Annotated in this window: 64 protein-coding genes and 5 tRNA genes (2 of these 69 running past the window's edge); 57 read left to right on the forward strand and 12 right to left on the reverse strand. The window is 53.6% G+C overall.

Going from position 1 to position 53,800, the window contains the following annotated elements:
- Positions 1–335, forward strand: the final stretch of a protein-coding gene (dnaB, locus tag E0F26_RS04510; protein WP_279242856.1) for a replicative DNA helicase. It extends 1,048 nt beyond the left edge of the window; only the last 335 of its 1,383 coding nucleotides appear in the window; its start codon lies beyond the left edge, outside the window; the stop codon is at positions 333–335.
- Positions 316–675: an Hpt domain-containing protein gene (locus tag E0F26_RS04515; RefSeq protein WP_279242857.1), complete on the forward strand. Its 360-nt coding sequence runs from the start codon at positions 316–318 to the stop codon at positions 673–675. The genes dnaB and E0F26_RS04515 overlap by 20 nt, the downstream gene beginning before the upstream one ends.
- Position 676: 1 nt before the next feature.
- On the opposite strand, the gene E0F26_RS04520 is transcribed toward E0F26_RS04515, so the two are convergent.
- Positions 677–1,369 (reverse strand): replication protein P, encoded by a 693-nt coding sequence (locus tag E0F26_RS04520; protein ID WP_279242858.1) that lies wholly within the window; start codon positions 1,367–1,369, stop codon positions 677–679.
- On the reverse strand, positions 1,272–2,303 hold the full coding sequence (locus E0F26_RS04525; RefSeq protein ID WP_279242859.1) for a DnaT-like ssDNA-binding domain-containing protein: 1,032 nt from the start codon (positions 2,301–2,303) through the stop codon (positions 1,272–1,274). The genes E0F26_RS04520 and E0F26_RS04525 overlap by 98 nt, the downstream gene beginning before the upstream one ends.
- Before the next feature lie 74 nt (positions 2,304–2,377).
- Between E0F26_RS04525 and radA the strand changes: the two genes are divergently transcribed.
- Complete coding sequence (gene radA, locus E0F26_RS04530; RefSeq protein ID WP_279242860.1) at positions 2,378–3,745, forward strand: DNA repair protein RadA; 1,368 nt, start codon at positions 2,378–2,380, stop codon at positions 3,743–3,745.
- A gap of 17 nt (positions 3,746–3,762) precedes the next feature.
- On the opposite strand, the gene ettA is transcribed toward radA, so the two are convergent.
- Both ettA and E0F26_RS04540 read right to left on the reverse strand, forming a co-directional pair.
- On the reverse strand, positions 3,763–5,451 hold the full coding sequence (gene ettA, locus E0F26_RS04535; protein WP_279242861.1) for an energy-dependent translational throttle protein EttA: 1,689 nt from the start codon (positions 5,449–5,451) through the stop codon (positions 3,763–3,765).
- 298 nt (positions 5,452–5,749) lie between these two features.
- Positions 5,750–7,093 carry a UDP-glucose dehydrogenase family protein gene (locus E0F26_RS04540; protein ID WP_279242862.1) on the reverse strand — a complete coding sequence of 448 codons (1,344 nt, stop codon included), beginning with the start codon at positions 7,091–7,093 and terminating at the stop codon, positions 5,750–5,752.
- 202 nt (positions 7,094–7,295) lie between these two features.
- On the opposite strand from E0F26_RS04540, the gene glyA reads away from it, so the two are divergent.
- From glyA to E0F26_RS04585, 9 genes are read left to right on the forward strand one after another with little or no spacing between them, the layout of a single operon-like run.
- Positions 7,296–8,594 carry a serine hydroxymethyltransferase gene (glyA, locus tag E0F26_RS04545; protein ID WP_279242863.1) on the forward strand — a complete coding sequence of 433 codons (1,299 nt, stop codon included), beginning with the start codon at positions 7,296–7,298 and terminating at the stop codon, positions 8,592–8,594.
- Between the two features lie 45 nt (positions 8,595–8,639).
- Positions 8,640–9,101, forward strand: coding sequence for a transcriptional regulator NrdR (nrdR, locus tag E0F26_RS04550; RefSeq protein ID WP_279242864.1), 462 nt, complete (start codon positions 8,640–8,642; stop codon positions 9,099–9,101).
- Positions 9,061–10,224, forward strand: coding sequence for a bifunctional diaminohydroxyphosphoribosylaminopyrimidine deaminase/5-amino-6-(5-phosphoribosylamino)uracil reductase RibD (gene ribD, locus E0F26_RS04555; protein ID WP_279242865.1), 1,164 nt, complete (start codon positions 9,061–9,063; stop codon positions 10,222–10,224). Before nrdR ends, ribD begins: the two co-directional genes overlap by 41 nt.
- Positions 10,225–10,260: 36 nt before the next feature.
- Entirely contained in the window at positions 10,261–10,917 is a 657-nt protein-coding gene (locus E0F26_RS04560; RefSeq protein ID WP_279242866.1) for a riboflavin synthase, read from the forward strand.
- A complete protein-coding gene (locus E0F26_RS04565; RefSeq protein WP_279242867.1) occupies positions 10,910–12,022 on the forward strand; it encodes a 3,4-dihydroxy-2-butanone-4-phosphate synthase in 1,113 nt (370 codons plus the stop codon). Before E0F26_RS04560 ends, E0F26_RS04565 begins: the two co-directional genes overlap by 8 nt.
- Before the next feature lie 32 nt (positions 12,023–12,054).
- On the forward strand, positions 12,055–12,537 hold the full coding sequence (gene ribH / locus E0F26_RS04570; protein WP_279242868.1) for a 6,7-dimethyl-8-ribityllumazine synthase: 483 nt from the start codon (positions 12,055–12,057) through the stop codon (positions 12,535–12,537).
- On the forward strand, positions 12,537–12,980 hold the full coding sequence (gene nusB, locus E0F26_RS04575; RefSeq protein WP_279242869.1) for a transcription antitermination factor NusB: 444 nt from the start codon (positions 12,537–12,539) through the stop codon (positions 12,978–12,980). The genes ribH and nusB overlap by 1 nt, the downstream gene beginning before the upstream one ends.
- Before the next feature lie 25 nt (positions 12,981–13,005).
- Positions 13,006–13,929, forward strand: a complete 924-nt coding sequence (thiL, locus tag E0F26_RS04580) for a thiamine-phosphate kinase (protein WP_279242870.1) — start codon at positions 13,006–13,008, stop codon at positions 13,927–13,929.
- The gene (locus E0F26_RS04585) at positions 13,913–14,416 is read left to right on the forward strand and encodes a phosphatidylglycerophosphatase A family protein (protein WP_279242871.1); all 504 of its coding nucleotides are present in this window, start codon (positions 13,913–13,915) and stop codon (positions 14,414–14,416) included. The genes thiL and E0F26_RS04585 overlap by 17 nt, the downstream gene beginning before the upstream one ends.
- 8 nt (positions 14,417–14,424) lie before the next feature.
- Here the strand turns inward: E0F26_RS04585 and E0F26_RS04590 are convergent, their stop codons facing one another.
- The 4 genes from E0F26_RS04590 to E0F26_RS04605 are packed head-to-tail and all read right to left on the reverse strand — an operon-like array spanning position 14,425 to position 18,129.
- On the reverse strand, positions 14,425–15,255 hold the full coding sequence (locus E0F26_RS04590) for a polyprenyl synthetase family protein (RefSeq protein WP_279242872.1): 831 nt from the start codon (positions 15,253–15,255) through the stop codon (positions 14,425–14,427).
- Positions 15,256–15,281: 26 nt separating this feature from the next.
- A complete protein-coding gene (xseB, locus tag E0F26_RS04595; protein ID WP_279242873.1) occupies positions 15,282–15,506 on the reverse strand; it encodes an exodeoxyribonuclease VII small subunit in 225 nt (74 codons plus the stop codon).
- Entirely contained in the window at positions 15,503–17,425 is a 1,923-nt protein-coding gene (dxs, locus tag E0F26_RS04600) for a 1-deoxy-D-xylulose-5-phosphate synthase (RefSeq protein ID WP_279242874.1), read from the reverse strand. The genes xseB and dxs overlap by 4 nt, the downstream gene beginning before the upstream one ends.
- A gap of 23 nt (positions 17,426–17,448) precedes the next feature.
- Positions 17,449–18,129, reverse strand: coding sequence for a hypothetical protein (locus E0F26_RS04605; RefSeq protein WP_279242875.1), 681 nt, complete (start codon positions 18,127–18,129; stop codon positions 17,449–17,451).
- A 100-nt stretch (positions 18,130–18,229) separates the two neighbouring features.
- On the opposite strand from E0F26_RS04605, the gene E0F26_RS04610 reads away from it, so the two are divergent.
- Positions 18,230–19,465, forward strand: coding sequence for a GGDEF domain-containing protein (locus E0F26_RS04610; protein WP_279242876.1), 1,236 nt, complete (start codon positions 18,230–18,232; stop codon positions 19,463–19,465).
- Positions 19,466–19,479: 14 nt separating this feature from the next.
- On the opposite strand, the gene E0F26_RS04615 is transcribed toward E0F26_RS04610, so the two are convergent.
- Both E0F26_RS04615 and E0F26_RS04620 read right to left on the reverse strand, forming a co-directional pair.
- A complete protein-coding gene (locus tag E0F26_RS04615) occupies positions 19,480–19,866 on the reverse strand; it encodes an RNA-binding S4 domain-containing protein (protein WP_279242877.1) in 387 nt (128 codons plus the stop codon).
- Positions 19,866–20,603 (reverse strand): HAD family hydrolase, encoded by a 738-nt coding sequence (locus E0F26_RS04620; RefSeq protein ID WP_279242878.1) that lies wholly within the window; start codon positions 20,601–20,603, stop codon positions 19,866–19,868. Before E0F26_RS04620 ends, E0F26_RS04615 begins: the two co-directional genes overlap by 1 nt.
- 15 nt (positions 20,604–20,618) lie before the next feature.
- Here E0F26_RS04620 and E0F26_RS04625 point away from each other — a divergent pair, with 15 nt between their 5' ends.
- Together E0F26_RS04625 and E0F26_RS04630 are read left to right on the forward strand one after the other, a co-directional pair.
- Complete coding sequence (locus E0F26_RS04625) at positions 20,619–21,515, forward strand: 3'(2'),5'-bisphosphate nucleotidase CysQ family protein (RefSeq protein ID WP_279242879.1); 897 nt, start codon at positions 20,619–20,621, stop codon at positions 21,513–21,515.
- A 62-nt stretch (positions 21,516–21,577) separates the two neighbouring features.
- Positions 21,578–21,805, forward strand: a complete 228-nt coding sequence (locus tag E0F26_RS04630) for a YdcH family protein (protein ID WP_279242880.1) — start codon at positions 21,578–21,580, stop codon at positions 21,803–21,805.
- Here the strand turns inward: E0F26_RS04630 and E0F26_RS04635 are convergent.
- Together E0F26_RS04635 and E0F26_RS04640 are read right to left on the reverse strand one after the other, a co-directional pair.
- On the reverse strand, positions 21,802–22,284 hold the full coding sequence (locus E0F26_RS04635; protein WP_279242881.1) for a methylated-DNA--[protein]-cysteine S-methyltransferase: 483 nt from the start codon (positions 22,282–22,284) through the stop codon (positions 21,802–21,804). The two genes, E0F26_RS04630 and E0F26_RS04635, sit on opposite strands and share 4 nt — an antisense overlap.
- Entirely contained in the window at positions 22,281–22,613 is a 333-nt protein-coding gene (locus E0F26_RS04640) for a hypothetical protein (protein ID WP_279242882.1), read from the reverse strand. The genes E0F26_RS04635 and E0F26_RS04640 overlap by 4 nt, the downstream gene beginning before the upstream one ends.
- 135 nt (positions 22,614–22,748) lie before the next feature.
- On the opposite strand from E0F26_RS04640, the gene E0F26_RS04645 reads away from it, so the two are divergent.
- From E0F26_RS04645 to rplO, 42 genes are all read left to right on the forward strand, one after another.
- Positions 22,749–23,630, forward strand: a complete 882-nt coding sequence (locus E0F26_RS04645; protein WP_279242883.1) for a biotin--[acetyl-CoA-carboxylase] ligase — start codon at positions 22,749–22,751, stop codon at positions 23,628–23,630.
- 39 nt (positions 23,631–23,669) lie between these two features.
- Positions 23,670–24,380 carry a type III pantothenate kinase gene (locus tag E0F26_RS04650; RefSeq protein WP_279242884.1) on the forward strand — a complete coding sequence of 237 codons (711 nt, stop codon included), beginning with the start codon at positions 23,670–23,672 and terminating at the stop codon, positions 24,378–24,380.
- A 63-nt stretch (positions 24,381–24,443) separates the two neighbouring features.
- Positions 24,444–24,519, forward strand: a tRNA-Thr gene (locus tag E0F26_RS04655).
- A gap of 313 nt (positions 24,520–24,832) precedes the next feature.
- Positions 24,833–24,916, forward strand: a tRNA-Tyr gene (locus E0F26_RS04660).
- Between the two features lie 139 nt (positions 24,917–25,055).
- Positions 25,056–25,129, forward strand: a tRNA-Gly gene (locus tag E0F26_RS04665).
- Between the two features lie 20 nt (positions 25,130–25,149).
- Positions 25,150–25,225: transfer RNA gene (locus E0F26_RS04670), tRNA-Thr, on the forward strand.
- Positions 25,226–25,386: 161 nt separating this feature from the next.
- Positions 25,387–26,610, forward strand: coding sequence for an elongation factor Tu (gene tuf / locus E0F26_RS04675; protein WP_279242885.1), 1,224 nt, complete (start codon positions 25,387–25,389; stop codon positions 26,608–26,610).
- Between the two features lie 118 nt (positions 26,611–26,728).
- Positions 26,729–26,804: transfer RNA gene (locus E0F26_RS04680), tRNA-Trp, on the forward strand.
- A gap of 73 nt (positions 26,805–26,877) precedes the next feature.
- Complete coding sequence (gene secE, locus E0F26_RS04685; RefSeq protein WP_279242886.1) at positions 26,878–27,237, forward strand: preprotein translocase subunit SecE; 360 nt, start codon at positions 26,878–26,880, stop codon at positions 27,235–27,237.
- Between the two features lie 21 nt (positions 27,238–27,258).
- A complete protein-coding gene (gene nusG, locus E0F26_RS04690) occupies positions 27,259–27,792 on the forward strand; it encodes a transcription termination/antitermination protein NusG (RefSeq protein ID WP_279242887.1) in 534 nt (177 codons plus the stop codon).
- Between the two features lie 103 nt (positions 27,793–27,895).
- Complete coding sequence (gene rplK / locus E0F26_RS04695; protein WP_279242888.1) at positions 27,896–28,330, forward strand: 50S ribosomal protein L11; 435 nt, start codon at positions 27,896–27,898, stop codon at positions 28,328–28,330.
- A gap of 1 nt (position 28,331) precedes the next feature.
- The gene (gene rplA, locus E0F26_RS04700) at positions 28,332–29,027 is read left to right on the forward strand and encodes a 50S ribosomal protein L1 (protein WP_279242889.1); all 696 of its coding nucleotides are present in this window, start codon (positions 28,332–28,334) and stop codon (positions 29,025–29,027) included.
- 272 nt (positions 29,028–29,299) lie between these two features.
- Complete coding sequence (rplJ, locus tag E0F26_RS04705; RefSeq protein ID WP_279242890.1) at positions 29,300–29,830, forward strand: 50S ribosomal protein L10; 531 nt, start codon at positions 29,300–29,302, stop codon at positions 29,828–29,830.
- Between the two features lie 36 nt (positions 29,831–29,866).
- Positions 29,867–30,250, forward strand: a complete 384-nt coding sequence (gene rplL / locus E0F26_RS04710; RefSeq protein WP_279242891.1) for a 50S ribosomal protein L7/L12 — start codon at positions 29,867–29,869, stop codon at positions 30,248–30,250.
- 138 nt (positions 30,251–30,388) lie between these two features.
- Positions 30,389–34,480, forward strand: a complete 4,092-nt coding sequence (gene rpoB, locus E0F26_RS04715) for a DNA-directed RNA polymerase subunit beta (protein ID WP_279242892.1) — start codon at positions 30,389–30,391, stop codon at positions 34,478–34,480.
- A 13-nt stretch (positions 34,481–34,493) separates the two neighbouring features.
- A complete protein-coding gene (rpoC, locus tag E0F26_RS04720; RefSeq protein WP_279242893.1) occupies positions 34,494–38,783 on the forward strand; it encodes a DNA-directed RNA polymerase subunit beta' in 4,290 nt (1,429 codons plus the stop codon).
- Between the two features lie 104 nt (positions 38,784–38,887).
- The gene (gene rpsL / locus E0F26_RS04725; protein ID WP_279242894.1) at positions 38,888–39,259 is read left to right on the forward strand and encodes a 30S ribosomal protein S12; all 372 of its coding nucleotides are present in this window, start codon (positions 38,888–38,890) and stop codon (positions 39,257–39,259) included.
- A gap of 104 nt (positions 39,260–39,363) precedes the next feature.
- Positions 39,364–39,834 (forward strand): 30S ribosomal protein S7, encoded by a 471-nt coding sequence (gene rpsG / locus E0F26_RS04730; RefSeq protein ID WP_279242895.1) that lies wholly within the window; start codon positions 39,364–39,366, stop codon positions 39,832–39,834.
- Between the two features lie 30 nt (positions 39,835–39,864).
- Positions 39,865–41,970: an elongation factor G gene (gene fusA / locus E0F26_RS04735; protein WP_279242896.1), complete on the forward strand. Its 2,106-nt coding sequence runs from the start codon at positions 39,865–39,867 to the stop codon at positions 41,968–41,970.
- 141 nt (positions 41,971–42,111) lie between these two features.
- Positions 42,112–42,573: a (2Fe-2S)-binding protein gene (locus E0F26_RS04740; protein WP_279242897.1), complete on the forward strand. Its 462-nt coding sequence runs from the start codon at positions 42,112–42,114 to the stop codon at positions 42,571–42,573.
- Positions 42,570–44,858 (forward strand): xanthine dehydrogenase family protein molybdopterin-binding subunit, encoded by a 2,289-nt coding sequence (locus tag E0F26_RS04745; protein ID WP_279242898.1) that lies wholly within the window; start codon positions 42,570–42,572, stop codon positions 44,856–44,858. The genes E0F26_RS04740 and E0F26_RS04745 overlap by 4 nt, the downstream gene beginning before the upstream one ends.
- A gap of 205 nt (positions 44,859–45,063) precedes the next feature.
- Entirely contained in the window at positions 45,064–45,375 is a 312-nt protein-coding gene (rpsJ, locus tag E0F26_RS04750; protein WP_279242899.1) for a 30S ribosomal protein S10, read from the forward strand.
- Positions 45,376–45,478: 103 nt separating this feature from the next.
- Complete coding sequence (gene rplC, locus E0F26_RS04755; protein ID WP_279242900.1) at positions 45,479–46,120, forward strand: 50S ribosomal protein L3; 642 nt, start codon at positions 45,479–45,481, stop codon at positions 46,118–46,120.
- Between the two features lie 11 nt (positions 46,121–46,131).
- Positions 46,132–46,749, forward strand: coding sequence for a 50S ribosomal protein L4 (gene rplD / locus E0F26_RS04760; protein ID WP_279242901.1), 618 nt, complete (start codon positions 46,132–46,134; stop codon positions 46,747–46,749).
- Positions 46,746–47,042 carry a 50S ribosomal protein L23 gene (rplW, locus tag E0F26_RS04765; RefSeq protein WP_279242902.1) on the forward strand — a complete coding sequence of 99 codons (297 nt, stop codon included), beginning with the start codon at positions 46,746–46,748 and terminating at the stop codon, positions 47,040–47,042. The genes rplD and rplW overlap by 4 nt, the downstream gene beginning before the upstream one ends.
- Before the next feature lie 12 nt (positions 47,043–47,054).
- On the forward strand, positions 47,055–47,882 hold the full coding sequence (gene rplB, locus E0F26_RS04770) for a 50S ribosomal protein L2 (RefSeq protein ID WP_279242903.1): 828 nt from the start codon (positions 47,055–47,057) through the stop codon (positions 47,880–47,882).
- Positions 47,883–47,895: 13 nt separating this feature from the next.
- Positions 47,896–48,171 carry a 30S ribosomal protein S19 gene (gene rpsS / locus E0F26_RS04775; RefSeq protein WP_279242904.1) on the forward strand — a complete coding sequence of 92 codons (276 nt, stop codon included), beginning with the start codon at positions 47,896–47,898 and terminating at the stop codon, positions 48,169–48,171.
- Between the two features lie 18 nt (positions 48,172–48,189).
- Positions 48,190–48,528, forward strand: a complete 339-nt coding sequence (gene rplV, locus E0F26_RS04780) for a 50S ribosomal protein L22 (protein ID WP_279243194.1) — start codon at positions 48,190–48,192, stop codon at positions 48,526–48,528.
- A gap of 12 nt (positions 48,529–48,540) precedes the next feature.
- Positions 48,541–49,215, forward strand: coding sequence for a 30S ribosomal protein S3 (gene rpsC, locus E0F26_RS04785; protein ID WP_279242905.1), 675 nt, complete (start codon positions 48,541–48,543; stop codon positions 49,213–49,215).
- Positions 49,216–49,233: 18 nt separating this feature from the next.
- Positions 49,234–49,647 (forward strand): 50S ribosomal protein L16, encoded by a 414-nt coding sequence (gene rplP, locus E0F26_RS04790; protein ID WP_279242906.1) that lies wholly within the window; start codon positions 49,234–49,236, stop codon positions 49,645–49,647.
- Positions 49,647–49,838 carry a 50S ribosomal protein L29 gene (rpmC, locus tag E0F26_RS04795; protein ID WP_279242907.1) on the forward strand — a complete coding sequence of 64 codons (192 nt, stop codon included), beginning with the start codon at positions 49,647–49,649 and terminating at the stop codon, positions 49,836–49,838. The genes rplP and rpmC overlap by 1 nt, the downstream gene beginning before the upstream one ends.
- Positions 49,838–50,107 carry a 30S ribosomal protein S17 gene (rpsQ, locus tag E0F26_RS04800; RefSeq protein WP_279242908.1) on the forward strand — a complete coding sequence of 90 codons (270 nt, stop codon included), beginning with the start codon at positions 49,838–49,840 and terminating at the stop codon, positions 50,105–50,107. The genes rpmC and rpsQ overlap by 1 nt, the downstream gene beginning before the upstream one ends.
- 44 nt (positions 50,108–50,151) lie before the next feature.
- Entirely contained in the window at positions 50,152–50,520 is a 369-nt protein-coding gene (gene rplN / locus E0F26_RS04805; protein ID WP_009470002.1) for a 50S ribosomal protein L14, read from the forward strand.
- 26 nt (positions 50,521–50,546) lie between these two features.
- Positions 50,547–50,861, forward strand: a complete 315-nt coding sequence (rplX, locus tag E0F26_RS04810; protein ID WP_279242909.1) for a 50S ribosomal protein L24 — start codon at positions 50,547–50,549, stop codon at positions 50,859–50,861.
- A 25-nt stretch (positions 50,862–50,886) separates the two neighbouring features.
- Positions 50,887–51,426 carry a 50S ribosomal protein L5 gene (gene rplE / locus E0F26_RS04815; RefSeq protein ID WP_279242910.1) on the forward strand — a complete coding sequence of 180 codons (540 nt, stop codon included), beginning with the start codon at positions 50,887–50,889 and terminating at the stop codon, positions 51,424–51,426.
- Positions 51,427–51,435: 9 nt separating this feature from the next.
- Positions 51,436–51,741 carry a 30S ribosomal protein S14 gene (rpsN, locus tag E0F26_RS04820; protein ID WP_279242911.1) on the forward strand — a complete coding sequence of 102 codons (306 nt, stop codon included), beginning with the start codon at positions 51,436–51,438 and terminating at the stop codon, positions 51,739–51,741.
- Between the two features lie 15 nt (positions 51,742–51,756).
- Positions 51,757–52,152: a 30S ribosomal protein S8 gene (gene rpsH / locus E0F26_RS04825; RefSeq protein WP_279242912.1), complete on the forward strand. Its 396-nt coding sequence runs from the start codon at positions 51,757–51,759 to the stop codon at positions 52,150–52,152.
- A 22-nt stretch (positions 52,153–52,174) separates the two neighbouring features.
- The gene (gene rplF, locus E0F26_RS04830; protein WP_279242913.1) at positions 52,175–52,702 is read left to right on the forward strand and encodes a 50S ribosomal protein L6; all 528 of its coding nucleotides are present in this window, start codon (positions 52,175–52,177) and stop codon (positions 52,700–52,702) included.
- Between the two features lie 11 nt (positions 52,703–52,713).
- Positions 52,714–53,064, forward strand: a complete 351-nt coding sequence (gene rplR, locus E0F26_RS04835; RefSeq protein ID WP_153893077.1) for a 50S ribosomal protein L18 — start codon at positions 52,714–52,716, stop codon at positions 53,062–53,064.
- A 3-nt stretch (positions 53,065–53,067) separates the two neighbouring features.
- Positions 53,068–53,583 carry a 30S ribosomal protein S5 gene (gene rpsE / locus E0F26_RS04840; protein WP_279242914.1) on the forward strand — a complete coding sequence of 172 codons (516 nt, stop codon included), beginning with the start codon at positions 53,068–53,070 and terminating at the stop codon, positions 53,581–53,583.
- Between the two features lie 13 nt (positions 53,584–53,596).
- On the forward strand, positions 53,597–53,785 hold the full coding sequence (gene rpmD, locus E0F26_RS04845; RefSeq protein WP_279242915.1) for a 50S ribosomal protein L30: 189 nt from the start codon (positions 53,597–53,599) through the stop codon (positions 53,783–53,785).
- Positions 53,785–53,800 carry the beginning of a 50S ribosomal protein L15 gene (gene rplO / locus E0F26_RS04850; protein ID WP_009470011.1) on the forward strand. 431 nt of this gene lie beyond the right edge of the window, so only the first 16 of its 447 coding nucleotides appear in the window; its start codon is at positions 53,785–53,787; its stop codon lies off the right edge, out of view. The genes rpmD and rplO overlap by 1 nt, the downstream gene beginning before the upstream one ends.

Consider the following 53,800-nt stretch of genomic DNA (forward strand, 5'->3'; position numbering starts at 1 on the left):
AGATCTCGCGGAGCCTTAAAGCGATAGCCAAAGAATTCAAGGTGCCGGTAGTGGCACTATCGCAGCTGAATCGCTCGCTGGAGCAGCGACCGAATAAGCGTCCGGTGAACTCAGATTTGCGTGAATCAGGGGCGATCGAGCAGGACGCCGACGTCATCATGTTCATTTATCGCGATGAGGTTTATAACGAGGATTCGCCGGATAAGGGCGTGGCTGAAATTATTATCGGCAAACAGAGAAACGGCCCTATTGGCTCCTGCCGACTGTCGTTCCAAGGGCAGTTTACGCGGTTTGAAAATCTAGCGAGGGGGGACTATGAGCACTATGGTGCCTAGCGAACACCCACCGATCGATCTCGACGCGCTTCGAGTCATGTTAGGTGGTGACGAGAACCTTGTTAGCATGATCCTTGATAAGTTTCGGGCGGAAATTCTCGGTGATATCGAGCAGTTAAAGTCACTCCAAGCGGGTGACCAGGCTGAGCCTATCCGCGCATTAGCCCACCGGTTAAAGGGAACCTGCGGGAATGCGCAAGCCACTCAACTTTCCGAAATTGCGAAGCTGCTGCAATTTGCCATGGCAGCGGGGGAGCTTGATCAAGCGGCGGGTCTCATAAAGGCACTCGACGCTGAGCGGGTCGCCTTAGAGCACTATGTAGCCGAACAGGGCTATTGAACTAGAACCCGAGCTGCTCTTTGAGGGCGGACAGAGCTTCTTTTCTTTCATCCATCGACATTGCATCTTCCTCACGGGTTGCGCTGATGGCTTTGCGCTCCGGTATCGTGAGGGTTTCGCCCGCAAGCGCACGACGAAGCCACTGGTTATAGTGTGTTTGAAAAGTGGGCCATGCCTCGCTCCGCTGGTGATTAGCCAGTAGGTACCATCCAGCATCGCGGCCAGCCAGGTAGGCGATGGGATGCGTCCACGTCGCCTCTGCTTTTGGGCTGGGTGCGAGACAGGCCTCCTCATAAGCCGCACTCGCCGTTGGTAAGCCAAGTTCACCGAGCGCTTCGGAGCAACTGGCCAGCATACGGTTGAGGGTGGGTAGGTATTCGCTTCCCTCGATGGCGCGTCGAGCCCCCATCAGAATTAAATCACTAGAAAAATGGCCTAAGGCCTCTAGCCAAAGACGCTTCACTTGCCCCAGTTGCTGAGCCTCAGACCAGGCTGCGTAGTACTGATTGTGATAGTTCAAACGAAAGAGCGCAAAAACCTGATTGATCGCTTCGACTAAGTCAGTATCAAGGCCGGCATCGTCGGCTGTTTTTGTCTCAGCCCGCCCAGCTGGTATCGCTGAGGTCGTCGGAGATGCTGCGGTCTTTCGTGCGATCTGTTGGGCTAGTTCCCCCGCCTGATGTTGATCTGCCACTTGTCTGCTCCTGATGGCGTTGCCATTGGTATTTTACATGCTGTAAGAACTTCGCGTTCCACGATGTGTGCACCTCATTGCTGTCGACCCAGTAGACAACAAATTCGTTTAGTACGGAATCGGCGTAATCCTCACTTATCCCTGACAATGATAGCGTTTCATACACAGCTTCATTGGGTCGCCACTGGGGACTGAGTCGCTCGGGCAAGGTGCTGTGTTGAATACTGTTCTCATGACGAACCCAGCGCTGCCTGACAAACTGAATAAATTTACTGTTTACGTCTTTGGGTGCGCCGCCGCGCTCTTTCCAGTACAGAATAAATTCAGGTCTTAGGCTGTCGCAAAACGACGCCGGTATCTCCGCCCGCACGAGAATTTCCTGTGCGTCGGTACTGGGTTGCCATTGATTATCGAATTTTGGTGGCTCTTTGATATCAAAGGCCGGATGCCTCTGACTGTGGCGCCACTCAGATAAAACATGTTGTCGGAATCGACTGTCATACGCTTTCGGGTCGCCCGTGCGATCGAAGCTTTTTAACTGTGACAGGATGTAGTCCCGCGTTAAACCGTGGTTCAAATTTAGGAGGTCAATGACGTGTTCGCTTGGGCGCCACGCCTGCGTGTTGTGAGTCTGTACAGCCGCTCTGCTCTGACGGTGCCCACCGGTAGACCATATCGAGGGATCCGAGGTGGGAGTCGCTGCGATAATGCCGAGCTCAACAAGACGCTGAAGTAGCCGATTTACTTTTATTTCATCCCAAAACGGGAATTCTGCTAACAGGGCGGGAACGGATATTGTTTTACTTTCTGCGGCGCCACTTCCCAATTGGTGACTCAAACCCTGCAGCAACACCGCTTCCTCGAGACCAATGGTGGCTGCAAGTTGCGCAGAAAACGTACAGTACCGCTCGGGGATGAATTGAGGATTAGACATGGATGTTAGCTATGACTCTTGGTCTGGTAGCATAGCGGTTTCGGGGTGCTTGGGCACCCCCGTCGGAGTGATCTATGGCAAAAACTAAGACAGCCTTTGTCTGTAATGACTGTGGCGCGGACTACAGCAAGTGGCAGGGGCAGTGCTCAGCCTGTCACGCCTGGAATACACTCACGGAAGTTCGCATAGCGGGGACAAGTAGCGCTGCTAGTCCAAAGTCGCGCGGCGGGTTTGCCGGAACCACGGCAGTTGTTCAGAAGCTCGCCGATATTGATTTGATTGATCTCCCTCGATTCAGTTCTGGGTTCGCTGAGCTGGATCGTGTTCTGGGCGGCGGCTTTGTACCGGGGTCCGCCATTTTGATTGGTGGCCATCCGGGTGCCGGAAAAAGTACGCTACTTCTACAGACTTTGTGCAAGTTGGCCGCGCAGGCCCCTGCGCTCTATGTGACCGGTGAGGAGTCACCTCAGCAGATTGCGATGCGGGCTAAGCGATTGGGACTTGCAACAGACGCGCTTCAATTGATGGCTGAGACGGACGTAAACGAAATTCTGGCAGCCGCACAAAAGCATAAGCCAAAGGTATTGGTTGTCGACTCGATTCAAGTGATTCACAGCGACGCACTCACGTCGGCGCCCGGAAGTGTTGCGCAGGTGCGAGATTGTGCGGCTTTACTCACGCGCTACGCAAAACAAACGGGCACCGTATTAATTTTAGTAGGTCACGTCACAAAAGACGGAAGCCTTGCCGGTCCCAAAGTACTCGAACACATGATCGATTGCTCCGTATTGCTTGAAGGTGAGCAGGACTCTCGCTATCGCACACTCCGAGGCCAGAAAAATCGCTTTGGTGCGGTCAATGAGTTGGGCGTGTTTGCGATGACTGACGTGGGACTTAAAGAAGTCCTTAATCCCTCAGCTATTTTCTTGGAGCGGGCCGAGACGCCTGCGCCGGGAACAGTGGTTGTGGTGGTCTGGGAGGGTACGCGTCCACTGCTCGTTGAAATTCAGGCTCTGGTTGATGCCAGTAATTTGGGTAACCCCCGTCGAGTTGCTGTAGGCTTCGAGCAAAATCGTCTGGCAATGCTGCTTGCGGTCTTGCACCGTCATGTGGGTCTTCATGTCGGCGATCAAGATGTATTTGCGAACGTGGTGGGTGGTGTACGGATTGCCGAAACCAGTGGCGACCTGTCGCTCCTGCTAGCGGTGGTGTCGAGCCTTCGAAATAAAGTGCTTCCAAAAGACCTGGTTGTCTTTGGAGAGGTGGGCCTTACAGGGGAAATCCGGCCCGTTGCGAGTGGGCAGGAGCGGATTGCAGAGGCAGCTAAGCACGGCTTCAAGCGCGCAATCGTCCCGAAGGGAAATGCGCCGCGGACAGATATCCCCGGCATTAAGATTCAACCCGTGTCGAGGCTTGACGAGGCGATCGCACTCTTTGATTGAGTGCGGTGCCGCCTCGATTACATGAGCTTTCGGTGCTTTACCCGGCTCGGTACCTCGGCATCTCTGCCAAGACGCGCCCGACGGTCTTCCTCATATTCGGCATAGTTACCTTCGTGGAAAATAACTGAGCCGTCGTCTTCATAAGCAAGAATATGGGTGGCAATGCGATCGAGGAACCATCGGTCGTGCGATATCACCATAGCTGAGCCGGGAAAGGCCTGCACTGCATCCTCGAGCGCGCGCAGTGTCTCGACATCGAGATCATTGGTGGGCTCATCGAGTAGCAATACATTGGCGCCCTGCTTGAGTAGTTTCGCAAGGTGCAATCGATTGCGTTCGCCCCCTGAGAGGTCTTTGACGAACTTCTGTTGGTCTGACCCTTTAAAGTTGAATCGGCCAATGTAAGAGCGCGAGGGTACCTCGTAGGTGCCGATTCGAATGATATCTAGGCCATCCGATACCTCTTCCCATACGGTTTTAGAGCCATCGAGTTCGTCCCGCGACTGATCGACGTAGCCTAGCTGGACCGTTTCGCCCACGGTTACTGAGCCACCATCGGGTTGCTCATGACCCATTAGCAGGCGGAATAGCGTCGACTTACCCATGCCGTTCGCACCGACAATCCCCACGATCGCACCTTTAGGGACGGTGAATGTTACGTCTTCAAACAGCAGGCGATCACCAAATACTTTTCGAAGGCCCTCTACCTCGATTACTTTTTCGCCTAAGCGGGGGCCTGGTGGGATATAGATCTCATTGGTTTCATTGCGTGTCTGAAAATCCTGAGAGTTCAGCTCGTCAAAGCGTGCAAGACGTGCTTTGTTTTTTGCCTGACGACCTTTGGGGTTTGATCTAACCCACTCGAGCTCCGCTTTGATGGCTTTTTGCCTGGAGGCCTCTTGCCGCTGCTCTTGTGCAAGGCGCTGATCTTTTGCTTCGAGCCATGTTGAGTAATTTCCTTCGTAAGGGATGCCGCGGCCGCGATCGAGTTCCAAAATCCAACCGGCAGCATTATCGAGGAAGTAGCGATCGTGGGTAATGGCCACCACAGTACCGGTAAAGCCTTCTAGGAAGCGCTCGAGCCACCCCACTGATTCGGCATCCAAGTGGTTCGTGGGCTCATCGAGTAGCAGCATGTCGGGTTCGCTCAGCAAGAGTCTTGCGAGTGCAACGCGGCGCTGCTCACCACCGGATAGATTGGTCACATCAGCGTCCCACGCTGGGAGTCTGAGTGCATCGGCGGCAACATTGAGGCGCGTCTCAAGATTGTGGGCATCTGTCGCTTGTATTACGTCCTCCAAACGCGCCTGCTCTTTAGCCAGCGCATCAAAGTCTGCGTCGGGCTCAGCATAGGCGGCATAGACCTTATCGAGCCCGGCCAGCGCATCGATTGCCTCCGCCAGACCTTCCTCGACGTTTCCACGGACGTCTTTATCAGGATTAAGCTGAGGTTCCTGAGCGAGATAACCAATCTTAATGCCCGCTTGCGGACGCGCCTCGCCTTGGATGTCAGTGTCGATGCCCGCCATGATTTTGAGGAGGGTGGATTTACCGGCGCCATTAAGCCCAAGGACGCCAATTTTTGCCCCGGGGAAAAATGAGAGGGATATGTCTTTTAGTATTTCGCGTTTTGGTGGCACGACCTTGCTTACGCGATTCATCGAGTAGACGTACTGCCCACTTTTGCCGTGTTTGTTGTCGCTCATATCTAAAGCCTTTCTGTAGAAATACGGGTGTTGGTTCCACACCCAAACTGTGACCGCAAGTCTACCCCGTACGCAGGGGGTAAGGCAGGGCTTGAGACGAGCTTTTGGTGGTCACACGGCCAAAATTAGTGACTTCGCAGCTGTCATCATTCGATATCCTGTGACTCAGCCGTTGTCCTGAGGATTATTGGCCTGCGACTTGGACCGGGAGCTCCCGCTCACACCTATAAAAATGCGGCACGCGTGGTTGTGCGTGTGCACGGTGTTTGCCTAGGAGTGATCGGGTAGATTTCGCCGCTTACGCGTACTGAGTCACCGATAGCCCGCGGCCAATCCCGTAGTATTCGATGCCTATACTGGCTAAATAGTATGGATCGTAGAGGTTGCGGCCATCGACGATAATGGGATTATTGAGCGCGGCTTTGATGGCCTCAAAATCAGGTGACCAAAACGTACGCCACTCTGTGCACACAACGAGGCAGTCAGCCCCTTCCAGTGCCTCGTCCTTAGAGTCCACGTAAGTTATGTCCTCGCGATCACCATAAAGTGCGTGGCAGGCGTCCATCGCCTCAGGATCAAAGGCACGAACGTTACCGCCGCAGGACCAAATATTCTCAAGTAAAAAGCGGCTGGGTGCCTCACGCATGTCATCCGTGTTGGGTTTAAAGGCTAAGCCCCAGACAGCGATGGTTTTACCCTCAAGATTAGCCCCTAGGCGTTCCATGACACGTTCAGCGAGCTTGTTCTTCTGGCGCTGATTTGTGTCGTGGACCGCGGTCAAAATCGACGCCTGACAGCCCTCGGATTGCGCGAGATGCTTAAGCGCTCTCACGTCTTTTGGGAAGCAAGACCCGCCGTAGCCCGCACCTGGGTAAATGAACTGGTAGCCAATTCGAGGATCCGACCCCATGCCTTGTCTCACCAGTTCGACGTCGGCCCCAACGGCTTCCGCGATATTGGCGATCTCATTGATGAAGCTGATCTTCGTCGCAAGCATCGCGTTGGCGGCATACTTAGTGAGCTCGGCGCTTCGAGGGTCCATGAACATGAGCTTGTCGCGATTTCGGTTAAAGGCGGCGTACATGCGCTTAAAATCAGCCTTGGTGTCCTCCGAGTGCGCCCCGACAATAATGCGATCAGGGCTTTTCGCGTCGCTAACGGCGGAACCTTCTTTTAAGAACTCTGGGTTCGAGCAAACCTCAAATGGATGGTCGTGTCCGTGCGTTTTTAAGCCTTGTTGAATACGCGCTGTTACCGCATCGGCTGTGCCGACAGGCACCGTGGATTTGTTAACAACAACTTTACGACCATTTATGTATTCGGCAATGCCGTCTGCAACACTCATCACATAGGTGAGGTCAGCACTGCCATCGTCCCCTGACGGTGTGCCAACGCAGATGAAAAGGAAGTCGCTGTCCTGCACGGCCTCTTGCGTATCGCTCGTGAAGGTCAGCAGGCCTTCATCGACTGCTTTAAGGACCATATTGCTGAGGCCTGGCTCAAAAAAGGGGACGCTACCCTCCCGCAATCGCTGAACCCGGCTTTCGTCAATATCCATGCAAATGACGCGGTGGCCTACATCGGCAAACACCGAAGCTTGCACCAAGCCAACATAGCCACTTCCAAAAATACTGATTCGCATATGCTTTTTCCCTCACGCGGGGACATCATTAACTAGGGATATGACATTTATATGTCAAAAATGTGACAGTAGGAAAGGCCCCACCGCGATAACTGTCGGTAAAACTCCCGATTCCACTGCATGCTGTGGTCAGCTGCGCTATCATCCCCACATCGTCGATTGCGCGCGTTGTGGTGCGCACCTTTCCCAGGAGAAAAACCCCATGAATCAGGCTGCGAAGACGCCATCCGGTCACGGTTACTCATCCGAGCAAACCATCTCATCATTTGATAGCGAGCTCTGGGATGCGATGACGCTCGAGACGCAGCGTCAGGAAGAGCATATTGAACTCATTGCCTCAGAGAACTATGCAAGCCCACGTGTTCTCGAGGCGCAAGGCAGTGTGCTGACCAATAAATACGCAGAAGGGTATCCTGGTAAGCGCTATTACGGTGGCTGTGAATTCGTTGATCGCGCTGAGGTGCTGGCTATTGAGCGCGCTAAAGCCTTATTTGGCGCCGATTACGCTAACGTGCAGCCGCACTCAGGATCGAGCGCGAATATTGCTGTGTTCCACGCGCTTCTGGAGCCCGGTGACACCGTCATGGGGATGAGCCTTGCCGATGGTGGACACCTCACACACGGTGCGGGCGTTAATTTTTCGGGAAAAATTTATAACGCAGTTCAGTACGGTATCGACAACACAACGGGTGAAGTCGACTACGACCAGCTGATGGCGATGGCGCTCGAGCACCGCCCCAAGCTGATTATCGGTGGTTTTAGTGCGTATAGCCGCATTATGGACTGGGGTAAATTTCGAGAAATCGCCGATGCCGTTGGTGCTTACCTTTTGGTCGATATGGCTCATGTGGCGGGCCTCGTGGCAGCGGGTGTTTATCCAAGTCCTATCCCACACGCTGATGTGGTTACGACGACGACCCACAAGACCCTGCGTGGTCCGCGTTCCGGTTTGATTCTGGCCGGTCCCAACGAAGCACTACACAAGAAACTGAACTCGGCCATTTTCCCTGGCGCACAGGGCGGTCCGCTTATGCACGCCATTGCAGCGAAGGCCGTTGCCTTTAAAGAAGCGATGGATCCTGCTTTTGTCGATTACCAGCACCAAGTGGTTCGCAATGCGAAAGTGATGGCAGAGACATTTACGCGTCGCGGCTTTAATCTGGTGTCGGGCGGAACAGACAACCACTTAATGTTGCTCGACCTACGGGACAAAGAGTACACCGGCAAGGACGCGGACGCGGCGCTCGGTCGTGCTTACATTACGGTGAATAAAAATGCAGTGCCCAATGATCCCCGCTCACCCTTTGTTACCTCAGGTCTCAGACTGGGAACGCCTGCGATCACAACCCGCGGCTTTGGGGATGAGGAAACTCAGGCGATGACACATTGGATCTGCGATGTGCTTGAGGGTTTGGAGTCGAGTGACTCCGAGTCAGTCATCGATAGCGTGCGCGAGAAAGTGAAAGCACTCTGCGCGCGCTTCCCAGTTTACGCCGACTGACACCTCAAAAACTCATAACAAAAATAGTAAAGAGGGTTAAGAGCGATGTTTTGTCCATTTTGTGGTGCCGATGACACGAAGGTCATCGACTCTCGATTGGTCGCCGATGGCGGCCAGGTCCGCAGGCGTCGTGAGTGTGTTAATTGTCGTGAGCGTTTCACAACCTATGAAGCCGCTGAGCTTGTACTGCCTCGTGTGATCAAGCAAGACGGCAGTCGTGAGCCCTTTGATGAAGAAAAGCTACGCTCAGGTTTGCAGCGAGCGCTCGAGAAGCGTCCCGTTGCGGTCGAGGCAGTTGAGAGCGAGTTGGGCCAAATCAAAAATCGGCTCAGAGCGACGGGGGAGCGAGAGATCGACTCGCGGGCCGTTGGTGAGTTGGTGATGGAAGCGTTAAAACGTCTCGATCAGGTTGCCTACGTTCGGTTCGCGTCAGTCTACAGAAGCTTTGAAGACCTCTCGGAGTTTCGTGACGCGATTGCCTCGCTCGAAGCAGATCCTCAGGGCTGACATCGCCATGCGCCATTCAGACGAAAAGTGGATGGCAGAGGCGATCAAAGTAGGTCGCCAGGCGCGCGTATGGTCAGCCCCTAACCCCGCTGTGGGGTGCGTAATCGTAAGAGATGACGCGCTACTGGCAGCGGGCTTTACGCACCCTACCGGGCAGCAGCATGCAGAGATACATGCACTTTCGCAGATAGACGATGCAGTCGGTGCTACTGCCTACGTTACATTGGAGCCCTGTTCGCACACCGGGCATACGGGCCCCTGCGTTGATGCCTTGATCGGCGCAGGTATCGTGCGCGTGGTGCTTAGTTGTGTTGACCCCGATCCGCGCGTGGCGGGTAAAGGGGTTGCCAAGCTTGAGTCAGCAGGTATCGATGTTACGACCGGGGTGCTTGAGGCGCAGGCGCACGATGAACTCAAAGGCTTCTTTCTCCGCCTGTCACGCGGCTGGGGCAGGGTAACGGTTAAAATGGCAATATCAGCCGATGGTCGATCGGCGATGGCCTCGGGTGAAAGTCAGTGGATTACGGGGGCCGCGGCCCGCGCAGATGTTCAGGCGTGGCGTGCGGAGAGCGATGTCATTTTAACCGGCAGCGGTACCGTGATGGCCGATGACTGTGCGTTGACCTTGCGCCAATGTGAGAACCGACTCTCAGAGGCCGACTGGCAACGCGCGCTGGCTAAGCCCACAGCGCGTGCCGTAGTGGATTCTTCAGCGACGATTACCCACGACGCCAAGGTGGTCAGTGGTGACACCCCCACTTTCCTCTTCGTCCGTTCCGACGCACAAGCGTCAACGGATATGCCAAGCTCCGTGAGCTACATTCCTCTTGATGCCCAAGAAAAAGGCGTCGATTTAAAGGCCGTCTTTAAACTACTTGGTGATAAAGGAGCGAATGAGATCCTGGTTGAGGCGGGCCCCACATTAGTAGGCGCGCTGCAGCAGGCGGACCTTATTGATCGGTGGTTGATTTACATGGCACCTACAATGTTGGGCGCCGATGCGAGACCGGCACACGCCGCAGTCTTTAAAAAGCTCAGTGACGCCCCAAGATACTCAGTTACGGGTCACGAGCTGATCGGTGATGACTTGCGTATTATCATGCGCGCGGCACAAGACAGCTAGGCCGGCGCCCCGATACCGCTATAGAGAGAGACGACTATGTTTACCGGAATCATTCAATCCGTAGGGGAGGTGGCTGCTATTGAGCCTGCGGATGGCGATGTCAAACTCAGAATCAAGACGGGGAAGCTGCCGCTTGCCGACGTTCAGTTGGGCGACAGCATTGCGACAAACGGCGTCTGCTTGACGGTGACAGAGCTTCCCGGTGATGGCTACTGGGCTGATGTTTCTAACGAAACCCTCTCCCTCACCTCGCTTAAAGGAATCAAAGTGGGCAGCGCGGTGAATCTTGAAAAGTCGTTAACCCCGACAACCGCTTTGGGCGGGCATTTGGTAAGCGGCCATGTCGACGGTTTGGGTAAAGTCGTCGCGTTGGCTCGAGACGCCCGGTCATGGCGCGTTACTATCGAGGCACCTGCAAATCTAGCGAAGTATATTGCTCAAAAGGGCAGTATTTGTATCGATGGAACCAGTCTGACCGTCAATTCGGTAGAAGGTTCTCGGTTTGATTTGAATATCATTCCACAGACGTGGGAAGAGACAGTTTTCAGTCATTATGCAGTCGGTACTGAGGTGAATCTCGAAGTAGACATTATTGCGCGATATTTAGAGCGTCTGCTGCAATCAGGTGTTGTGCCATCTAGTGAGGGCGTTACTCTAGACACCCTCAAAAATGCGGGGTATCGCAGTGATTGATTCAGTTCCTCCAGCGTCCGCTGATCAGTTGATCAGCGAATTCAGGCGCGGTCGTAAGGTCTTATTAGTGCTCGACCAAAGTGATGGTGAGCAAACAGGTGTTGTCGCGATGGCAGCTGAGTACTGTGAGCCCGATGACATCACCTTCATGGCACGAAAGGCGAGGGGTCTTGTGAGCCTCGCGTTGACAGAGGAGCGTTGCGAGCAACTCAATTTGCCGCCCATGGTGGATCCCGCGACGTCCGGAGCGGTCAAGTTATCCATCGAGGCAAGTACCGGCATTGATACGGGTATCTCGGCGGTGGATAGAGCGCGGACCGTGAGAGTAGCGGTCGCAGCCGATGCCAAACCCTCAGATCTGGTTCAGCCGGGTCATATTTTTCCTGTAGCGACGCTCTCGGGCGGTGTTCTCATTCGCACGGGTGCAGCGGAGGCGGGTGTTGATCTCGCCTCGCTTGCGGGTCTTACACCTGCAGCAGTTTTTGCCGAGGTGCTTGATGCAAAAGGTGAGATGGCCAACGCCGAGGCGTTGGTAGACTTCGCTGAAAAGCATGAGCTGACAGTTGGCCGAGTAACGGACCTTGTCGATTACCGCCTAAATCACTCGCGAACCGTCGATTTAATTCGCAGTGGTAAGGTGCAAACAGGGCACGGCGAGTTCTTGCTTTCCGTGTATCAGGAGAGCACCCAAGGTCATGTCCACATGGCGTTGAGTAGCGGCGATATTGAGGCTGATAGGCCGACTATCGTGCGCGTGCATACCACATCCGCACTGAGAGATTTGATGTCGATATCGGCGCCAGATCGCGCTTCCTGGTCTATTCAAGAAAGCTTGGTCCGAGTGAGTGAAGAGGGTTCGGGTGTCGTGGTCTTCATCAATAAAGACGAGACAGATGGTGAGCTCTTAGCCCAAGTGGACGCGGTATTAGGTCGCGAAACAGTAGATGATTCGCAGCAGCGTTCCGTGGGTTATTCGCAAGTAGGTATGGGGGCGCAAATCTTGCGCGACTTAGGCGTTGGTAAAATCCGCCTCATGGGGTCGCCAGTAAAGTACAATGCGCTCGAGGGCTTCGGGCTTGAAGTCGTTGAGTTTATAGAGCCATAAGCCGCGCTAAGCGCGTGACGAGGAGAAGAGAAATGGCATCACAAACAATTGCTACAACCGAAGGTCAGCTTCACGGTGTTTCTGGAAAGTTTGCCTTAGTGGTTGGACGCTGGAACAGCTTTGTCGTCGAGCACTTACTTGAAGGTGCAATCGATACGCTAAAGCGTCACGGTGTGAGTGAGGATCAGTTACACATCGTTCGCGCACCTGGTGCCTTTGAGATTCCACTTGTGTGTCAGGCCGTTGCCAAGCGTGGCGATGTCGACGCCATTATTGCGCTCGGTGCTGTCATCCGTGGTGGAACACCTCACTTCGAGCACGTTGCTGGCGAATGTACGAAAGGCATCGCGCAAGTATCGCTCGACTCGGGTATTCCCATTGCGTTTGGTGTGTTAACCGTCGACTCCATTGAGCAAGCCATCGAGCGCTCTGGTACAAAAGCCGGGAATAAAGGCGCAGAAGCGGCCACGAGTGCACTCGAAATGGTCAGTTTGCTTGGTGAATTAAACAACTAATGACAGCCATTAATGTTCTTGCCGCGCAGCGCCGGCGGGCGCGGCATTTCTGCGTTCAAGCACTCTATCAATGGTCTATGACGGGAGCGACGCCCTTTTCGATCGAGGCTGAATTTCGTACCGACAATGACTTTAGCAATGTCGATATCGAGTACTTCAACGAGCTGTTGGTGGGGATAACGGAGCGAGCCGAAGAGCTCGATGCGTTATTTGTCCCCTTCCTTGATCGCGAGTTAGAGGTGCTTGACTGTATCGAGCGCAATTTACTGCGCCTGGGTACCTTTGAGCTACTCGAGCGTATCGATGTACCGGCAAAGGTAACCTTGAACGAGACGGTGTCCCTTGCGAAAAAGTTTGGTGCCACCGACTCCTATCGCTACGTAAACGGTGTTCTTGACCATGTGGGTCTCTCTCTCAGACCTCACGAGCTCTCTGACGCCTAGGCTTTGCTTATGATGATCTGCACTGATGAGTGAGTTCGATATTATCACTCACTATTTTTCGTCGCTGGGTGCAGGTGAAAATGTTCGACTGTCGGTAGGCGATGACGCAGCAGCACTGCGCGTCGATGACGGGTTCGAGCTTTTGGTTTCTACTGATACCTCGGCCGCAGGTGTTCATTTCCCCGAGGATTTATTTCCCGAGGATATTGCGTACAAGGCGGTCGCGGCTGCCGCGAGCGATCTCGCTGCGATGGGGGCGAGTCCGTTAGGGATGACCCTGGCCATTTCGCTACCCGAGCACGACTCGCTGTGGTTACACGGCTTTTCTCAGGGGCTAGCTAGCGCAAGCCGTGACTTCAATCTCCCATTGATTGGGGGTGACACCACACGCGGACTTCTCTCAATGACCCTAACCGTAATGGGTCAGTGCCCTGAGGGGCAAAAGCTACTTCGGTCCGGCGCACGTCCGACTGATCTTGTGTGTGTCAGTGGGTCGTTGGGAGATTCTACGTTCGGATTATCGATGCTCCAAGGCAACGAACGAGGTTTGGACATCGACTTTGAGGATCAAGAATACCTGCTCTCCCGGTTCAGCCGGCCGGCATCGCGAATTGAACTTGGCGAGCGCCTGCGGGCACAGGCGACAAGTTGCATCGATATTTCAGATGGATTGCTTGCCGATGCTACCCATATCGCCAATGCCAGCGGTTGTAAGCTCGTAATTGATAGCGCTCTAATCCCTCTCTCAACCGAGCTTGTTGCGAGTGTGGGGCGCGCGCGCGCGATTGAGCTTGCTCTGACCGGTGGCGAGGATTTTGAGTTGCTCTTTACGCTGCCCGAATCAGTGTCCGTGCCTGATCATTGCACCGTTATAGGGTTCGCTGAAGCCGGAGAAGGTGTTCTGTGTGATGGTGTACTAAAAAGAGGCGGCTATGACCACTTCCACTAAGCGATTTAAGTTTTCATTTTTTCTGGCCACGTTTTTTGGAGTGGGTCTCTTCCCCGTTGCGCCCGGCACGCTAGGTAGTCTAGCGGCATTACCGCTCGCGTTTGGTTTATTGTCGCTTTCACTCGAGGCAGCGCTCTTTGTCATCGCCGTTATCTTTGTTATCGGGGTCTTGGCGTCAAACGCTGTTGAGGCGGACTTAGGCAGTCACGACGCTAAGCTCATTGTCATTGACGAGGTGGTAGGGCAGTGCCTGGTTGTGGTCTTACTTGAGGCCTTCCTGCCTGGGCTGATCGATGTGATGTTGCTGCTTGTGCTGAGCTTTTTAGGCTTCAGGCTTTTCGACATAGCCAAGCCGTGGCCTGTTGGCTGGGTCGATAGCAGGGTTCAAGGTGGATTCGGCGTTATGTTGGATGACGTGGTTGCCGCACTGCTTGCCGTCTTATTTTTGGCTGGCAACTATTTTGCCTACGCCTTGCTGGTCATGTGAGCTGGCGCTTAGTTTTTGCGATGTACCAGCAGTTTACTGAGAGCGCTTAACGCGTCTGCGGCTTGGCCGAAGGGGGAAAGCAACGCCAGTGCCTCATTGAGAAGGTCGTTCGCATAGGCACTCGCTGCATCAACACCCATGCAAGCAACGTAGGTCGATTTATCCGCGGCAATGTCCTTCCCGGCGGTTTTCCCCAGCGTCTCGGAAGATGCGGTCACGTCCAACACGTCGTCCATAACTTGGAAGGCGAGTCCAATATTTCGCGAGAAGCGACCAAGTGCTTCGATTTGGCCTGCGTTTGCTTCACCGCAAATGGCGCCGGCAAGGACAGAGGCTTCAATAAGTGCGCCTGTCTTTCGCAGGTGGACCTCTTTTAAAGCCGAGACATCGAGGGATTTACCCTCAGCCGCAATATCCATGGCCTGTCCGCCAACCATGCCATCAAAGCCGACGGACTTACTAAGGAGTTTCACGAGCTTTATTTTCTGGGTATCAGACAGGCCGTCGGTCTCGGACACCCACTCGAAGGCAAACGCTTGAAGCCCATCGCCGACAAGGATGGCCGTGGCTTCATCAAACGCCCTGTGAACAGTGGGTTTTCCTCGTCTGAGATCATCGTTATCCATAGACGGAAGGTCGTCATGGATGAGTGAGTAAGTATGCAGACACTCGATGGCTTCGCCCACTCTCGTTGCACTCTGCATGGCTTCACCGCTCACCATGGTGGCCGTTTCGCGGCACAGCCGACTTCTCAACTGCTTCCCGGGATTGGCAAGTGCATAAGCCAGGGCCGCCTCAAGGGCCGGGTCGCTACAGACTATGTTTGATGACAGCGCCATGCGTTGAGGCTTATCTATTAACCGTGTCAGGAATCTGAGTGGGCGGCTGAAACAGTTTCGATGCGTTGCTCAGCATCTTCGAGCGCCGCTTGCGCCGCTTTGGCGATCTTCATACCCGCCTCGTAAACGGCCAAGGCATCCTCTAGCTCGATGGTTGGATCCTCGAGCTTTTTAACAATAGTCGTGAGCTCGTCAATTTGTTCGCTGAGCTTTTTTGTTCCGCTCGACGTCTCGCTTAGATCGTTGCTCATAATGCTACCGCTGCCGTTTGAGCGTGAAGTCTAGCCGAAGCCGGAGATGCTTTTTTGAGAATATCCTCGGCCGTCAGACCTGCATCTGTCCGAGTTTCGCCCTGTCCAGCGTGGTCAATAAACCGATCATCGATAGCAATGTGGCGAACTTCGCAGTTCACACCACATTCTGAGAAGTACTCTGTGACAGCACTACCGGCTCCACCGGCGAGTGCATTCTCTTCGACTGTTATCAACACGTCGTGGGAGGCGGCAAGCGCGTCGAGGAGAGCCGTATCGAGTGGCTTGACCCACCGCATATCCGCGACCGTCGCATCCAGTGCGTCTCCCGCTTTTAGGGCTTCGGTAAGCATCACGCCAAAATTCACGATAGCCGTACCAGACCCTTGTCGAACGATTTCGCCCTTACCGATTTCCAGCCCGTTTAGCTCGGGTTCCATTCGAACACCAATGCCCTCGCCACGAGGGTATCTTACAGCTGAGGGGCCTGGATGGTTGTAAGCACTTACTAACAACTGCCTGCAATCATTTTCATTACTCGGCGCGGCAATGATTAAATTAGGGATGCACCGCATGTAACTTAAGTCGAACGCACCGTGGTGTGTTGCGCCGTCTTGTCCGACAAGACCTGCTCGGTCGATGGCGAAGGTCACGTCTAAATTTTGCAGGGCAACGTCATGTATTAACTGATCGTAGCCGCGTTGCAAGAACGTTGAATAGATAGCAACGACCGGCTTAACCCCATCGCAAGCCATGCCGGCAGCGAGCGTTACCGCGTGTTGTTCGGCAATGGCGACGTCGAAATAACGGTCCGGATACTGCTTGGCGAAATTAACCATCCCTGAGCCTTCGCACATTGCTGGCGTGATTCCAGCGAGGCGAGAATCGATTTCAGCCGTATCACAGAGCCATTGTCCGAAGACATCCTGATATTTTGGAGGCTTTGGTGCGGGCGTCACGGCCTCTTCAGCCTTTTCTTTCTTAGGCTCGATCTTGCCTAAGGCGTGATAGCCGATAGGATCCTCTTCGGCCGGCGTAAAGCCCTTACCCTTGATTGTTCGAATATGCAGGATCTGGGGACCGCTGAGCGAGGATACACGTTTGAGAACCTCGACTAGTGAAGGTAGGTCGTGCCCATCTAGCGGGCCGATATAGTGCCAGCCAAGCTCTTCAAACAGCGTACCGGGCGCCACCATGCCTTTCATGTGCTCTTCGGTTCGCTTGGCGAGATCCCAGGCTGGCTTGACATGCTCCAGTAATTTTTTGGAGGTCTCACGCAGAGTGAGATAGGTTTGCGTCGCCCAAATTCTTGCAAAATAGCTGGCGAGACCGCCTGTGTTGTGCCCGATCGACATTTGGTTGTCATTCAGAATGAGCAGCATATTTGGCCGCTCGTGACCGGCGTGTGCCAAGGCTTCAAATGCCATGCCTCCGGTAATCGCCCCGTCGCCGATAACGGCAACGACCTTACGATCTATTCCCTGTTGTCTTGCAGCAAGCGCCATACCCATAGCCGCAGAAATACTCGTTGATGAATGACCAACGCCAAAGGTATCAAACTCGCTTTCACTGCGTTTAGGGAAGCCGCTTAACCCACCTTTTTGACGCATGGAAGGCATGCGCCCTCGGCGCCCGGTCAATACTTTGTGGGGATAACATTGGTGCCCAACGTCCCAAACAATCCGGTCGTCCGGCGTGTTAAAGACGTGATGTAGGGCAATGGTTAACTCAACAACGCCTAAGCCTGCGCCAAAGTGGCCACCGGTGGTAGATACCGAGTAAAGCAAGAACTCGCGTAACTCGTTAGCCAACTGAACCAACTCGTCGCTTGTCAGCGATGAGATGGCTTCAGGTGTGACATCTACTCGGTCGAGGACCGGTGTATGCGGAACTTCCGTTGGCAGCTGATCAAAATTCATTTTGACACTATACCTGTAAATTATTATTTACGCTCATTTGAAATCGTGACGAGGGCCTCAGTCAACCTTTCGTATCCCTTGTCGTTAAGTGTGTTGCCATCTGGCCAAACTAACTTACTGTCAGCCTTGCCTGCTTTATCAGTGAAATTAGCCTGAAGATTGAGCCAGCGCACATTGAACTTGTTCGATGCCCAGGCCGCTCCCGCCGCATTTACAGCATCAAGAGCTGACGTGCTCGTGCGCTCGAAACGCGGCGTCGTTATAGGGGCAATGACCCACAAATCAAAGTCCAATGAATACTCAGATCGTTGATCAACGATGCCTTCCAACGATTTGAAAAGCGCAGACTGATCAATGTCGTTCGCAAATGAGGTGTCCAGAGGAATGACGACAGCCGAAGGTTGATAATAGCCTACAAGCCGTGGAAAGCACTGATCAATGCGATCGGGGTTTAAGCCCTTTGCAGCCCGGCGTATCACTTCACTGTCCCTGATTGGCTCAAGGGGGTTGGTCCAGTAGCGCACGCGCTGATTGCCAATAATTAATGCGGGGCCCGCCGGCAGTGACTCGTTAAAGTCTGCCGTCTCAAACGTCAATTCGAGCTCCTCACAGGAGGTGGACTGACGGTTTGAATCAAAAACGGTGAGTCTCACGGCGAGCACGAGCAACGTGGCAAGGGCAGTCGCCCACGCAAACCTCAGCATTTTTACTTACCTTTTCAAATCATCAATGACTGATAGGCCAAACAGGCCAGGTTGTGCATAATCGGTAACCTGTATAGAGAGTGCAAGGGTAGATTTGCCGATGTTGTACCAACGTCGCATTCCAGATAACCAAATCGTTTCTGCAAAACTCGAGTTGCAGCTTCGAGGCGGACGTTATGCCGGAGTGGGGACTCAACTTCTGGGTATCGTAGGCCTGGGTGGAGCCGCACTTTATAGTGTCGAGACTGTCTACTTGGTCGGGTGGGCGATATCTTTACTGGTGCTTAATCTCTGGTGGTCTCGACGGATAAATCAAACGCTTCTAGCAAATCGTCACTTTTCCCAGCGCCCTACGGTACTCAATGAGCTGGTTGCTTACTCTCTGGTAACCGGTGCGATCTGGGCCGCGACGCTTATTGCGCTGGACAGTTATCTCTCAGACCTGATTTTTTATATATGCGTCATGTGCGTCGCCATTATCTCGGTCGTCAATATTGCGGTTTCGGTGGTGATACGCAGCGCTTACTTAGCACAGTTGGTGTTCTCTCTCGGAGCCACCGCAATGTGGCTAGCGTGGCAGGTTGACGAAAGACCCTTTAACGCGGGTTTCTCCGTGTTACTGGTTGCGCTGATGGCCTTTTTAATTGTGACCAGTGAATGGATGAGTAAATCGTTCTCCGAAATGGTCGAGACTAGTCTTGAGCGGGCGGCAATGAGCAAGGATTTAGCGTCCTTGACCGACAGTCTGAAGACACGAAATTTACAACTCCAAGATGCGCGAAAGCAGTTGGCCCAGCAGGCGACCATTGACGAGATGACAGGGCTTCGAAATCGGCGGGGCGTGAACATCATTATTAACGACGAATTGGGAAGGGTGAAGCGGGCGCAGCTGCCGGTGTCGTTGATCGTTCTCGACGTGGACCATTTCAAGGCCTACAACGACAATTATGGTCACCCAGCGGGCGACCAGGTGCTCCAGCGGATAGCCACTGTCATGCTGGAGATGACGAATCGCTCAGGTGAGTTTGCGGCTCGTATGGGCGGAGAGGAATTCGCCATGTTCTTCCCAACAATGAGACTAGCCGCTGCACTCGAGATCGCTGAAAAGGTACGAGCAGGCGTATCAAATCTCGGGATCTCCCACGAGAAATCGCCCACAGCGGAGTATGTCACCGTGTCCATTGGTGTGGTGTCTTGTGTGCCGGACTGGGATCTCGAGTTCGATCAAATATTGCAAGCGGCGGATGATGCGATGTATGAGAGTAAGGTGTCGGGTCGAAATCGCGTCACGGCCGGTGAGTTGGCCTCGAATGGCTCATCAGATAAAACGGCTTAACGCCCGAGGCTGAATTACAGATCGAACTGTTTCCGAAGCTTTTCTAGCGCTTTGCGCTCATGCTTTCCGGGCTTTTGTACGGGGCGTGCCATTGCGCCACCCGCCGCTTTTCTTGCCTGCGCTTCACGTTCGCGCCGCTGGACACTCTCTGGCGTTTCCTCGTATAACATTTGGGCGACGGGTGCGGGACCTCGTTGGTCACTGAGTGACTTTACGATGACTTCCTTTTCTTCCCACCCTTGCTTTATCGCAAGGCGCTCGCCGATTGTAATTTCGCGCGATACTTTTACTCGCTGCCCATCAAGATGAACTTTACCGCCCTCTATCGCCGCTTTGGCGATCGATCGCGTCTTATAAAACCTTGCAGCCCATAACCACTTATCAACTCTGAGGCGCTCCATTATTGGCGTGTATCAACGGTTACGTGAGGCCAAATATCATTGAAACTATTAATGGCGTACTGAGTGGCAGGCATTTTAGGAGGTCGCGTGCTATCGGGAGCGCATATCATAACGGAGTATCGAATGCCGGCGGAAATGGCAGCGGTTAAAACGGGGCTTGAATCGTCGAAAAACATAACACGATCGTTATCGAGGTCATGCTGCGTTACGTTCGCCAGCGAAAACGCTTCCTTCCAAAATGTAGCGTGCTCCTTGGCGTAACCGATCTCATGGCTACTGATGACACTGTCCACACAATCACGAATACGCGTAACGGAATCTTTGAGTGTGACAATATCCGGATGCGCATTGGTCAGTATCGTGGTTCGGATACCCAGGTCGCGCAAGCCGCTTAAAAACGACTCAGCGTAATCTAGCCACCGAATTTGTGCTTTGTATTGATGCGACAGCGCAATCAAATCGAAGCCGTATTGCTCACTCCAATGATCGGTTGAATACCACGATAGTGTGCCTTCCACTGATCGAAAAAGGGGTTCAAATTTGTGCGCCACCGCGTCGTAACTTAACTTGTTCAGCGCAGCATAGTGGGCATGAATTTGGTGTCCCCAGAAATCGTTATCGAACGCGAGATCAAGCAGTGTGCCATCCATGTCGAGTAAGACGTGGTCAACTTTTGTCCAGTCTACCCGCGGCACACTTCCCATTTGGACACCTCCAGATGCTACATGCTCATCCATCAGGTGTTAGTCTCAATGCTTATGTGGTGGTCTGAACAAAATAGCAACATCCAACTCCAAACCTTACTGGCTCACGGTGACATGACGCAGCAAACACTGCTGTCAGATTTATTAGGGCTTATGGACGAGGCATCCGCCATCGCACGAGAGTACTACAGAAAAGCCGATGAGTTGGATGTCATAAAAAAGGGGGATTCGACGCCACTTACCGAAGCGGACACAGCACTGCACCATCTCATTACAGGACATTTACGCTCGATGGCCATCGGGCTCCCTGTTCTTTCTGAAGAGTCAAATTTAGAGGAGATTGCCACGAGGCATTCCTGGAAGGCATGCTGGATAATTGATCCGCTCGACGGCACCAAAGAATTTATTGAGAAGACAGACCAATTTACCATCAATGTTTCGCTCGTTATTGACGGGCGGGCAGAGTTGGGAATCATCTCTATTCCCTGCCTTCATGAACATTGGGTTGGTATTGTAGGAAACGGCGCTGCCATCTTTTCGGAGGGCAAAGGGCTCTCCGGTCGGGCTGTCAAAACGCAGTCGTATATTCCGCCTAACCCGCTCGTTATGCTCGCGAGTCATCGCCATGCGCCAAAGCGCGTGGAGGCTTTGATGAGCAGTCTTACCCGGAGCTTTGGTGAGGTCCATCGCCTGAATTCTGGCAGTGCGGTGAAGTTTTGTGATGTTGTCTCAGGTGCTGCAGATGTCTACCCGCGGACATCACCCTGCAGTGAGTGGGACGTTGCCGCCGGTGACGCGCTGGTGCGTGCAGCTGGCGGGTCGGTGACAGATAGAGAGGGTCATCAGATTCTTTATAACCAGCGCGAGTCGCTTCTGGCTCAACCTTTTGTTGCGGCAGCCGACCCAATGATCGATTTCGCGCAAATAATCTTTGCTGGCCGGTAACACTTCGGCTCCCGAGCGCGTAAACTCGCAAGCTATTGTGTTGTGCTTAGGGGAGCCTGCGCATGAGAGTGGAGATAAACCATCCTGCTGCGAACGAGCCGATGCCTGCGCAGATGCGATTGTCGATTTTAAAAGAGCGGCACCGTCGGTTGGACAGGGAGCTGATAGATTTGCAACTCCAGCCTTTGGCCGATCAACTTCATGTTAGGCGATTAAAGCGGGAAAAGCTGAGGTTGCGCGACGCCATAGAGACTCTGAAGGACGAGCTAATACCGGATATCGACGCCTAAGCGAGTGCGAGGTTGCGCTGATTGCTCTCGTGCGCAAGGAGTAGGCGCTTTACGTTGATCCCACCCGAAAACCCCGTGAGTGAACCATCGCTGCCCACGACTCTGTGACAGGGAATGAAAATAGGCAGCGGGTTTTTGCCGATAGCCGTGCCGACGGCACGCATTGCTGTGGGTTTGTTTATTCCAAATGCGATCGTTTTATAGCTACAGGTTTTACCCCATTCAATGGTGGCGAGTCGTGCCCAAACCTGTTGTTGAAATGCGGTTCCCGTGGGCGTGAGTGGGACATCAAAGACGTGTAATTGACCGTCAAAGTAAAGCCTTAGTTCTTCTTCAGCCTGATCTAGGATTTTCGAGCGCTTGCTGGACTGTGCGAGCCCGTGGGTGTGTTGTTCTGGCCAGTTGAGCTCGCTGAGCGCATGGTCGTTGGCGACTAATTGCAGGTACCCAATAGGGCTATCGATAACTTTACTGATCACGCGTCATCCCGTTTTCGGTATCTTGGGTGAATGACGAACAAGATGAGGCAAAGGCTAAAGAGCACATACTGCCCCATTGCAACGGCTCCCGCGGAGTCCAGCGTGGTACCTGTAAAAAAGACGGGCGTACACGCGAGGATTGTTAAGGCGAGGCTGAGTCGCTGGTAGCCAATCAGACCCAGTGCGAGGAGTAAGAAGACAAGACCATGAACTGCATTCCCCAAGCTCACCGCATCCAATGCGACAAGCCATAGCCTGCCGATCAGCGCGGCGCCCACCAGCGTGGCCAGGCCCGCCGAGGCGATACGGAGTTTCTGGTACATCGTCATTCCATTTTCTTTGGTCTCGCTGAAACGGTATATCATTGGCGCAACATGTCTACGGTATTTAAAAGATCAATTTTATGCAGTGTGCGTTCAGTGACCTTTTTTCTTTATGAATTACTATCGCTGTGAGTCTTGCGAATGATGAATGATGGGAGTCAGTTCCTAGATGGTGCTTCGCTGCAACGAACGTTAGCCGGGCAGTCTCTGCGAGGCGCGGCCGCGAGGGTCGAGGTGGTTGAAAATATTCGATCCACTAACGCAAAACTGATCTTGGAAGCCGAACGTTCCGATAATCATTTTCTGATTGCTCATCAACAAACGGCGGGAGTGGGTCGACGCGGTGGCGTGTGGCAAAGTCCGCCCTCAGGCAACCTCTACCTGTCCTATTGCTTTCACACCCAGCAGCCGCTGTCCGAGGTAGCGCTCATGCCACTCGCCTTTGGCGTTGAAATAGCGCAGGGCATTGAATCGAAATTCGCGTCTCCACTGAGTCTTAAGTGGCCTAACGATCTATACCTAAGAGGTAAGAAGTGTGGTGGTATGTTGCTGGAGACCAAAGCGCTGGCCAATGAGGTAATGGCGGTTGTTGTGGGCGTTGGCATCAATGTTGCCAGTCATCCCGATGAGAAATTGTTGGGTCGTCCGACGACTTGTTTGCAAAGTGAGTGCCAGGAGCCTATTGCACTCTCTGAGGTTGCGCTGGCCGTAATGAGTGCGATCACCCTTATTTGCGAGCTTCCCCCTGCGGAGGTCTCACAGCGATTAATGCGTCAGTGGTCAAAGCGTGACTTTCTTCTGGGTCAGCCGGTGGTGGTGTCGCAGGGCTCAGGCGCTGCCGGGACGACGGTACGCGGAGTGGCTCAGGGCATTGCACCCGATGGTGGATTGCGAATTGACCTGGGCGACACAACAGAGACTTTTTATGCGGGTGACGTTAGCCTTGGTCATGTCAGCGGTCATGTCAGCGCTCATGTCAGCGGTCATGTCAGCGGTCATGCCAACGTGCCAGGAAGCGAATAAATTGACGGGCAAAAATCGAATGCAACGAACTTCCACACCATGACCATTCTTATCGATGTTGGAAATACGGCAATTAAGTGGCAGCTGCGAGAGGCCGAGCAGATCGTCTGCACCGACAAAGGAAACACCGATGAGCTCCTTTCTTGGCTGAACTCGTTGGCGGATCCCTCCCGTCATTTGGTGGCTGTTTCTTGTGTCCGCGATGATGAGTTTGCTCGAGCGCTAAATGATTCATTGGTAAAAGCAGGCTTTGAGGGTGTTGCCTTTGCCACAAGTGCCCGTCAATTTGCGGGTGTGACCAACGCCTACAGGGAGCCGTCTTCTTTAGGGGTCGATCGTTGGTTGGCTATTCTCGCCCTTAAGTCATTCGGTCATGAAAGTGGCATTGTTGTCGATATCGGCACGGCTTGCACAATCGACGTGCTAGAAAACAATCGTCATATGGGTGGCTTTATCTTGCCCGGGCCGAAGCTCGCCTGTGATGCGCTGGTGGCGAATACGGACAAGATTCGTTTTGTTTCAGAGCCTCCTGCCGCGCTTGCGCCGGGAACCGATACGGGCGGCTGTGTGGTCGCCGGTGCATGGCTTACGATCGCCGGAGCGATCAGAGAAATCTCAGCGCAGTACCCACAGGCGCCACTTTACATAACAGGTGGTGCGGGGCCGACTCTGAGTGATCTTGGTGTGGAAGGGCGCTTGGCGAAGGACCTTGTTTTTGATGGTCTGGATTTTTGGTCAAATGGGGCTTGACCTGAGGCGCCCTCTTGACGATCATGTGCGCCCTTCGAGATGGCAGTGCCGTCTCAACGTCTAGCTGGCGTAGCTCAGTAGGTAGAGCATCTGATTTGTAATCAGGCGGTCGGGGGTTCGATTCCTCTCGCCAGCTCCATATTCCCCTTACCACGACATGTGACTTTCGGTTCTATCCGGCGTTTATGTTGTGGTGTGTCGATAAATAGCTACCCATTTCGCGATACGCATTTCGCGAATAGAGCGAAGGCTTTTGCCTTTTGGCTTGGCCCGCTTAAGTCCCTCTTGCGCGCGTCTATTGAGCGACTCAGTCGTCAGTGGTTTGCGGTGCTGGGCACCGTGTTGAGTCTGAATCTCGATTTCAGCGCGAAACAAAGCCCTGAGTTGGTATTTTGAGGGTAAAATTTAGTGTTGACACCCTCCCTTGACATCTAGAGAATGTGCGCCCTTCTGGAGGGGTTCCCGAGTGGCCAAAGGGATCAGACTGTAAATCTGACGCGCGAGCTTCGGTGGTTCGAATCCACCCCCCTCCACCAAGGACAGGGTAAGACACGCCTTAGCGAGTGTCTTGTGAGTAAAACAGGGGGCTGAACCGGATAAGCCCTGTCGCGTAAGCGACGAGCCGTCGTCAGGCGGTTGGCTTTGGGGTTTGACCTCCGTCGGCGGTTAAATGCTGCGGGCATAGTTCAATGGTAGAACCTCAGCCTTCCAAGCTGATGATGCGGGTTCGATCCCCGCTGCCCGCTCCAAGTTCCGGCGATGAGTTTTTGCTCATATAGCTCAGTCGGTAGAGCACTTCCTTGGTAAGGAAGAGGTCACCGGTTCAAATCCGGTTATGAGCTCCAATTTGAACAGGCGCCTTAGGTGCTTGTTCGACCGCCCCGGCGGTCAAAGCAGTAGAGGCCACGGCCTATACTGAGTGAGGTGCACAGCGGTATGTGTGCTTAATTGAGTAAGGCGCGTTGGCGTCGGGAAATAGTGCGAGATTGACCAGGAGAGGGTCGTAATGGCAAAAGAAGCATTTGAGCGTAGTAAGCCCCACGTAAACGTGGGAACAATTGGGCACGTTGACCACGGTAAGACAACACTGACTGCAGCGTTGACACGTGTGTGCTCTGAAGTATTTGGTGGTGAGGCAGTTGCGTTCGACGGTATCGATAACGCACCTGAAGAGCGTGAGCGTGGCATCACGATCGCGACCTCGCACGTAGAGTATGAGTCTAACGACCGTCACTACGCACACGTAGATTGCCCCGGACACGCGGACTACGTTAAGAACATGATTACCGGTGCTGCGCAGATGGACGGCGCGATCTTGGTATGTGGTGCGACTGATGGCCCTATGCCTCAGACTCGTGAGCACATCCTGCTTTCACGTCAGGTAGGTGTTCCTTACATCGTAGTCTTCCTCAACAAAGCCGATCTTCTTGCTGAAGACTGTGGTGGTGTTGACACGGAAGAATTCGAAGAGATGAAAGAGCTCGTTGAGATGGAGCTCCGTGAGCTTCTCGATACCTACGAGTTCCCTGGCGATGACACACCCATCATCTGCGGTTCTGCACTGATGGCGCTTAATGGTCAAGATGATAACGATCTCGGCACAACAGCGGTTAAGACACTAGTGGAAACCCTTGACTCTTACATTCCTGAGCCAGAGCGTGCAATCGATCAGCCATTCCTGATGCCAGTTGAGGACGTATTCTCAATTTCAGGTCGCGGTACGGTTGTAACAGGTCGTGTTGAGCGTGGCGTGATCAACGTTGGTGACGAAGTTGAAATCATCGGCATCCGCGAGACAACAAAGACAACCTGTACAGGTGTCGAGATGTTCCGCAAGTTGCTCGATCAGGGCCGTGCTGGTGAGAACGTTGGTGTTCTTCTGCGTGGTACTAAGCGTGATGACGTTGAGCGTGGTCAGGTTCTTTCTATACCTGGTTCAGTTCAGCCTCACACCAAGTTCGAAGCTGAAGTTTATGTACTGTCAAAAGATGAAGGCGGTCGTCACACACCTTTCTTCAAAGGCTATCGTCCACAGTTCTACTTCCGTACAACTGACGTGACAGGTGCTGTTGAGCTGCCAGCTGGCGTTGAAATGGTAATGCCTGGTGACAACCTGAACTTCGTTGCGACGCTCATTGCGCCAATCGCGATGGAAGAAGGCCTGCGTTTCGCTATCCGTGAGGGTGGTCGAACTGTTGGCGCCGGTGTTGTTGCGAAAATCATCGAGTAATTGATGAGTCAGTGAGGTGCGTTACGACGCACCTCGATATTGAGCCGGACCGTCCTCGCGACGTGTTCGGCTTTGTCGTCTCTGCCAGTTTGGCCTATGGCGACAGTCGCGATGTGTTAGGCCAGTAGCTCAATTGGCAGAGCAGCGGATTCCAAATCCGCAGGTTGGGGGTTCGATTCCCTCCTGGCCTGCCACTTTCATCGGATGGTGAAGTGGCGACGTAATTTTGAAGGGGAGTGAATGATCACCCTCTTGAAGGATTGAAGTATGAGTGAAGCTGCGAGCAACAAGCTCGATAGCCTAAAATGGGTTTTGGTTGCGCTACTGGTTGGCGCAGGTATCTATGGCAATAGCTACTTTAGTGACGAGTCCCTGCTGTACCGGGTCATCGGGCTATTGGTGGTTGCCGCAGTCGCGTTGGCCGTAGCGGTAACGACGGCTCGCGGTGATTCAGCCTGGACCATGATTAAGGGTGCGCGCACAGAAATCCGAAAGGTTATCTGGCCGACGCGTCAGGAGACGACGCAGACAACGATGATCGTGATGGTTTTCGTGGTGGTCTGTGGGTTGTTTTTCTGGGCGCTCGACAGTTTTCTGGGCTGGCTGTTTTCGTTGCTGTTGGTATAAGCGCTGAGATAAGGGAAATTCATGGCTTTACGTTGGTATGTAGTTCACGCCTTTTCTCAGTACGAGAAGAAGGTGGCTGTGGCGCTGAAAGAGCGCATTGATCGCTTTGGTATGCAGGATCGTTTTGGCGAGATTATCGTTCCGACCGAGGAAGTGATCGAGATGAAGGGCGGACAAAAGCGCAAGAGTGAGCGTAAGTTCTTCCCGGGTTATGTCTTGGTTCAGATGGAGCTCGGCGACGATACATGGCACTTAGTGAAGGACACGCCTCGCGTTCTTGGCTTTATTGGTGGCAAGGCCGACAAGCCTGCACCGATTACTGAGGCAGAAGCCAACGCTATCTTGCAGCGTGTCGAGGCGGGCGTCGATCAGCCCAAGCCCAAAACGGTCTTCGAGCCCGGTGAAATGGTGCGGGTTATTGATGGGCCGTTCAACGACTTCAATGGGGTTGTTGAAAGTGTGAATTACGAAAAAAGCCGCTTGAACGTGGCTGTTTTGATCTTCGGACGCTCAACGCCCGTAGAGTTGGAATTCGGTCAGGTCGAAAAGGGCTGATCAATAGCACCATTTTTGGTGCCAAAGTAACGCCGCTTAGCGGCAATGATTGGGGAGCCCGAGCAGTGATGCTGCAACGGCGTTTGAACCCAGGAGTAAAAACATGGCAAAGAAAATAGACGGCTATATCAAGCTGCAAATCCCTGCCGGGCAGGCAAACCCCTCGCCACCCGTTGGTCCAGCGCTGGGCCAAAAGGGCGTAAACATCATGGAATTCTGCAAAGCATTTAATGCTGAAACGCAGGGCCTTGAGCCCGGCTTGCCGATTCCCGTTGTGATTACGGTTTATAACGACAAGTCATTCACTTTCATCAAGAAGACGCCTCCTGCGTCTGTCTTGTTGAAGAAGATTGCGGGTATCAAGAGCGGTTCTGGTCGTCCTAATACTGAGAAGGTGGCCAAGGTCACTCGTGCGCAGCTCGAAGAAGTTGCAACTCAGAAGTGGCCAGACCTGACTGCGGCCGATATGGACGCAGCGGTTCGGACCATTGCGGGTAGTGCCCGCGCCGCAGGCATCGATACAGAGGGAGTTGTTTAAAATGGCGAAGTTATCAAAGCGTGTAAAAGCGTTTCGCGAGCGTGTTGACGCGAACAAAAGCTACCCCCTCAATGAGGCGATCGCGATTCTAAAGGAAACGGCAACGGCGAAATTTAATGAGTCTGTTGAAATTGCCGTAAACCTAGGGATCGATGCACGCAAATCAGACCAAGGTGTTCGAGGCGCGACAACGCTTCCTCACGGCACGGGATCTGAAGTGCGCGTAGCCGTGTTTACTCAAGGCGAAAATGCTGAGAAGGCCAAGGAAGCGGGTGCTGACCTGGTTGGTATGGAAGAGCTTGCCGATCAAATCAAAGGCGGCATGATGGACTTTGACGTGGTTATTGCCTCTCCTGATGCGATGCGTGTTGTTGGTCAGTTGGGCCAGGTACTCGGCCCGCGCGGTCTGATGCCAAACCCAAAGACCGGCACGGTGACGCCTGACATCACAGCGGCAGTTAAGAACGCGAAGGCGGGCCAGATACGGTTCCGTACTGACAAGAATGGCATCATTCACGGCGGTATCGGCAAGATCGATTTCGACCCTTCAGCGATCGAGGGAAATCTCGTTGCTGTTTTGGCTGATCTTAAGAAGGCGAAGCCAGCAGCGGCCAAAGGTGTGTACTTTCGTAAAGTGACCCTGTCCACGACTATGGGTCCTGGCGTCACGATCGATCACGGCGACATCGAATTTTAATGAATAGGAATTGGCTCCGGGCTTGCCCGGGGCTTGCTTGCCGTTGTTCGGTGGGCACGGGATGCAGAAGTTGGGCATTCCACTTTGAAGTCTTAAGCAGAGTGTGTGGGCGCAGCCCCTAGCAGGACGCAGGACTATCAAAGACCGTAGGGGGAGGCACAGTCTCCTTAAAAGAAGCCGGTATTGGTTCGACCTACGCAGATGGTGAATACGTTCACCTAGGGTGGTCATAGCAGTGTTATGGCCTTGGCATAAACCATAGGAGTAGATCCGTGGCAATTGGACTCGAAGAGAAGAAAGCGATCGTCGCTGAAGTCAACGAGACAGCGGCCAGTGCTTTGTCACTCGTAATTGCTGACGCCCGCGGCGTAGCATCGAATGACATGACGGCTCTCCGCGCCACCGCTCGCGAGAATCAGATTCAGTTACGTGTTGTTCGCAACACGCTCGCAAAGCGTGCATTGGAAGGTACTGACTACGAATGCGTCAATGACACATTGGTAGGTCCTTCTATCTTTGGATTTTCAATGGAAGATCCAGGTGCAGCGGCTCGGTTGTTCAAAGATTTCGCCAAAGATAATGGTGAATTCGAAGTCAAAGCATTGTCCGTTAGCGGTAAGTTGCTGGGTGCAGATCAGCTCGACGTGTTGGCGAAACTGCCAACCCGTGAGCAAGCACTCGCAACGTTGATGAGCGTTATGCAAGCGCCTGTCGGCAAGCTTGTTCGTACGATGAATGAAGTACCAAGCAAGCTCGTTCGTACAGTAGCAGCGGTTCGTGATCAGAAAGAGCAATCCGCGTAAGCGAATGCTCGACTACACATTTTAGGAGAGATAAACATGGCAATTTCAAAGGAAGAAATCCTTGATGCAATCGCAGAAATGAGCGTAATGGATGTTGTTGCGCTAATCGAAGCGATGGAAGAGAAGTTTGGCGTTTCAGCCGCAGCAGCCGTTGCAGTAGCAGCGCCAGCAGCGGGTGGCGATGCAGGCGGCGCAGCAGCAGCTGAGCAGACTGAGTTTGACGCTATCCTCACTTCAGCAGGAGAGAAGAAAGTAAACGTGATCAAGGCGGTTCGCGCGATCACGGGTCTGGGCCTCAAAGAGGCGAAAGGCTTGGTTGATGGTGCGCCATCACCCATCAAAGAAGGCGTTAGCAAAGAAGACGCTGAGGACATTAAGTCGCAAATCGAAGAAGCCGGCGGTTCTGTCGAGCTTAAGTGATCCCTCTGGGATTGCAGATTTGCAGGTCCGGGCTGGTGCGCAATGCGCACCGGCCTTTTTCCGGTTTTATCAGCCGGGTAAATTGGCGTTAAGCCATTCGTGTTGGTGATGACCAACGACATTCGTTGAGGAGTATCAATGACTTACTCGTTTACAGAGAAGAAGCGCCTTCGCAAAGATTTCGGATCAATGCCGAAGGTAATGGATATCCCCTACCTGCTGGCCATCCAGCTGGACTCTTACCGTAAGTTCACTCAGCCGGACACCCCGGTGGATGAGCGCGGCGACTACGGTCTGCACGCAGCTTTCCGCTCAGTGTTCCCTATTACGAGCTACAGCGGTAGCGCGGCGCTGGAGTATGTGGATTACTCTCTGGGCACCCCTGTTTTCGACGTTGAAGAATGTGTTTTGCGTGGCACCACCTACGCATGTGCGCTCCGCGTCAAGGTACGTCTTATCATTTACGATAAGGAAGCGTCTTCGAAGTCGATTAAAGACATCAAAGAGCAAGACGTTTACATGGGCGAAATTCCGCTCATGACAGACAACGGCACGTTTGTCATTAATGGCACTGAGCGCGTCATTGTCTCGCAGCTGCACCGCTCGCCAGGTGTTTTCTTCGATCACGATCGAGGTAAAACCCACTCTTCGGGCAAGTTGCTTTACAGCGCGCGAATCATTCCTTACCGCGGCTCATGGCTCGACTTCGAATTCGATCCCAAAGATCAGGTCTTCGCACGTATTGACCGCCGTCGGAAACTGCCAGCGACGGTACTTTTGCGTGCGCTTGGCTACGAGTCTGAAGAAATTCTGGAGATGTTCTACGAGACAACGACTTTCCAGTTAAACGATGAACACCTCGCCACCATGACATTGGTGCCAAAACGCTTGCAAGGCGATATGGCGGCTTTCGATATTATGGCGGGCGACAAAGTACTGGTTGATCGCGGTCGCCGTATTACGGCCCGACACATCCGTCAGCTTGAAGACGCAGGTGTGGAAGCCTTGGCGGTACCCGATGAGTACCTCGTGGGTCGTCGTGTTGCCAAGCCGGTCATTGACACTGCAAGTGGCGAAGTGCTGCTAGAGTGCAATAGCGAATTGACTGAAGAGATTTTGAACTCGCTTCGTGAGAAAGAAATCGAATCAATCGAAACGATCTATACCAACGAGATCGATTGCGGTCCGTTTATTTCAGACACACTTGCAGGTGATAGCACGCGCACAGAACTTGAGGCGCTGGTAGAGATCTACCGCATGATGCGTCCTGGTGAGCCACCCACAAAAGAGTCGGCGGAGAACCTGTTCTCCAACCTGTTCTTCTCTGCAGACCGTTATGATCTGTCGTCAGTTGGGCGTATGAAGTTCAATCGCCGTTTGGGTCGTGACGAAGTAATTGGTAGTGGAACGCTCGATAAAGAAGACATCGTTTCCGTACTTAAGTGCTTGGTTGATATTCGTAACGGTAAGGGTGTCGTAGACGATATCGATCACCTCGGAAACCGACGAATTCGCTCCGTTGGCGAGATGGCTGAGAATCAGTTCCGAGTCGGCCTTGTGCGTGTTGAGCGCGCGGTTAAAGAGCGCCTGTCCATGGCGGAGAGCGAAGGGTTAATGCCCCAAGATCTCATCAATGCCAAGCCAGTCTCTGCGGCGGTCAAAGAATTCTTTGGCTCCAGTCAGCTGTCGCAGTTTATGGACCAGAACAACCCACTGTCTGAGGTGACGCATAAGCGTCGTGTCTCTGCGTTGGGTCCAGGTGGCCTTACGCGTGAGCGTGCGGGCTTTGAGGTGCGAGACGTACACCCAACTCACTACGGTCGTGTCTGTCCTATTGAGACACCCGAAGGGCCAAACATTGGTCTGATCAACTCATTGGCCGCTTATGCGCGGACTAATGAGTACGGGTTCCTCGAGTCGCCCTATCGCAAAGTCGTTGATGGCGTTGTGACTGATGAGATCGAATACCTGTCAGCCATTAACGAAGCGAACCACGTCATTGCGCAGGCCTCAGCGGCGCTGAACGACGCGAATCAGTTCGTTGAAGAGCTGATCAATGTTCGACACATGAATGAATTTACCGTGAAGACGGCTTCCGAAGTCGATTTCATGGATGTTTCACCAAAGCAGGTGGTTTCCATTGCCGCTGCGCTGATTCCGTTCCTTGAGCACGATGATGCGAACCGCGCATTGATGGGCTCAAACATGCAACGGCAGGCGGTACCGACGCTTAAGACCCAAGCACCGTTAGTGGGCACGGGTATGGAGCGTTACGTGGCTCGCGATTCCGGCGTTTGTAAAGTGGCAACACGCGGCGGTGTCGTTGACTCTGTTGACGCGAGCCGAATCGTTGTTCGTGTCAATCCGGCTGAGGTGGGACAGGACGAATCTCCGGTCGATATTTATAACTTGACCAAGTACAAGCGTTCTAACCAGAACACCTGTGTCAATCAGCGCCCCATTGTGAGCCCGGGCGACTCGGTTCAACGGGGCGACATTCTTGCTGATGGACCCTCGGTGGACCTCGGTGAGCTGGCGCTCGGTCAAAATATGCGAATCGCCTTCATGCCATGGAACGGATACAACTTTGAGGATTCTATTCTCGTATCCGAGCGTGTGGTCGAGGAAGATCGTCTGACCACGATCCACATTCAAGAGCTGACCTGTATTGCTCGTGATACCAAGTTGGGTGCTGAAGAAATTTCAGCTGACATCCCGAACGTGGGTGAAGGTGCGCTCGGTAAGTTGGACGAGTCCGGCATTGTCTACATCGGTGCCGAGGTCGATGCTGGCGATATTCTAGTGGGTAAAGTAACGCCTAAGGGTGAAACGCAACTTACTCCTGAAGAGAAGCTCCTGCGGGCTATCTTTGGTGAGAAAGCATCCGATGTGAAAGATACATCGTTGCGCGTGCCTTCGAGCTATAAGGGCACGGTTATTGACGTTCAAGTCTTTACCCGCGACGGTCTTGAAAAAGACGCGCGTGCGAAGCAAATCGAAGCGTCGCAACTTGCCGACTACCGCAAAGACCTAAAGGAAGAGCTTCGTATTTACGAAGAGGCAACATTTGCTCGTTTGGCAGAACTGCTCAATGGCCAAAAGACGGTATCCGGCGGCGGTCTGTCGAAAGGCACAGCCATTGATGCCGACGTGCTTGCAGAACTCGATCGCGAGCAATGGTTTAAGCTCAAGTTCTCTGACGCTGAGTTGAATAACCAGCTTGCCTCAGCGCAGCGGTTACTCGAAGAGCAAAACCAGCTACTCGAAGAGCGTTTTGAAGCGAAGAAAGAAAAGCTCCAGAGTGGTGATGACCTCGCTCCCGGCGTTCTCAAGATCGTGAAGGTTTATCTCGCGGTTAAGCGTCGTATCCAGCCAGGCGACAAGATGGCGGGTCGTCACGGTAACAAGGGCGTTATCTCGGTGATCATGCCGGTTGAGGATATGCCTTACGACGAGCACGGTGAGCCTATCGATATTGTATTGAACCCGCTGGGTGTACCGTCGCGAATGAACGTGGGCCAGATCTTAGAAACCCACCTTGGCATGGCTTCACGCGGTTTGGGCGTAAAGATCAATGAGATGCTCGAGCAGCAGGTCAAAGTGGCCAAGCTTCGCGAGTTCTTAAAGGAAATCTACGCGCACACCAGTGACAGCCGACGCGATGCTGATATCGATAGCTTGTCTGACGATGAGTTGCTGGCTATGGCGCAGAATCTACGCCCGGGCGTACCCATGGCGACACCGGTCTTCGATGGCGCTAGTGAAGACAGCATCAAGGCGCTACTTCGTCTGGCAGATCTGCCGGATAGCGGACAGTTAGTGCTTCACGATGGCCGCAGTGGCGATGAGTTTGATCGTCCTGTGACCGTGGGTTACATGTACATGCTCAAGCTCAACCACTTGGTGGATGACAAGATGCACGCTCGATCAACCGGCTCTTACAGCCTTGTCACGCAGCAGCCGCTGGGTGGTAAAGCGCAGTTTGGTGGTCAGCGATTTGGTGAGATGGAGGTGTGGGCACTTGAGGCTTACGGTGCTGCGCATACCCTGCAGGAAATGCTGACTGTTAAGTCGGATGACGTGGCAGGTCGAACCAAGATGTACAAGAACATCGTTGATGGTGATCACAGCATGGATCCGGGAATGCCCGAATCGTTCAATGTATTGGTCAAAGAAATCCGCTCGCTCGGCATCGATATCGATCTCGAGTCCGAGTCATCAGGCTTCTGAGGGGAGAGAACACGTGAAAGATTTACTAAACCTGTTGAACCGCGAGAAATCTGAAGATTTTGATGCGATCCGTATTGGTCTTGCCTCACCCGAAATGATCCGATCGTGGTCTTACGGCGAGGTTAAGAAGCCCGAGACTATTAACTACCGTACGTTCAAGCCTGAGCGCGATGGTCTTTTCTGCGCCAAGATTTTTGGCCCGGTCAAGGACTACGAGTGCCTCTGTGGAAAGTACAAGCGACTCAAGCACCGCGGTGTTATCTGCGAGAAGTGTGGTGTTGAAGTTGCGTTGGCAAAAGTTCGTCGAGAGCGAATGGGTCACATCGAACTTGCGAGCCCAGTTGCTCACATCTGGTTCTTGAAGTCCCTGCCTTCGCGCATCGGCTTGCTCCTTGATATGACGCTTCGTGATATCGAGCGCATTTTGTACTTTGAATCGTACGTGGTGACCGATCCCGGTCTCTCTAGCCTTGACCACGGTCAGCTTTTGAACGACGAACAGTACTTCGAAGCCATGGAAGAGTTTGGTGACGAGTTCACTGCGAAGATGGGTGCCGAGGCGATCCAAGAGTTGATGATTCAGCTCGACCTGCGCAGTGAGATCGAGCGTTTGCGCGAGGAAATTCCTCAGACCAACTCTGAGACAAAGATCAAGAAACTTTCAAAGCGTTTGAAGTTGATGGAAGCGTTTGACAAGTCAGGGAACCGTCCTGAGTGGATGGTACTCAACGCCTTGCCTGTCCTACCGCCCGATCTGCGACCATTGGTGCCGTTGGATGGCGGTCGCTTTGCAACATCAGATCTCAACGATTTGTACCGACGTGTTATTAACCGTAACAACCGGCTTAAGCGTCTGCTTGACCTTAACGCGCCCGATATCATCGTGCGCAACGAGAAGCGCATGCTGCAAGAGTCTGTCGATGCACTGTTAGATAACGGACGTCGTGGTCGCGCCATTACAGGCTCTAACAAGCGTCCGCTGAAGTCGCTTGCCGACATGATCAAAGGTAAGCAGGGTCGATTCCGTCAGAACCTTCTCGGTAAGCGAGTTGATTACTCTGGACGATCGGTGATCGTAACGGGCCCAACTCTGAGACTTCATCAGTGTGGTTTACCCAAGAAGATGGCGCTTGAGCTCTTTAAGCCTTTCATCTTCGGCAAGTTAGAGCACCGCGGTCTTGCAAGTACCATTAAAGCCGCCAAGAAGATGGTCGAGCGTGAGCCACCCGAGGTTTGGGATATCTTGGCTGAGGTGATTCGTGAGCACCCTGTTCTTTTGAACCGTGCGCCAACGCTTCACCGTCTTGGTATTCAGGCGTTTGAGCCAGTGCTTATCGAAGGTAAGGCGATTCAGCTGCACCCATTGGTTTGTGCTGCCTACAACGCCGACTTCGACGGCGATCAGATGGCGGTTCACGTACCTCTGACGTTGGAAGCTCAGCTCGAAGCGCGCGCTTTGATGATGTCGACAAACAACATTTTGTCGCCTGCATCGGGTGATCCCATCATCGTACCTTCGCAGGACGTTGTACTGGGCTTGTACTACATGACTCGTGAGCGCATCAACGCGCCGGGCGAGGGCATGGTATTTGCCGATACAAAAGAGGTGTCGCGCGCTTACGCAAGTGGTGCTGCGCATCTTCAGGCACGTGTCAAAGTTCGTATTCACGAAGAGGTTATCGAATACGGCGAGGCAGCTCAGGCGCGAACACGCGTTGTCGAAACGACGGTGGGTCGAGCGCTCTTATGGAACATTGTTCCTGAAGGCCTGGGCTACGACATGATCAACCGTCCTATGGTCAAGAAGGCGATCTCACAGGTGATAAACCAGTGCTATCGTGCGGTGGGTCTGAAGCAGACCTGTATCTTCGCTGACCAACTGATGTACACCGGTTACGAGTACTCGACAAAATCGGGCTCATCGATTGGTGTGAACGATTTCGAGATCCCTGACGCGAAGACTGAGCTCATCGAGAAAGCCGACGCTGAGGTGGTTGAGATCGAGCGGCAGTACTCTGCGGGTCTGGTAACGCAAGGCGAAAAGTACAACAAGGTGATCGACATTTGGTCGCGTACTAATGAGCAGGTTGCTAAGGCTATGATGTCTAACCTGTCTTCAGAAATCGTTATCAATCGCGACGGTGAAGAGGAAAAGCAAGACTCGTTCAACTCGGTGTATATGTACGCCGACTCAGGTGCACGAGGCTCGCCCGCCCAGATTCGTCAGCTCGCGGGTATGCGTGGTCTGATGGCAAAGCCAGACGGATCAATTATTGAGACGCCCATTACGGCGAACTTCCGTGAAGGTTTGAACGTACTTCAGTACTTCATTTCGACACACGGCGCGCGTAAAGGCCTTGCCGATACGGCACTGAAGACAGCGAACTCCGGTTATCTGACCCGTCGTCTCGTGGACGTTGCGCAAGACGTGGTTGTGGTCGAAGAAGACTGCGGTACCGAGCGTGGGTTGCTGATGACGCCCGTCATTGACGGCGGCGACATCATCGAATCGCTTGCTGATCGTGTATTGGGTCGAATCATCGCGGCCGATGTTGTTAAGCCTGGATCGGACGAAGTACTGGTCCCCGCAGGAACATTGGTGGATGAGCTCTGGACGTTGAAGATCGAAGAGATGGGTATCGACGAGATCTTGGTGCGCTCACCCATTACCTGTGAAACACGCTACGGCATTTGCTCGACCTGTTACGGTCGTGATCTGGGTCGTGGTCACCAGGTCAACATGGGCGAGGCAATCGGTGTCGTTGCGGCGCAGTCGATTGGTGAGCCAGGTACCCAGCTGACGATGCGTACCTTCCACATTGGTGGTGCGGCGTCAGGCCAAGCTGCTCAGGACAACATTCAAGTGAATTCAGACGGTACCGTTCGTCTTCACAACATGAAGGTAGTCGATCGTGCCGATGGCTCGTTGGTTGCGGTTTCTCGATCAGGCGAACTGTCTGTTATGGATGCCGTTGGTCGTGAGCGAGAGCGCTACAAGGTGCCTTACGGTGCCGTGATTAAGGTCGGTGACGAGTCACCTGTTGCGGCTGGCGATGTCGTCGCAACCTGGGACCCTCACACGCACCCAATCGTTACTGAAGTAGCGGGTGTTGTTAAAATGGGTGGCATGGAAGAAGGTGTGACCATTAAGCGTCAGACCGATGAATTCACAGGCCTCTCAAGCATCTCGGTTATGGATCCCTCTGAGCGTCCAAGTGCGGGTAAAGACATTCGACCTGCAGTAACGCTTGTTGATGAGTCGGGTGAGGAGCTTTACCTGGCGGGTACCAATGTACCGGCACACTACTTCCTGCCAGCGTCTGCGATGGTAAACCTCGAAGACGGTGTCAAAGTAGAAGTGGGCGACGTGATTGCACGTATTCCTCAGGAAGGATCAAAGACGCGTGACATTACCGGTGGTTTGCCGCGTGTTGCTGACCTCTTTGAGGCGCGTAAGCCGAAAGAGCCAGCGATTCTTGCTGAAATCTCGGGAACCGTTAGCTTTGGTAAAGAGACGAAAGGTAAGCGTCGTTTGGTGATTACGCCAACCGATGGCAAGACATTGCCTGACGGCTCTGATCACTACGAAGAGCTTATTCCGAAGTGGCGTCAGCTTTCGGTGTTCGAAGGTGAACAGGTAGAGAAGGGTGAAGTCGTCTCTGAAGGTCCGCTTAGCCCGCACGATATCCTGCGGTTGAAGGGTATTCCCGAGCTTGCGAAGTACATCGTTAACGAAATCCAAGAGGTCTATCGCCTCCAGGGTGTGAAGATTAACGATAAGCACATTGAAGTCATTGTGCGTCAGATGCTCCGTAAGGCGAATGTCGTTTCTGCCGGTGACTCTACCTTTATCAAGGGCGAGCAGATCGAGTGGAATGCGTTCCTTGAAGAGTGCGACCGAATGGATGCTGAAGGGTTGGTTCGACCGTCTGTTGACCGAGAACTTCTGGGCATCACAAAGGCGTCACTGGCGACTGAGAGCTTCATCTCCGCCGCTTCGTTCCAGGAAACAACGCGTGTTCTTACCGAGGCTGCGGTGACTGGAAAGCGTGATTACCTCCGCGGTTTGAAGGAGAACGTCATCGTTGGTCGTCTGATTCCGGCTGGTACGGGTCTTGCGCACCACGAGGAGCGTCGACGTCAGCGTGCCCTGGATAGCGAGTCAGGTATTCAGATGTCGGCTGAGGAGTTCTCAGAGAGCTTCGCTGAGGAACTCGAAAAAGCGGGGGCCGCCGATGATTTGGCACAGGCACTCGCCGCTGAGCTAGAGAATGCAGCAACCACCGAGGGTGATGCTGAGTAATTGGGTGGCGCGAACTTGACGGGGCAGGTCCCCGTCATTAGACTTCGCGCTCTTTTTTATAGCGCCTTTTTTGGGCGCGCTTAACGACTTGGAGTTAAGGCCGAATGGCAACAATCAATCAGCTAGTGCGAAAGCCGCGCAAGCGCAAAGTAACGAAGAGTGGTGTACCTGCACTGCAGGCATGCCCACAGCGTCGAGGCGTTTGCACTCGCGTTTACACAACAACACCAAAGAAGCCCAACTCGGCACTGCGTAAGGTTTGCCGTGTTCGTTTAACAAGTGGCTTTGAGGTGTCGTCATACATCGGTGGTGAAGGCCACAACCTGCAGGAGCACAGCGTTGTTTTGATTCGCGGTGGTCGTGTAAAGGACTTGCCTGGTGTCCGTTACCACACGGTCCGAGGAAGCCTCGATACGTCTGGCGTTGCTAACCGCCGTCAGGCTCGTTCCAAGTACGGAGCGAAGCGACCTAAGTAAGGTCGTCATACAAAGAATCGGCTGCTTTGCAGCCAGAGTGTCACCCCGCGTGACAGTAAGGACAGCCCTAACGTGGCTGTGTAACCTGAAGAAGAGAGAAAGACATGCCAAGAAGACGCGTTGTTGCAAAACGTGAAGTGATTCCCGATCCCAAGTACGGGAACACAACCCTCGCAAAATTCATGAACCACGTGATGATCAGCGGTAAGAAGTCTGTCGCTGAGTCCATCGTTTACGGCGCACTGACACTCGTTGAAGAGCGCAGTAATCGTGACCCAATTGAAGTCTTTGACGAAGCGCTTGAAAATATCGCGCCTATGGTTGAAGTAAAGTCGCGCCGTGTTGGTGGTGCGACCTATCAGGTGCCTGTCGAAGTTCGTCCTGCCCGTCGTGTCGCTTTGTCGATGCGCTGGCTCGTGGATTACGCCCGCAACCGTGGTGAGAAGTCTATGCGTCAACGTCTAGCTGGCGAGATCATGGATGCGTCACAAGGCAAAGGAAATGCGGTGAAAAAGCGTGAAGATGTGCACCGTATGGCAGAGGCCAACAAGGCATTCTCGCACTTCCGATTCTAATTTCGCTGACTACAGCGACGAGGTATCAACGTGGCTCGCAAAACCCCGATTAACCGCTATCGCAATATCGGAATTTGCGCCCACGTCGATGCCGGTAAAACCACCACTACCGAACGCGTTCTTTTTTACACCGGTGTCTCCCATAAAATTGGAGAGGTTCACGACGGTGCTGCGACCATGGATTGGATGGAGCAGGAGCAGGAACGCGGCATCACCATTACATCGGCTGCGACAACATGCTTTTGGCGAGGCATGGATGGGCAGTTTGATGAGTTCCGTATCAACATCATCGATACGCCCGGACACGTAGATTTTACGATCGAAGTTGAACGCTCTTTGCGCGTTTTAGACGGTGCTGTGGTCGTGCTGTGCGGTTCATCAGGCGTGCAACCGCAAACAGAGACGGTGTGGCGTCAGGCTAATAAGTACGCCGTACCTCGCATGGTATTCGTTAATAAGATGGACCGCGCCGGCGCGGACTTCATGAAAGTCGTTGAGCAGCTCAGGGATCGACTCGACTGCAACGCGGTGCCCCTGCAGATGACGATTGGTGCCGAGGAAGATTTTGTCGGTGTTATCGACCTGATCAAAAATAAAGCGATCATCTGGAATGAGAGTGATCGCGGTACAACCTTCGAATACGCGCCGATCCCCGACGATCTGGTCGATCAATGCGATGAGATGCGTGAGTACCTTATCGAGTCGGCGGCTGAGGCAAATGACGAGCTCATGGAGCTATACCTCGAGACCGGCGAGCTGTCTGAAGAGCAGATCAAGGCAGGCATTCGCGCGCGTACCCTCGCTAATGAGATTGTCCCAGTGCTTGGTGGTAGCGCGTTCAAAAATAAGGGTGTGCAAGCGGTGCTTGACGCGGTCGTTGAGTTCTTGCCGTCACCCACTGAAGTGAAGGCGATTGAAGGGACCGAGCTCGACGGAGAGACTCCGGTTACTCGCGAGTCAGGAGATGATGAGCCGTTTTCGGCATTGGCCTTCAAAATCGCAACCGACCCTTATGTCGGCACCTTGACGTTTTTCCGTGTTTACTCGGGTAAGCTCGAATCGGGTAACGCGATTTTTAACTCGGTGAAGGGTAAGAAAGAGCGTGTTGGCCGAATGGTTCAGATGCACGCTAATAGCCGTGAAGAGATAAAAGAGGTTTTGGCGGGTGATATTGCGGCGGCCATCGGGCTAAAGGATGTCACCACAGGGGATACCCTTTGTGCCGTCAATAGCCCAGTCGTTCTCGAACGAATGGAGTTTCCTGAGCCCGTGATTTCGGTTGCCGTTGAACCACGCTCAGTGCCGGATCAGGAAAAGATGGCAGTTGCGCTATCGAAGCTTGCTCAGGAGGATCCTTCGTTTCGCGTCAGGACTGACGAGGAGACCGGGCAGACGATCATCTCAGGTATGGGTGAACTCCACCTCGATATTATCGTGGACCGAATGCGTCGCGAATTCAGTGTTGAGGCCAATATTGGCAAGCCACAAGTGGCCTACCGAGAGCGCATTCTCAATACTGCCGAGATCGAGGGTAAGTTTGTGCGCCAGTCGGGGGGGCGCGGGCAGTACGGTCATGTGTGGGTGCGCTTTGAGCCCGCAGAAGATGAGGGTGCTGAAGGCCTCGAGTTCGTCAATGAAATTGTTGGAGGTGCGGTGCCTCGCGAGTATATCCCCGCAGTCAACAAGGGCATTGAGGAGCAGATGCAAAATGGTGTGCTCGCTGGTTACCCATTACTGGGCTTGAAAGCCACCTTGTACGACGGGTCATTCCACGATGTCGACTCCAACGAAATGGCCTTCAAAATTGCGGCAAGCATGGCGACAAAGAAACTGTCAGAAGAGGGCGGTGCGGTACTGCTTGAGCCCATCATGAAGGTGGAGGTGGTCACGCCTGAGGAGAATATGGGCGACGTGGTCGGAGATTTAAATCGGCGGCGTGGTTTGATCTTGGGCATGCAAGACAGTGCGTCTGGAAAAATAGTCGATGCCGACGTCCCGTTAGCAGAAATGTTTGGGTACGCGACAGATTTGCGCTCAGCGACACAGGGCCGCGCTACCTACACCATGGAGTTTGCCCGATATTCCGAGGCGCCTAGCAATGTCGCCCAGAGCATTATTGGGAAAAACACGTTTTAAATTCCGGTGCAGGGTTGCCCTGCGCATCGAGGCTGTTCTTAAAACCCGCATTTTGCGGGTTTTTTTTGGCAAGAAGCCTGTTCTTTGTTAAAACCGTAGCAATACCAATATTCAGATAAAACTAATAACAGAGGACGCACCATGGTCGATTTCATGTTGAACGGTGAAGTGGTCACCGCAGCGAGCGAGGGTGATACGCCGCTGTTGTGGGTGCTGCGCGAGGAGTTAAAGTTGCGTGGTACAAAATTTGGCTGTGGTATTGCGCAGTGTGGCGCATGTACGGTCCATATCGATGGCAACCCAATGCGCTCGTGTATTACGCCTGTAAGCGCAGTTTCGGGAAAGTCGGTGACAACGATTGAAGGTCTTGCGACACCCGTTGGAGAGGCGCTAAAGACCGCATGGACAGAGGTTCAAGTGCCTCAGTGTGGTTACTGCCAGTCCGGTCAAATCATGCAGGCTGCAGGTCTCTTGGAATCCAATCCAAATCCTTCTGACCAGGAAATTGTCAACGCGATGAATGGCAACCTGTGTCGCTGTATGGCTTACCCTCGCATTAAAAAGGCCATTAAAACGGCGGCCGGCGGAGGGACAATGTCATGAGCAAGGTTCTGAAAGAGCGTTTACAAAAAGCCGAGCAGGGTCTGTCGCGACGATCGTTTATTGCCGGGATTGCTGGATCGTCGCTCATGATGAGTATGGGCTCGCTTGTGTCGGGTTGCAGCTCCGATCAAGCATCGAAAGCGCTTGCGACCGGTGATCTCACAAAATTATTTTCGCCCAATATTTGGTTCGAGATTAATGGCGCCGGCGAGGTGCTGATCAATATTGTACGAGCGGAAATGGGTCAACACGTAGGGACGTCGCTAGCTCAGATTGTTGCGGATGAGCTGGGAGCGGATTGGTCAACAGTGTCCTTCAAGCACGTCGATACCGACCCTAAATGGGGGGTAATGGTGACGGGTGGCTCCTGGTCTGTTCATACATCGTTTACGGCCCTATCACAGGCCGGCGCCGCAGGTCGGACGATATTGATCGATGCGGCGGCGAAGCTAATGGGCGTTGATGCGCAAACCTGTCGTGCAGAGAAGGGGGTTATTTCCTCAGGCACAAAGTCACTGACCTTTGCTGAGGTGGTGAGTAACGGCGATTTTTCGCGGACCATCACCGAAGATGAGCTCGCGTCGATGCCGGTTAAGGCGCCCGCCGATCGTCAGGTCATTGGCCGTGACCTCAGAAACCTTGATGTGGCTGATAAATCACAAGGCTCTGCCGTGTACGGTCTCGACGCAGAGCTTCCAGGTATGGCGTACGCTATGCCGCTTCTGCCACCTACCCGCTACGGGAGTCAGGTAGTGCAGATTGACGAGCGCGCAGCGAAGTCCATTGACGGCTACATCGGCGCCATTGAAATCAAAGACCCAAGTCAGACGGTTCAAGCCTGTGTGGTCGTCGCGGCTGAGACGATGCCGGCTGCATTAAAAGCCGCGAAGGCCGTAAAGGTGGAATGGGTGTCTGGCCCTACTGCCAAGGTGACCGAGTCCGCGATTTTGGAGGAGGGTGCGCGTCTCGCGTCTGACCCTGAAGCCGGTGCGCTTTTTGTTAGTGAGGGAGATATATCGGCCGCAAAGGCTAGGGCAGCGGGTTCATTGACGGCAACGTACACCACGAGCACCGCTCTGCACTTCACCATGGAGCCGCAGAACGCGTTGGTGGAATTTGGGGCTGATGGCAAATGCCATATTCACGCGGGCAATCAATGGCAGTCATTGATTCTGCCTTACCTGGCCCAAGCGCTCGAGATGCCTGAGACAGATATCGTTATTCACCAATACTATTTGGGCGGCGGTTACGGTAGACGGCTGTTTGGTGATCAGATGATTCCAGCGGCGCTGGCAGCACGTGAATTGAACCGACCCGTGAAGCTCATCTTTGATCGGTCATCAGACAGTCGCTTTGACTGCGTGCGGTCACCCTCGGTCTGCGCCTTCGAGGCATCCTTTGATGGCGACGGCTCACTGAGCGGGATTGACCACGCGGTTGTGGCTGGCTGGCCGACTAAGACCATGGCGCCAGGGTTCATCGGTACGGGCATCGACGGTGAAGGGCAGATCGACGGTTTTTCGATTAACGGGGCAGACCACTGGTACAGTTTGCCAGCGCACCGAGTCAGGGCAATCAACAATGAGCTTGCTCAAGAGACGTTCTTACCAGGATGGCTACGGGCAGTGGGTCCTGGGTGGATAAGTTGGGGTGTTGAGAGTTTCCTCGATGAGATTGCGCACAAGCAGGGGCAAGATCCGGTGGCTATGCGGCTTGGCATGCTTGATGGCGAGGGTAAAAACGCCGGTGGCGCCGGGAGTACTGCAGGCGGAGCAAGGCGTCTGGCTAGGGTGCTAAAAGACGTTGCAGCGCGCGCTGGCTGGGGTCGCGATATGCCTGCCAACGAGGGCTTGGGCATTGGTGTGGGGCACGGCCAGGAGCGCGGTATGCCAACATGGGTCGCCTGCGTGGCGCATGTTGCCGTGGACCCAGACTCAGGCGACGTAACTCTAAAGAAACTATGGCAAACGATTGACGTGGGTACCGTTGTCAACCCAGACGGCGCAATGGCGCAGGCAGAAGGGGCGGCGCTTTGGGGCGTGAGTCTCGCGCTCCACGAGGGAGCGAGCTTTGCCGATGGCCAGGTGGCCGAGCAGAATCTCGATCGCTACACACCTTTGCGAATGCGTGACGTACCTGAGCTCGATATTGCGTTTATCGAGAGCGAGGAGTTCCCAAGTGGGTTGGGCGAGCCGCCGTTGATTCCCGTAGCGCCAGCGATTGGCAACGCCATCTTCGCGGCATCAGGGCAACGTGTCCGTGAACTGCCGATTCGTTTGAGTTAGATCATGGGTCCCGTGGCTTTTTGAGTCGCGCGCAACAGGCAATTGTCAACGGGCCCGAGGGCCCGTTTTTGTTTTTTGGAAAAAAACGGGCAAACGGTAATAACTGACACTAAATTGCAGTTGACACTACCCACCCACGTCCTTAGACTTCGCTCTCTTTTTTTCGGGATCCCTTGCGGGTACCGGTTTTTTTAGGAGATTGCTTGTGCAGAATCAACGTATTCGAATCCGCCTTAAGGCGTTCGATCACAAACTCATCGACGCTTCCACTCAGGAAATCGTCGAGACCGCACGCCGAACAGGCGCGCAGGTCCGTGGACCCATCCCACTTCCAACGAAGAAGGAAAAGTTCACCATCCTCGTATCACCTCACGTGAACAAGGATGCTCGTGACCAGTACGAGATTCGTACACACAAGCGACTCATGGACATTATCGAGCCAACGGAAAAGACCGTTGACGCGTTGATGAAGCTAGACCTTGCTGCGGGCGTTGAAGTCCAAATCAGCTTGGCATAGCGACAATTTAGAAGTAAGCCTGCCCAGTTCGCTGGGTGTGTAACGAGTAAGGCAATTACTCGGCCATAGAGGGTTAAGCCCCGTACACGGAGAGGTTAGTACCATGACTGTGGGAATAGTCGGCCGTAAATCAGGTATGACACGTGTGTTTACCGAAGACGGTGTATCAGTACCAGTGACCGTAGTGGAAGTTGTTCCAAACCGCGTCACTCAAATCAAAGAGCAAGATACCGATGGGTATCGAGCAATTCAGGTCACAGCGGGTAACCGCAAGGCCTCAAAAGTTAGCAAGCCAGAAGCGGGCCATTTCGCTGCCGCAGGTGTTGAAGCCGGAACGGGACTCTGGGAGTTTCGCTTGGACGGCTCAGACGAGGCGTTCGAATTGGGCGCTGAGCTAACCGTTGCACGATTTGAGCAAGGCCAGAAGGTGGACGTCGCGGGTCAGTCGAAGGGTAAGGGATTCCAGGGCGGTGTTAAGCGCTGGAACTTCAGTATGCAAGACGCCACGCACGGAAACTCGCTGTCGCATCGTGCTCCGGGTTCGCTCGGTCAATGCCAAACCCCTGGGCGTGTTTTCAAGGGTAAGAAGATGGCAGGTCATATGGGTGCTGAGCGTGTTACCACGCAGGGTCTCGAAGTGGTTCGTGTTGATGTTGAGCGCAATCTGTTGCTCATCAAAGGCGCGGTGCCCGGAGCTCCCGGCGGTGACGTAATCGTTCGCCCAACGACTAAGTCGCGTCGCTAAGGAGGCTTACCGTGGAATTAAATGTAGTTAAGCCTGGAAAGAAGAAGCCAGGCACTGTTGAGGTCTCCGAAGCGACATTCGCAAGGGACTACAACGAGTCGTTGATCCACCAGGTGGTTACGGCGTATCTCGCGGGTGGCCGTCAGGGCACACGTGCTCAGAAAAATCGCTCGGCGGTTGCTGGTGGTGGTAAGAAGCCATGGCGTCAAAAGGGCACGGGTCGTGCTCGAGCGGGAACGATTCGTTCTCCAATCTGGCGTAGTGGTGGTGTGACCTTCGCGGCGTCCCCGCAGGATCACAGCCAGAAAGTGAACAAGAAGATGTATCGCTCTGCGATGCGTTCGATTTTGTCTGAGCTGGCGCGAAGCGAGCGATTGGTTGTGGTTGAGAGCATGAGCCTTGAGCAGCCGAAAACGAAGCTTTTGGTTGAAGCGCTCAAGGGCTACGGCTTGGAGAATGTGTTGATCGTGGCGTCTGAGGTTGATCAAAACCTCTATCTCGCTTCGCGCAACCTACACAAGGTAGACGTGCGTGACGTGGAAGGCGTGGATCCAGTCAGTCTCATTGCTCATGAGAAGGTCGTGGTGACTGTCGACGCAGTGAAAAAGTTTGAGGAGGCTTTGGCATGAATCAGGAGCGAGTATTCCAGATTTTGATGGGGCCTCACGTGTCAGAGAAGGCGGCTATTGTCGCAGACGCGAATAACCAATACGTGTTCCGTGTTGCGCTTGACGCAACCAAGGAAGAGATCAAGCACTCCGTGGAGCAGCTGTTCAAAGTGGCGGTTGACGACGTTAAGACTCTGCGCGTCAAAGGCAAATCGAAGCGCAACCGTTTTGGTTTGACGACGAAGCCGACGTGGAAGAAGGCTTATGTTCGTTTGGCGCAAGGTCAAGAGATTGACTTTGCGACGATCAATTAAGAGGTATAGGTCATGGCAGTCGTAAAAAGTAAACCGACATCAGCAGGCCGCCGTCATCACGTTCGCGTGGTGCACAAAGATCTGCACAAGGGCCGTGGGTATGCGCCGCTCCTCGAGAAAAACTCGAAGACGGGTGGTCGTAACAACCTCGGTCGCATTACAACGCGCCACATCGGCGGCGGACACAAGCATCACTACCGCGTCATCGATTTCAAGCGTACTAAGGATGGCATTCCAGCGAAGGTTGAGCGTGTTGAGTACGATCCTAACCGCACGGCGCACATTGCACTTTTGTTATTTGCCGATGGCGAGCGCCGCTACATTATTGCGCCAAAGGGTGTTGTGGCGGGCGATACATTGCTATCAGGCGCTGCGGCACCGATCAAAGCGGGTAACTGCTTGCCGATTCGTAATATCCCCGTCGGTGCCGTGATTCACGCAATTGAGCTCAAGCCTGGTAAGGGTGCGCAGCTGGCCCGCTCTGCTGGCGCCGCTGTTCAGTTGGTTGCTCGCGAGGGTCAATACGCGACCATTCGTCTGCGTTCAGGTGAGATGCGTAAGGTCCCTGTAGATTGTCGCGCGACACTGGGCGAAGTCTCCAACAATGAGCACAGTCTGCGTAAGTTGGGTAAGGCGGGTGCGTCTCGATGGCGTGGTGTTCGCCCAACGGTTCGCGGTGTGGCCATGAACCCAGTCGATCACCCACATGGTGGTGGTGAAGGTCGGACATCGGGTGGCCGTCATCCTGTGACGCCATGGGGTGTGCCAACCAAGGGTTACAAAACTCGTAAAAACAAGCGTACGGACAATCTTATTGTTCGTCGTCGTAGCAAGAAGTAAGGGGAGATAAGAGATGCCACGTTCATTGAAAAAAGGCCCCTTCATCGATCTTCACCTATTGAAGAAGGTCGAGACGGCGCTAGAGAAAAACGATCGACGTCCCATTAAGACATGGTCTCGTCGGTCCATGATTGCACCGGATATGGTGGGTTTGACAATTGCCGTTCACAACGGTCGTCAGCACGTACCGGTCCTGATCAACGAAGATATGGTTGGCCATAAGCTCGGTGAGTTTGCGGCAACGCGTACTTATCGCGGTCACATCGTCGATAAGAAAGCGAAGCGCTAAGGCGTACGGAGAAAGATGATGGAAGTCTCAGCAAAATTGCGCGGCGCTCGCATCTCGGCTCAGAAGGCCCGTTTGGTCGCTGACCAAGTGCGTGGTATGCCGGTTGGCGAAGCGTTAACGCTGCTCGAATTCAGCACGAAGAAAAGTGCTCACATTGTTCGCAAACTGTTGAACTCTGCGATTGCTAACGCAGAGAACAACAACGGTGCTGACGTTGACGAGTTGCGTGTTGCAACTATTTTCGTCGATGAAGGTATGACCATGAAGCGCATGCGTGCACGTGCTAAAGGTCGTGGCGATCGTATTTTTAAGCGCACCTGCCATATCACGGTAGGCGTCGCTGACAACGATAACTAAGGAGAGGGTCGCATGGGTCAGAAGGTACATCCGACTGGTATCCGCCTAGGTGTGGTCAAAGACCACAACTCGGTTTGGTATGCAGATAGCAAGAACTACGCGTCGCAGTTGGTGACAGATCTTGAGGTGCGCGAGTACATCTTGAAGCGTCTCGATGCGGCATCGGTAAGTCGTGTGGTTATTGAACGTCCAGCTCAGACAGCGCGGGTCACTATCCACACAGCGCGTCCAGGCATCGTAATCGGTAAGAAAGGCGAAGACGTGGAAGCGCTCCGCCAAGAGCTCAGCAAGCGTATGGGTGTTCCGGTTCACATTACGATCGAGGAAATCCGCAAGCCTGACATGGATGCACGTTTGGTTGCTCAGAACGTGGCGCAGCAGCTTGAGCGTCGCGTTATGTTCCGTCGGGCAATGAAGCGCGTCGTGCAGAACGCAATGCGCCAGGGTGCTGAGGGAATCAAAGTACAGGTTGGTGGTCGACTCGGTGGTGCTGAGATCGCACGATCTGAATGGTATCGAGAAGGGCGCGTACCGCTGCATACATTGCGTGCGGACATCGACTACGCAACGTACGAGGCACATACCACTTACGGTGTAATTGGTGTGAAGGTTTGGATTTTCAAAGGTGAAATCATCGGTGATACCGATGAGGGCCAGGAAGCGCCACGTCGCGCGACCGCGAGCTAATTGGGCAAGGACTGAAGTATGTTGCAACCCAAGAGAACAAAGTTCCGCAAGATGCAAAAAGGCCGTAATCGCGGTCTGGCTGAGCGGGGCAGCAAGGTAAGTTTCGGTGAGTACGCATTGAAGGCGACGGGTCGTGGACGGATCACGGCGCGTCAAATCGAGGCGGCTCGTCGAACAATGACTCGTCACATCAAGCGTGGCGGAAAGATTTGGATTCGAATCTTCCCAGACAAGCCTATTACAGGTAAGCCTCTCGAGGTTCGTCAGGGTAAAGGTAAGGGTAACGTTGAGTATTGGGTAGCCCAGATTCAGCCCGGCCGCGTGTTGTATGAAGTGGAAGGTGTTTCTGAGGAGCTTGCACGCGAGGCGTTTGCGCTCGCCGCGGCGAAGCTGCCCTTGCAGACGACATTTGTTAAGCGATCGGTGATGTGATGAAAGCGAGTGAACTAGTAGAGAAGTCAGTTGACGATCTGAACAAGCAGTTGCTCGATCTCCGTGAGGAGCACTTCAAGCTCCGTATGGCGAAGGCGACAGGTCAGCTCGGTCAGACACACTTATTGAAGCAGACGCAGCGTGATATCGCGCGCGTTAAAACAGTATTGCAACAGAAGGCAGGTCAGTGATGGCAGCAGCGGAAGACACAGCTCGTACGCTCCAAGGTCGTGTTGTTAGCGACAAGATGGATAAGACGATCACTGTATTGATTGAACGTCGTGTAAAGCACCCCGTTTACGGTAAGTACATTACGCGCTCTTCAAAGGTACACGCTCACGATGAAGACAATCGTGCTGGTATGGGAGACACCGTGCTGGTTGCTGAGTCTCGACCACTGTCTAAGACAAAGTCTTGGATGCTGGTTGACGTCGTTGAGGTAGCGACAGACATCGCTTGAGTTAAAGACCAATGCGGCAATGCGCCGCGGTATGAGGTAGGGAAATGATTCAGACCGAATCGTATTTGGAAGTGGCAGACAACAGCGGTGCGCGTCGCGTTATGTGCATCAAGGTGTTGGGTGGTTCTAAGCGTCGTTATGCACGTGTTGGAGACATCATCAAGGTCACGGTTAAAGAGGCTATCCCTCGCGGCAAGGTCAAGAAAGGCCAGGTTATGCGCGCGGTTGTGGTTCGCACTCGTAAAGGTGTGCGTCGACCAGATGGCTCGTTGATCAAGTTCGATGAGAACGCGGCGGTGTTGTTAAACAACTCAGACGCGCCAATCGGCACGCGTATCTTCGGTCCTGTGACGCGCGAGCTTCGCGGTGAGAAATTCATGAAGATCATCTCGCTGGCGCCAGAAGTAATCTGAGCGGCCCGAGTTAGGAGAAGAAGGTAATGGCAAAGATTAAACGCGACGACGAAGTAATCGTGATTGCGGGCCGTGATAAGGGCAAGCGCGGTACTGTGCGTCAGGTCCTCGATACGGGCAAGCTGGTGGTCTCTGGTATCAACATGATCAAGAAGCACACCAAGCCAAACCCTCAGGCGGGTGTTTCGGGCGGTATCGTTGAGCGAGAAGCGCCCATTCAAATCTCTAATGTAGCTATTTATAACTCGGAAGCCGGTCGGGCTGATCGCGTTGGTTACAAAGTGGAAGACGGTAAAAAAGTTCGAATCTACAAGTCGGACGGCAGCGCGATTGACGCGTAAATCAAGGCTTTTGAGGTAGCTAATAATGGCAACGCTTAAAGATAGGTATCGCAGCGAGATCGCGCCAAAGCTCAAAGAAGAGCTTGGGCTCTCGAATGTGATGGAAGTGCCCCGTGTCACGAAGATTACGTTGAACATGGGTGTGGGTGAGGCAGTCGGAGACAAGAAGGTTCTCGAGAGCGCCGTTGCGGACATGACAAAGATCGCCGGCCAGAAGCCTGTTGTGACGAAGTCTCGCAAGTCGATCGCCGGATTCAAGATCCGCGACGGATGGCCAATCGGCTGCAAGGTCACCTTGCGCGACGAGCGTATGTACGAGTTTTTGGAGCGCTTAATTTCAATCGCGATTCCGCGTATTCGTGACTTCCGTGGTGTCAGCGGCAAACAGTTCGACGGCCGCGGTAACTTTGCGATGGGTGTTACCGAGCAGATTATTTTCCCTGAGATCGATTACGACCAGGTGGATAAGTTGCGTGGCATGGACATTGTTATCACGACGTCGGCGAAGAACGACGATCAGGGGCGCGCCTTACTTAGCGCCTTTAACTTCCCATTTAAGGGCTGAGGCAGAGTTATGGCTAAGAAATCGATGGTGGCCAGAGAGAATAAGCGCGCGCGTACCGTAGCTAAGTACGCGGCCAAGCGGGCCAAGTTGAAAGAGATTATTGCGGACGTTAATGCGGATGATGACGCGCGCTGGGAAGCGCAGATTGCGCTGCAAAAGCTACCGCGCAACGCGAACCCAGTACGCCAGCAGAGACGCTGCCAGATTACGGGTCGCCCACACGGCGTTTACCGCAAGTTTGGTTTGTGCCGAAACAAGTTACGTGAAGCCGCTATGCGCGGTGATGTACCGGGCTTGGTTAAGTCAAGCTGGTAACGGAGACGAACGACTATGAGTATGCAAGATCCTATCAGTGACATGTTGACCCGAGTGCGTAACGCACAAATGGCGGGTAAGAAGTTTGTCGACATGCCTGGATCCAAGTTAAAGGCGGCTGTCGCCCAAGTTCTCGAAGACGAAGGTTACATTTCAGGTCATCGCGTTGAATCTGCGGAAGGCAAGCCACGTCTAAGCATCGAGCTGAAGTATTACAACGGCAAGCCAGTGATCGCAGAGATCGAGCGATTCAGTAAGCCATCGCTTCGTCGGTATGCAGGTAAAGACAAAATGCCGAATGTCCGAGGTGGTTTGGGCGTAGCGATCGTATCGACTTCAAAGGGCGTTATGACCGACCGTGCAGCCAAGGCGCAGGGCGTCGGTGGCGAAGTCCTTTGCACAGTATTTTAATTGAGAGCGGGAGAATCGATTCATGTCACGTGTAGCGAATAGCCCGGTCAGCCTTCCGAAGGGCGTTGAAGTCAACATTAATGGCAGCAGCGTTTCAGTAAAGGGTGGTAAAGGGACAATGGAAATGACGTTGACGGATGGCATCAGTATCGATGTCAACGAGGGCGTCGCACAGATCATTTACGACTTCGATACCAACCGCGCTATGGCGGGTACAACGCGGGCGTTGTTAAACAACCTCGTCGTCGGTGTCTCTGATGGTTGGGAAAAGAAGTTGGTACTTAACGGTGTGGGCTATCGTGCCAAGGCATCCGGTAAGACCGTTAATTTGAGCCTCGGTTTGTCACACCCAGTTGACTACGAACTGCCTGAAGGATTGTCTGCAGAGACACCGACGCAGACAGAGATCGTGATTCGAGGAACTGATAAGCAGGCAGTGGGTCAAGCGGCAGCTGAAATTCGGAGCTTCCGTCCACCAGAGCCATACAAGGGCAAAGGTATCCGATACGCAGACGAGTACGTCCGACGTAAGGAAGCCAAGAAGAAGTAACGGGTAAAGCGATGAATGATAAGACTCAGGCGCGTTTGCGCCGCGCACGCAAGTCGCGTGTTCGTATGCGTACCGCTGGTGATGTTCGTCTTACGGTAAACCGTACGCCGCGTCATATTTATGCGCAGATCATTAACGGCGAAGGTGACCGTGTGTTGGCTCAGGCTTCTACATTGGACAAAGACCTCCGCAGTGGCGCAACGGGCAACATCGAAGCCGCAGCAGCCGTTGGCAAGTTAGTGGCAGAGCGGGCAAAAGCAGCAGGTGTAACTGAAGTGGCATTTGATCGCTCAGGTTATAAGTATCACGGTCGAGTTAAAGCGCTAGCGGATGCGGCGCGCGAAGGCGGATTGGAGTTTTAAGCCATGGCAAACGATAAGAGACAAGGTGATCAGCGCACTGAAGGCGACCTTCAGGAGAAGCTGGTTCAGGTAAACCGTGTTGCCAAAACCGTAAAGGGTGGCCGCATCATGAGCTTTACTGCGCTGACAGTGGTTGGTGACGGTAAGGGTAAAGTAGGCTTCGGTCGCGGCAAGGCGCGCGAGGTCCCAGTGGCTATCCAGAAAGCGATGGAAGCGGCTCGCCGAAACATGATCTCTGTGGAACTGGTTAACGGTACGCTCCAGTACCCTGTTAAGGCCCGCCACGGTGCGTCAAAGGTTTACATGCAGCCCGCATCTGAGGGTACGGGTGTCATTGCGGGTGGTGCGATGCGTTCGGTACTTGAAATCGCAGGCGTTCAAAACGTTCTCGCGAAGTGCTACGGCTCTACAAACCCCGCCAACGTGGTGCGTGCGACTTACAACGGTCTGCGCGACATGGTTTCACCCGAAGACGTTGCTGCAAAGCGCGGCAAGTCAGTTGAAGAAATCTTCAGCTAAGAGGAATTAGGTGATGAGCAAAGAAATGATCAAAGTGACATTGGTGAAGAGCATCAATGGTCGCCTGAAGAATCACCAGGCGTGTGTACGCGGCTTAGGGCTTCGACGCATTAACCACACGGTTGAAGTTGAAGATACGCCGTCAGTACGTGGAATGATTAACAAGGTTCACTACCTTGTACGAGTTGAGGAGCAGGCATAATGGGTGATGAACTTC

It is taken from the genome of Candidatus Paraluminiphilus aquimaris (assembly GCF_026230195.1).
GTDB lineage: Bacteria > Pseudomonadota > Gammaproteobacteria > Pseudomonadales > Halieaceae > Luminiphilus > Luminiphilus aquimaris.

Excerpts from the sequence above, each read along its gene's own strand:
- rpsQ (WP_279242908.1), top strand. The coding sequence starts at position 49,838 with ATGGCAGCAGCGGAAGACACAGCTCGTACGCTCCAAGGTCGTGTTGTT.
- rplA (WP_279242889.1), top strand. The coding sequence starts at position 28,332 with ATGGCGAAGTTATCAAAGCGTGTAAAAGCGTTTCGCGAGCGTGTTGAC.
- secE (WP_279242886.1), top strand. The coding sequence starts at position 26,878 with ATGAGTGAAGCTGCGAGCAACAAGCTCGATAGCCTAAAATGGGTTTTG.
- xseB (WP_279242873.1), bottom strand. The coding sequence starts at position 15,506 with ATGAGCAACGATCTAAGCGAGACGTCGAGCGGAACAAAAAAGCTCAGC.
- rplC (WP_279242900.1), top strand. The coding sequence starts at position 45,479 with ATGACTGTGGGAATAGTCGGCCGTAAATCAGGTATGACACGTGTGTTT.
- E0F26_RS04610 (WP_279242876.1), top strand. The coding sequence starts at position 18,230 with ATGTTGTACCAACGTCGCATTCCAGATAACCAAATCGTTTCTGCAAAA.
- E0F26_RS04540 (WP_279242862.1), bottom strand. The coding sequence starts at position 7,093 with ATGCGAATCAGTATTTTTGGAAGTGGCTATGTTGGCTTGGTGCAAGCT.
- rpsE (WP_279242914.1), top strand. The coding sequence starts at position 53,068 with ATGGCAAACGATAAGAGACAAGGTGATCAGCGCACTGAAGGCGACCTT.
- E0F26_RS04560 (WP_279242866.1), top strand. The coding sequence starts at position 10,261 with ATGTTTACCGGAATCATTCAATCCGTAGGGGAGGTGGCTGCTATTGAG.
- E0F26_RS04745 (WP_279242898.1), top strand. The coding sequence starts at position 42,570 with ATGAGCAAGGTTCTGAAAGAGCGTTTACAAAAAGCCGAGCAGGGTCTG.
- rplV (WP_279243194.1), top strand. The coding sequence starts at position 48,190 with ATGGAAGTCTCAGCAAAATTGCGCGGCGCTCGCATCTCGGCTCAGAAG.
- E0F26_RS04525 (WP_279242859.1), bottom strand. The coding sequence starts at position 2,303 with ATGTCTAATCCTCAATTCATCCCCGAGCGGTACTGTACGTTTTCTGCG.
- E0F26_RS04625 (WP_279242879.1), top strand. The coding sequence starts at position 20,619 with ATGCTTATGTGGTGGTCTGAACAAAATAGCAACATCCAACTCCAAACC.
- dxs (WP_279242874.1), bottom strand. The coding sequence starts at position 17,425 with ATGAATTTTGATCAGCTGCCAACGGAAGTTCCGCATACACCGGTCCTC.
- rplB (WP_279242903.1), top strand. The coding sequence starts at position 47,055 with ATGGCAGTCGTAAAAAGTAAACCGACATCAGCAGGCCGCCGTCATCAC.
- E0F26_RS04630 (WP_279242880.1), top strand. The coding sequence starts at position 21,578 with ATGAGAGTGGAGATAAACCATCCTGCTGCGAACGAGCCGATGCCTGCG.
- rpoB (WP_279242892.1), top strand. The coding sequence starts at position 30,389 with ATGACTTACTCGTTTACAGAGAAGAAGCGCCTTCGCAAAGATTTCGGA.
- rpsH (WP_279242912.1), top strand. The coding sequence starts at position 51,757 with ATGAGTATGCAAGATCCTATCAGTGACATGTTGACCCGAGTGCGTAAC.
- thiL (WP_279242870.1), top strand. The coding sequence starts at position 13,006 with ATGAGTGAGTTCGATATTATCACTCACTATTTTTCGTCGCTGGGTGCA.
- radA (WP_279242860.1), top strand. The coding sequence starts at position 2,378 with ATGGCAAAAACTAAGACAGCCTTTGTCTGTAATGACTGTGGCGCGGAC.
- E0F26_RS04515 (WP_279242857.1), top strand. The coding sequence starts at position 316 with ATGAGCACTATGGTGCCTAGCGAACACCCACCGATCGATCTCGACGCG.
- rpsG (WP_279242895.1), top strand. The coding sequence starts at position 39,364 with ATGCCAAGAAGACGCGTTGTTGCAAAACGTGAAGTGATTCCCGATCCC.
- rplE (WP_279242910.1), top strand. The coding sequence starts at position 50,887 with ATGGCAACGCTTAAAGATAGGTATCGCAGCGAGATCGCGCCAAAGCTC.
- rplX (WP_279242909.1), top strand. The coding sequence starts at position 50,547 with ATGGCAAAGATTAAACGCGACGACGAAGTAATCGTGATTGCGGGCCGT.
- tuf (WP_279242885.1), top strand. The coding sequence starts at position 25,387 with ATGGCAAAAGAAGCATTTGAGCGTAGTAAGCCCCACGTAAACGTGGGA.
- rpsL (WP_279242894.1), top strand. The coding sequence starts at position 38,888 with ATGGCAACAATCAATCAGCTAGTGCGAAAGCCGCGCAAGCGCAAAGTA.
- E0F26_RS04620 (WP_279242878.1), bottom strand. The coding sequence starts at position 20,603 with ATGGATGAGCATGTAGCATCTGGAGGTGTCCAAATGGGAAGTGTGCCG.
- E0F26_RS04650 (WP_279242884.1), top strand. The coding sequence starts at position 23,670 with ATGACCATTCTTATCGATGTTGGAAATACGGCAATTAAGTGGCAGCTG.
- rplW (WP_279242902.1), top strand. The coding sequence starts at position 46,746 with ATGAATCAGGAGCGAGTATTCCAGATTTTGATGGGGCCTCACGTGTCA.
- rplR (WP_153893077.1), top strand. The coding sequence starts at position 52,714 with ATGAATGATAAGACTCAGGCGCGTTTGCGCCGCGCACGCAAGTCGCGT.
- rpmC (WP_279242907.1), top strand. The coding sequence starts at position 49,647 with ATGAAAGCGAGTGAACTAGTAGAGAAGTCAGTTGACGATCTGAACAAG.
- E0F26_RS04590 (WP_279242872.1), bottom strand. The coding sequence starts at position 15,255 with ATGGCGCTGTCATCAAACATAGTCTGTAGCGACCCGGCCCTTGAGGCG.
- rplL (WP_279242891.1), top strand. The coding sequence starts at position 29,867 with ATGGCAATTTCAAAGGAAGAAATCCTTGATGCAATCGCAGAAATGAGC.
- rpsC (WP_279242905.1), top strand. The coding sequence starts at position 48,541 with ATGGGTCAGAAGGTACATCCGACTGGTATCCGCCTAGGTGTGGTCAAA.
- rpmD (WP_279242915.1), top strand. The coding sequence starts at position 53,597 with ATGAGCAAAGAAATGATCAAAGTGACATTGGTGAAGAGCATCAATGGT.
- glyA (WP_279242863.1), top strand. The coding sequence starts at position 7,296 with ATGAATCAGGCTGCGAAGACGCCATCCGGTCACGGTTACTCATCCGAG.
- E0F26_RS04645 (WP_279242883.1), top strand. The coding sequence starts at position 22,749 with ATGATGAATGATGGGAGTCAGTTCCTAGATGGTGCTTCGCTGCAACGA.
- rpsN (WP_279242911.1), top strand. The coding sequence starts at position 51,436 with ATGGCTAAGAAATCGATGGTGGCCAGAGAGAATAAGCGCGCGCGTACC.
- ettA (WP_279242861.1), bottom strand. The coding sequence starts at position 5,451 with ATGAGCGACAACAAACACGGCAAAAGTGGGCAGTACGTCTACTCGATG.
- rplF (WP_279242913.1), top strand. The coding sequence starts at position 52,175 with ATGTCACGTGTAGCGAATAGCCCGGTCAGCCTTCCGAAGGGCGTTGAA.
- E0F26_RS04615 (WP_279242877.1), bottom strand. The coding sequence starts at position 19,866 with ATGGAGCGCCTCAGAGTTGATAAGTGGTTATGGGCTGCAAGGTTTTAT.
- rpsS (WP_279242904.1), top strand. The coding sequence starts at position 47,896 with ATGCCACGTTCATTGAAAAAAGGCCCCTTCATCGATCTTCACCTATTG.
- E0F26_RS04585 (WP_279242871.1), top strand. The coding sequence starts at position 13,913 with ATGACCACTTCCACTAAGCGATTTAAGTTTTCATTTTTTCTGGCCACG.
- E0F26_RS04640 (WP_279242882.1), bottom strand. The coding sequence starts at position 22,613 with ATGACGATGTACCAGAAACTCCGTATCGCCTCGGCGGGCCTGGCCACG.
- E0F26_RS04740 (WP_279242897.1), top strand. The coding sequence starts at position 42,112 with ATGGTCGATTTCATGTTGAACGGTGAAGTGGTCACCGCAGCGAGCGAG.
- rplN (WP_009470002.1), top strand. The coding sequence starts at position 50,152 with ATGATTCAGACCGAATCGTATTTGGAAGTGGCAGACAACAGCGGTGCG.
- E0F26_RS04605 (WP_279242875.1), bottom strand. The coding sequence starts at position 18,129 with ATGCTGAGGTTTGCGTGGGCGACTGCCCTTGCCACGTTGCTCGTGCTC.
- rplK (WP_279242888.1), top strand. The coding sequence starts at position 27,896 with ATGGCAAAGAAAATAGACGGCTATATCAAGCTGCAAATCCCTGCCGGG.
- ribH (WP_279242868.1), top strand. The coding sequence starts at position 12,055 with ATGGCATCACAAACAATTGCTACAACCGAAGGTCAGCTTCACGGTGTT.
- nrdR (WP_279242864.1), top strand. The coding sequence starts at position 8,640 with ATGTTTTGTCCATTTTGTGGTGCCGATGACACGAAGGTCATCGACTCT.
- rplP (WP_279242906.1), top strand. The coding sequence starts at position 49,234 with ATGTTGCAACCCAAGAGAACAAAGTTCCGCAAGATGCAAAAAGGCCGT.
- nusG (WP_279242887.1), top strand. The coding sequence starts at position 27,259 with ATGGCTTTACGTTGGTATGTAGTTCACGCCTTTTCTCAGTACGAGAAG.
- nusB (WP_279242869.1), top strand. The coding sequence starts at position 12,537 with ATGACAGCCATTAATGTTCTTGCCGCGCAGCGCCGGCGGGCGCGGCAT.